Origin of the sequence: Anaeromyxobacter sp. SG64 (assembly GCF_022690745.1) — a bacterium.
In the GTDB taxonomy this organism is placed as follows: domain Bacteria; phylum Myxococcota; class Myxococcia; order Myxococcales; family Anaeromyxobacteraceae; genus Anaeromyxobacter; species Anaeromyxobacter soli.
Genome location: NZ_JALCZB010000006.1, coordinates 57,145 through 110,654, shown reverse-complemented (window position 1 = coordinate 110,654; position 53,510 = coordinate 57,145). Strand labels below are relative to the sequence as shown.

43 protein-coding genes (1 of these 43 running past the window's edge) are annotated in these 53,510 nt (G+C 74.4%); 21 read left to right on the top strand and 22 right to left on the bottom strand.

Going from position 1 to position 53,510, the window contains the following annotated elements; genetic code table 11:
- The coding region (locus MNZ29_RS03470; RefSeq protein WP_242352851.1) for a hypothetical protein at positions 1–201 on the top strand (201 nt) is incomplete at its 5' end.
- A 6-nt stretch (positions 202–207) separates the two neighbouring features.
- Here the strand turns inward: MNZ29_RS03470 and MNZ29_RS03465 are convergent.
- Genes MNZ29_RS03465 through MNZ29_RS03435 form a run of 7 tightly spaced genes read right to left on the bottom strand, consistent with a single transcriptional unit; the run spans position 208 to position 9,058 of the window.
- On the bottom strand, positions 208–1,149 hold the full coding sequence (locus MNZ29_RS03465) for a DUF6328 family protein (protein ID WP_242340674.1): 942 nt from the start codon (positions 1,147–1,149) through the stop codon (positions 208–210).
- A gap of 29 nt (positions 1,150–1,178) precedes the next feature.
- On the bottom strand, positions 1,179–2,594 hold the full coding sequence (locus MNZ29_RS03460) for a (Fe-S)-binding protein (RefSeq protein WP_242352849.1): 1,416 nt from the start codon (positions 2,592–2,594) through the stop codon (positions 1,179–1,181).
- Positions 2,594–3,808 (bottom strand): FAD-binding oxidoreductase, encoded by a 1,215-nt coding sequence (locus MNZ29_RS03455; protein ID WP_242352847.1) that lies wholly within the window; start codon positions 3,806–3,808, stop codon positions 2,594–2,596. Before MNZ29_RS03455 ends, MNZ29_RS03460 begins: the two co-directional genes overlap by 1 nt.
- Positions 3,805–5,301, bottom strand: a complete 1,497-nt coding sequence (locus tag MNZ29_RS03450; RefSeq protein WP_242352845.1) for an FAD-linked oxidase C-terminal domain-containing protein — start codon at positions 5,299–5,301, stop codon at positions 3,805–3,807. Before MNZ29_RS03450 ends, MNZ29_RS03455 begins: the two co-directional genes overlap by 4 nt.
- Positions 5,298–7,259 (bottom strand): TRAP transporter large permease subunit, encoded by a 1,962-nt coding sequence (locus MNZ29_RS03445; protein ID WP_242352843.1) that lies wholly within the window; start codon positions 7,257–7,259, stop codon positions 5,298–5,300. Before MNZ29_RS03445 ends, MNZ29_RS03450 begins: the two co-directional genes overlap by 4 nt.
- On the bottom strand, positions 7,256–7,888 hold the full coding sequence (locus tag MNZ29_RS03440) for a TRAP transporter small permease subunit (protein WP_242352840.1): 633 nt from the start codon (positions 7,886–7,888) through the stop codon (positions 7,256–7,258). The genes MNZ29_RS03445 and MNZ29_RS03440 overlap by 4 nt, the downstream gene beginning before the upstream one ends.
- 9 nt (positions 7,889–7,897) lie before the next feature.
- Complete coding sequence (locus tag MNZ29_RS03435; protein ID WP_242340668.1) at positions 7,898–9,058, bottom strand: TRAP transporter substrate-binding protein; 1,161 nt, start codon at positions 9,056–9,058, stop codon at positions 7,898–7,900.
- Positions 9,059–9,447: 389 nt separating this feature from the next.
- On the opposite strand from MNZ29_RS03435, the gene MNZ29_RS03430 reads away from it, so the two are divergent.
- Complete coding sequence (locus MNZ29_RS03430; RefSeq protein ID WP_242352838.1) at positions 9,448–15,945, top strand: hypothetical protein; 6,498 nt, start codon at positions 9,448–9,450, stop codon at positions 15,943–15,945.
- 174 nt (positions 15,946–16,119) lie between these two features.
- Here MNZ29_RS03430 and MNZ29_RS03425 read toward each other — a convergent pair whose 3' ends face one another.
- Positions 16,120–17,334, bottom strand: a complete 1,215-nt coding sequence (locus tag MNZ29_RS03425; protein WP_242352836.1) for an HNH endonuclease — start codon at positions 17,332–17,334, stop codon at positions 16,120–16,122.
- Between the two features lie 517 nt (positions 17,335–17,851).
- Here MNZ29_RS03425 and MNZ29_RS03420 point away from each other — a divergent pair.
- Entirely contained in the window at positions 17,852–18,535 is a 684-nt protein-coding gene (locus MNZ29_RS03420; RefSeq protein ID WP_242334799.1) for a PrsW family glutamic-type intramembrane protease, read from the top strand.
- Positions 18,536–18,556: 21 nt separating this feature from the next.
- Here the strand turns inward: MNZ29_RS03420 and MNZ29_RS03415 are convergent, their stop codons facing one another.
- Together MNZ29_RS03415 and MNZ29_RS03410 are read right to left on the bottom strand one after the other, a co-directional pair.
- Complete coding sequence (locus MNZ29_RS03415; RefSeq protein WP_242334802.1) at positions 18,557–19,681, bottom strand: triacylglycerol lipase; 1,125 nt, start codon at positions 19,679–19,681, stop codon at positions 18,557–18,559.
- Between the two features lie 240 nt (positions 19,682–19,921).
- Entirely contained in the window at positions 19,922–20,233 is a 312-nt protein-coding gene (locus MNZ29_RS03410; protein ID WP_242334805.1) for a GNAT family N-acetyltransferase, read from the bottom strand.
- Positions 20,234–20,554: 321 nt separating this feature from the next.
- On the opposite strand from MNZ29_RS03410, the gene MNZ29_RS03405 reads away from it, so the two are divergent.
- The 3 genes from MNZ29_RS03405 (at position 20,555) to tdh (ending at position 24,806) form a co-directional block, all read left to right on the top strand.
- On the top strand, positions 20,555–22,426 hold the full coding sequence (locus tag MNZ29_RS03405; protein WP_242334808.1) for an ATP-binding protein: 1,872 nt from the start codon (positions 20,555–20,557) through the stop codon (positions 22,424–22,426).
- Between the two features lie 132 nt (positions 22,427–22,558).
- The gene (locus MNZ29_RS03400; protein WP_242334811.1) at positions 22,559–23,755 is read left to right on the top strand and encodes a glycine C-acetyltransferase; all 1,197 of its coding nucleotides are present in this window, start codon (positions 22,559–22,561) and stop codon (positions 23,753–23,755) included.
- Between the two features lie 19 nt (positions 23,756–23,774).
- Positions 23,775–24,806, top strand: coding sequence for an L-threonine 3-dehydrogenase (gene tdh, locus MNZ29_RS03395; protein ID WP_242334814.1), 1,032 nt, complete (start codon positions 23,775–23,777; stop codon positions 24,804–24,806).
- 67 nt (positions 24,807–24,873) lie between these two features.
- Here the strand turns inward: tdh and MNZ29_RS03390 are convergent, their stop codons facing one another.
- On the bottom strand, positions 24,874–25,272 hold the full coding sequence (locus MNZ29_RS03390; protein WP_242334816.1) for a tautomerase family protein: 399 nt from the start codon (positions 25,270–25,272) through the stop codon (positions 24,874–24,876).
- Between the two features lie 98 nt (positions 25,273–25,370).
- A complete protein-coding gene (locus tag MNZ29_RS03385) occupies positions 25,371–26,561 on the bottom strand; it encodes an acyl-CoA dehydrogenase family protein (RefSeq protein ID WP_242334819.1) in 1,191 nt (396 codons plus the stop codon).
- Positions 26,562–26,671: 110 nt separating this feature from the next.
- Between MNZ29_RS03385 and MNZ29_RS03380 the strand changes: the two genes are divergently transcribed.
- The gene (locus MNZ29_RS03380; RefSeq protein ID WP_242334822.1) at positions 26,672–27,829 is read left to right on the top strand and encodes a sensor histidine kinase KdpD; all 1,158 of its coding nucleotides are present in this window, start codon (positions 26,672–26,674) and stop codon (positions 27,827–27,829) included.
- Between the two features lie 66 nt (positions 27,830–27,895).
- Here the strand turns inward: MNZ29_RS03380 and MNZ29_RS03375 are convergent, their stop codons facing one another.
- Complete coding sequence (locus MNZ29_RS03375; protein ID WP_242334825.1) at positions 27,896–28,438, bottom strand: hypothetical protein; 543 nt, start codon at positions 28,436–28,438, stop codon at positions 27,896–27,898.
- Positions 28,439–28,581: 143 nt separating this feature from the next.
- Between MNZ29_RS03375 and MNZ29_RS03370 the strand changes: the two genes are divergently transcribed.
- From MNZ29_RS03370 to MNZ29_RS03360, 3 genes are all read left to right on the top strand, one after another.
- Positions 28,582–29,187, top strand: coding sequence for a tetratricopeptide repeat protein (locus MNZ29_RS03370; protein WP_242334828.1), 606 nt, complete (start codon positions 28,582–28,584; stop codon positions 29,185–29,187).
- A 60-nt stretch (positions 29,188–29,247) separates the two neighbouring features.
- Positions 29,248–32,475 (top strand): C45 family autoproteolytic acyltransferase/hydolase, encoded by a 3,228-nt coding sequence (locus MNZ29_RS03365; protein ID WP_242334831.1) that lies wholly within the window; start codon positions 29,248–29,250, stop codon positions 32,473–32,475.
- A gap of 104 nt (positions 32,476–32,579) precedes the next feature.
- Complete coding sequence (locus MNZ29_RS03360) at positions 32,580–33,596, top strand: ChaN family lipoprotein (protein ID WP_242334833.1); 1,017 nt, start codon at positions 32,580–32,582, stop codon at positions 33,594–33,596.
- A gap of 326 nt (positions 33,597–33,922) precedes the next feature.
- Here MNZ29_RS03360 and MNZ29_RS03355 read toward each other — a convergent pair whose 3' ends face one another.
- Positions 33,923–34,129 carry a hypothetical protein gene (locus MNZ29_RS03355; protein WP_242334836.1) on the bottom strand — a complete coding sequence of 69 codons (207 nt, stop codon included), beginning with the start codon at positions 34,127–34,129 and terminating at the stop codon, positions 33,923–33,925.
- 263 nt (positions 34,130–34,392) lie between these two features.
- Between MNZ29_RS03355 and MNZ29_RS03350 the strand changes: the two genes are divergently transcribed.
- The gene (locus MNZ29_RS03350; RefSeq protein ID WP_242352833.1) at positions 34,393–35,964 is read left to right on the top strand and encodes a B12-binding domain-containing radical SAM protein; all 1,572 of its coding nucleotides are present in this window, start codon (positions 34,393–34,395) and stop codon (positions 35,962–35,964) included.
- Between the two features lie 44 nt (positions 35,965–36,008).
- On the opposite strand, the gene MNZ29_RS03345 is transcribed toward MNZ29_RS03350, so the two are convergent.
- Together MNZ29_RS03345 and MNZ29_RS03340 are read right to left on the bottom strand one after the other, a co-directional pair.
- Positions 36,009–36,470 (bottom strand): cache domain-containing protein, encoded by a 462-nt coding sequence (locus MNZ29_RS03345; protein ID WP_242334842.1) that lies wholly within the window; start codon positions 36,468–36,470, stop codon positions 36,009–36,011.
- Positions 36,471–36,522: 52 nt separating this feature from the next.
- Complete coding sequence (locus MNZ29_RS03340; protein ID WP_242334845.1) at positions 36,523–38,133, bottom strand: methyl-accepting chemotaxis protein; 1,611 nt, start codon at positions 38,131–38,133, stop codon at positions 36,523–36,525.
- A gap of 243 nt (positions 38,134–38,376) precedes the next feature.
- On the opposite strand from MNZ29_RS03340, the gene MNZ29_RS03335 reads away from it, so the two are divergent.
- A complete protein-coding gene (locus tag MNZ29_RS03335; RefSeq protein ID WP_242334847.1) occupies positions 38,377–39,870 on the top strand; it encodes a DUF2868 domain-containing protein in 1,494 nt (497 codons plus the stop codon).
- Positions 39,867–41,375: a DUF3482 domain-containing protein gene (locus MNZ29_RS03330; protein WP_242334850.1), complete on the top strand. Its 1,509-nt coding sequence runs from the start codon at positions 39,867–39,869 to the stop codon at positions 41,373–41,375. Before MNZ29_RS03335 ends, MNZ29_RS03330 begins: the two co-directional genes overlap by 4 nt.
- A gap of 89 nt (positions 41,376–41,464) precedes the next feature.
- Here the strand turns inward: MNZ29_RS03330 and MNZ29_RS03325 are convergent, their stop codons facing one another.
- Positions 41,465–41,827 carry a PilZ domain-containing protein gene (locus MNZ29_RS03325; RefSeq protein ID WP_242334853.1) on the bottom strand — a complete coding sequence of 121 codons (363 nt, stop codon included), beginning with the start codon at positions 41,825–41,827 and terminating at the stop codon, positions 41,465–41,467.
- Between the two features lie 60 nt (positions 41,828–41,887).
- The gene (locus MNZ29_RS03320; protein WP_242334856.1) at positions 41,888–42,181 is read right to left on the bottom strand and encodes a hypothetical protein; all 294 of its coding nucleotides are present in this window, start codon (positions 42,179–42,181) and stop codon (positions 41,888–41,890) included.
- Positions 42,182–42,379: 198 nt separating this feature from the next.
- Here MNZ29_RS03320 and MNZ29_RS03315 point away from each other — a divergent pair, with 198 nt between their 5' ends.
- A complete protein-coding gene (locus MNZ29_RS03315; RefSeq protein WP_242352831.1) occupies positions 42,380–42,976 on the top strand; it encodes a methyltransferase in 597 nt (198 codons plus the stop codon).
- A gap of 131 nt (positions 42,977–43,107) precedes the next feature.
- Positions 43,108–43,974, top strand: a complete 867-nt coding sequence (locus MNZ29_RS03310; RefSeq protein ID WP_242334861.1) for a PfkB family carbohydrate kinase — start codon at positions 43,108–43,110, stop codon at positions 43,972–43,974.
- Positions 43,975–43,989: 15 nt separating this feature from the next.
- Here MNZ29_RS03310 and MNZ29_RS03305 read toward each other — a convergent pair whose 3' ends face one another.
- Positions 43,990–44,721: an RNA methyltransferase gene (locus tag MNZ29_RS03305; protein ID WP_242334864.1), complete on the bottom strand. Its 732-nt coding sequence runs from the start codon at positions 44,719–44,721 to the stop codon at positions 43,990–43,992.
- 147 nt (positions 44,722–44,868) lie between these two features.
- Here MNZ29_RS03305 and MNZ29_RS03300 point away from each other — a divergent pair, with 147 nt between their 5' ends.
- The 3 genes from MNZ29_RS03300 to MNZ29_RS03290 all read left to right on the top strand — a co-directional run bounded on the left by MNZ29_RS03300 (position 44,869) and on the right by MNZ29_RS03290 (position 46,681).
- Positions 44,869–45,294 (top strand): CBS domain-containing protein, encoded by a 426-nt coding sequence (locus MNZ29_RS03300; RefSeq protein ID WP_242334867.1) that lies wholly within the window; start codon positions 44,869–44,871, stop codon positions 45,292–45,294.
- 39 nt (positions 45,295–45,333) lie between these two features.
- On the top strand, positions 45,334–45,975 hold the full coding sequence (locus MNZ29_RS03295; RefSeq protein ID WP_242334869.1) for a trimeric intracellular cation channel family protein: 642 nt from the start codon (positions 45,334–45,336) through the stop codon (positions 45,973–45,975).
- Between the two features lie 118 nt (positions 45,976–46,093).
- Positions 46,094–46,681, top strand: a complete 588-nt coding sequence (locus tag MNZ29_RS03290; protein WP_242334870.1) for a cytochrome c3 family protein — start codon at positions 46,094–46,096, stop codon at positions 46,679–46,681.
- An 81-nt stretch (positions 46,682–46,762) separates the two neighbouring features.
- Here MNZ29_RS03290 and MNZ29_RS03285 read toward each other — a convergent pair whose 3' ends face one another.
- The 3 genes from MNZ29_RS03285 to MNZ29_RS03275 form a co-directional block, all read right to left on the bottom strand.
- Positions 46,763–48,841, bottom strand: coding sequence for a GtrA family protein (locus MNZ29_RS03285; protein WP_242334871.1), 2,079 nt, complete (start codon positions 48,839–48,841; stop codon positions 46,763–46,765).
- Between the two features lie 152 nt (positions 48,842–48,993).
- Positions 48,994–49,344, bottom strand: coding sequence for a hypothetical protein (locus MNZ29_RS03280; protein WP_242334877.1), 351 nt, complete (start codon positions 49,342–49,344; stop codon positions 48,994–48,996).
- Between the two features lie 175 nt (positions 49,345–49,519).
- Positions 49,520–49,852 carry a hypothetical protein gene (locus MNZ29_RS03275; protein ID WP_242334893.1) on the bottom strand — a complete coding sequence of 111 codons (333 nt, stop codon included), beginning with the start codon at positions 49,850–49,852 and terminating at the stop codon, positions 49,520–49,522.
- 92 nt (positions 49,853–49,944) lie between these two features.
- On the opposite strand from MNZ29_RS03275, the gene MNZ29_RS03270 reads away from it, so the two are divergent.
- The 3 genes from MNZ29_RS03270 to MNZ29_RS03260 all read left to right on the top strand — a co-directional run.
- On the top strand, positions 49,945–50,676 hold the full coding sequence (locus MNZ29_RS03270; RefSeq protein ID WP_242334896.1) for a 16S rRNA (uracil(1498)-N(3))-methyltransferase: 732 nt from the start codon (positions 49,945–49,947) through the stop codon (positions 50,674–50,676).
- A 203-nt stretch (positions 50,677–50,879) separates the two neighbouring features.
- The gene (locus tag MNZ29_RS03265; protein WP_242334899.1) at positions 50,880–52,058 is read left to right on the top strand and encodes an alanine--glyoxylate aminotransferase family protein; all 1,179 of its coding nucleotides are present in this window, start codon (positions 50,880–50,882) and stop codon (positions 52,056–52,058) included.
- 466 nt (positions 52,059–52,524) lie between these two features.
- On the top strand, positions 52,525–53,510 hold the 5' portion of the coding sequence (locus MNZ29_RS03260; protein ID WP_242352829.1) for a hypothetical protein. Its footprint extends 475 nt past the window's final position; only the first 986 of its 1,461 coding nucleotides appear in the window; it begins with the start codon at positions 52,525–52,527; its stop codon lies beyond the right edge, outside the window.

Below are 53,510 nucleotides of genomic sequence, written 5' to 3'. Positions count from 1 at the left end.
CGGCGCCTCGCGGCGCGCGCCCTCGGCGACTCCGGCGCGCTCGCCGGGCTCGAGCCGCTGCGCGCGATCGCCGCCGCGGAGCCGGCCCTCCCCGAGCCCGACGGCGCGCTCGCGCGGGTCATGCGCGAGGTCGGCCCGCGCTGCGGCGCGGGAGACCTCGCGCGCCGCGCCATCCGGGAGCTCGAGGCGACGCGGCGCTGACTTCCTTCACCGGTCCGAGACCTGCGGGGCCGCACGCGGCCGGCCCCGGCGCAGCGCGCGCGCCGCGAGCGGCAGCGCGAACCAGGTCCCGGCGAGGAGCGCGAACGTCGCCCCGGCGACCGCGACGGGAAGGCCCTGCGAGCCGGGTACGAGCCGGACGGTCACGACGCCGAGGTCGACGGCGAGGGCGACCGCGAGCGGCAGGATCGCCGCGACGACGAAGCGCGTCGCCACGCGATGGAACGCCTCCGTCTCCTCCCCGCGCTCGACGATGCGATGCCAGGCGGCGGGCGCGACGAGCAGGACGATGGTGAGGACCCCGAACCCCACCGCGCCGACGTGCGCCCATTGCGCCTCGCGCGGCAGCTCCCGGAACGCCCGCGTCATCATCACCGCGAGCTGGAACCCGAGCAGCGCCTGCGCGCCGGGGAGCACCATGCGCGCCTCGGTGAGCACGTGCCGGATCTTCTTCTCGACGCTCGAGTCGCTCACCTCCGTGCCCTCCTCCCGTGGCGGGCGTCTCCTGCGCGCGACGCCCGTCGCGGCGTACCAGGTCCCCACGGCGACGAGCGCCACCGCGGCGCCCGCGAGCACCGCGCCGAGCGCGCCGGCGACCGGCTGGAGCCCGATCGCCACGTCCCCGGAGAGCCCCAGCGCGAACGGCAGGAGCGCGAGCGACACCGCCCGCATCGTCAGGCGGTGGATCCCCTCGGTGTCCTCGCCGGCCTCCACGAGGCGGTGCCACGGCGAGGGCAGCACCACGAGCGCGAGCGCGAGGAGCAGCGTGACGAGCGTCGCGAGCTTCGAGGCCCTCGCCCACCCGGGCAGCTCCTCGAAGCCCGGCTCGAAGAACGCCCGGAGGTCGAACCCGATGAGCACCTGGAGCCCGAGGACCAGGATCCGCGCCTCGTCGAGCGCGTTCTGGACCTTGCTCGAGAGCTCCGCCACCTCCGAACGCTGCGGCGCGCCGCCCGGCGCTACAAGGTGCGGGGAGGCGGCGAGGCGCCCGGCCGTCCGGCGTCGGCCTCCTCGGCGGCCCGGATGGCGCGGTCGAGGAGCTCGATGGGGTGGGCGGCTGGGAGCTCCGCGCCACGCTCCGCCAGCATGCGGCGGATGTGGAGCGAGCAGCCGGGGTTCGCGCTCGCGAGCAGCGTCGCGCGCGTGGAGAGCACCGCCTCCGCCTTGCGCCGGCCGATCTCGACGGCGGCCTCCGGCTCCACGAGGTTGTAGACGCCCGCGGAGCCGCAGCACTGCTCGCCGTCGGGGACCTCGACGAGCTCGAGCTCGGGGATGGTGCGGAGCAGCGCCCGGGGCGGCTCGTTCACGCGCTGCGCGTGCCCGAGGTGGCAGGGCGAGTGGTAGGCGACGCGCGCGCGGAGGGCGGCGCGGCGGGCCCGCGGCGGGAGCGCGGCGAGGAGCTCGGTCACGTCCTTCACGCGCGCCGCGAACGCGCGCGCCCGGGGCTCGAAGGGATCGCCCTCGAACAGCGCGCCCACGTCCTTGAGGTGCGAGCCGCAGCCGGCCGCGTTCACGACGACGACGTCGATCGCCTCGCGCTCGAACCGCTCGATGAGCCGGCGAGTGAGCCGCCGCGCCTCGGCCTCGCGCCCGACGTGCAGCGAGAGCGCGCCGCAGCAGCCCTGCCGGCGCGGCGCCACGACATCCACGCCCTCCGCGGCGAGCACGCGGACGGTGGCCGCGTTCACGCCCGGGAAGAAGACCCGCTGGACGCAGCCGGTGACGAGGCCGGCGCGCAGCCGCCGCGCGCCGCGGGCGGGCGTCCGCTCGGGCAGGCGGGCGAGGAGGTCGCGCAGCGGCACGACGGGCGCGAGGGCGTCGAGCGCGGCGAGCCGCCGCGAGAAGCGCAGGAGCCCGAGCCGGCGCGCGAGCCGCTGCAACCCGCTCGCGCGCCACGCCCACAGGAGGAGCGCCGCGCCGCGCAGCCGCCCGGGCCGCGGGAACAGCGCGAACACGCCGGCGCGGTGCAGGCGGTCCGCCGGCGCGCGCCTGAGCTCGCGCTCCACCCGGAAGCGCGCCGCCTCGATGACGTGGTCGTAGCGCACGCCCGAGGGGCACGCGGTCATGCAGGCCATGCAGCCCAGGCAGCGGTCGAAGTGCTCGGCGACGACGGGCGACATCGCGACGCGGCCATCCTCGAGCGCCTGGAAGAGGTCGATGCGCCCGCGCGGCGAGTCCATCTCCTCCTGCCAGCTCTGCCACGTGGGGCAGACCGGCAGGCAGAAGCCGCAGTGGACGCAGTCGTCCGCCGGGTTCCGCGCCCGCTCCGGCGCGCCGCCGCTGCGGCTCGTGCCGCGGTCCTCGGCGGGCACGCCGCGCGCGTCGCGGGCGGCCGTCCGCTGGGTGGCGATGCGGGCGTCGTCGGCCGTCGGCATCAGATCCCCCCCGCGAGCCGCCCGGGCGCGAGCCGCCCGTCCGGATCGAGCTCACGCTTCAGCCTGCGCATCACCTCGACGGCGGGCGGCGGATCGCCCCACGGGTCCGCGACGGCGCGCAGCGCGGCCGGCGCCGCGGCGAGCACGAGCGAGCCGTTCCCGGGCCGGAGCGCCACGCGGGCCGCGGCCACCGCGCTCCCGGTCGCCTCGGCGCGCGAGAGCGCTCCCGCGACGAACGCGATCCCGAGCGCGGGGTGGAGCACGAGGGCCCCCGCGGCGAGCGTCGCCGCGAGGGGCTCGAGCGCCCGCACCGCGCCCTCGAGCGACGCGGGCGGGAAGGCGGCCTTCGCCCGCACGTCCCCGGCGAGGCGGAGCGCGTCGTGCCGCGCCCAGAGCGCCGCCTCGTCGGCGCCCGCGAGCGCCTCGCACCGGGGGTCGAGCGCGAGGAGCCGCTCGGCCTGCTCGCGCACGCCCGGACCGAACCCCTCGAAGCGGATGGCGAGCCGGAACCGGTCGCCCTCCTGGAGCGCCGCCATCGCCACCGGATCGAGGCGCGCGTCGAGCGCGGCGCGCGCGAGGGCGCGGACCTCCGCGGGCGTGAGGCCCGGGACGGCCACCGTGGCCGACGCCTCGGGCAGCGGGTGGAGCCGGAAGACCACCTCCGCGACGAGGGCGAGCGAGCCGAGCGAGCCGCAGAGGAGCCGCGGGAGATCGAACCCCGCCACGTTCTTCACGACCTTGCCGCCGCCGCGCGCGACGACGCCGTCCGCCCGGACGAGGGTCACGCCGACCACGAGATCGCGCACCGTGCCGAAGCGCGTCCGGCGGGGGCCGAAGGCGTTCGCCGCGACGACGCCCCCCACTGTCGCACGCTCCGGGTGCGGGGGATCGAGCGCGAGGCGCTGCCCGTGCGGCGCGAGGTGGCGCTGGAGCGCGGCGATCGTCAGCCCCGCCTCGACGGCGACGATCTGGTCGGCGGGGGCGTGCTCCTTCACGCGGTCGAGCCGGCGCGTGTGGAGCACGGCGTCGAGCCGCGCGGGCGGCGCCCCGAGCTCGAGGTCCGTGCCGCCCCCGATGAACGTCACCGCGGCGCGGTCGCGGGCGAGCGCACGCATCGCGTCGGCCGCCTCGTCGAGGGAGCCGGGCTCGAGCGCCACCCGCGGGGTGAGGCCCAGGACGGCGTCTCCGTCCGCCGCCGCGCGCACCGCGCTCACCAGCGCTCCGCGAGCCCGGCCACCTCGGCGGGGTGGGGGCGGTAGGGGCCGGGCTTCTCGCCGCAGAGGCGCGGCGTCGGGAAGACCTTGCCCGGGTTCATGAGCGCGGCGCCGTCGAAGGCGCAGCGGACGCGCTGCATCGTGTCGAGATCGTCCGGCCCGAACTGCTCCGCCATGTACGCGGCCTTCTCCGCGCCGACGCCGTGCTCGCCGGTGATCGACCCGCCGTAGCGGATGCACAGGCGCAGGATCTCGCCGCCGAGCCGGGCCGCGCGCTCCTCCTCGCCCGGCACGCGCGCGTCGTAGAGCACGAGCGGGTGGAGGTTCCCGTCCCCGGCGTGGAAGACGTTTGCCACCCGCAGCCCCGCCTCGTCGGCGAGGCGCGCGATGTCGCGCAGCACCCGGGCGATCTCCGAGCGCGGGATGACTCCGTCCTCGACGAGGTAGCTCGGGCTGATCCGGCCCACGGCCGCGAACGCCGACTTGCGCCCCTTCCACATGAGCTGCCGCTCCGCCTCGTCGCGCGGCACGCGGATCTCGAGCGCGCCCGCCGCGCGCGCGATCTCGATGGCGCGTGCCGAGACGTGCTCGACCTCGGCGCGGGGGCCGTCCGCGTCCATGAGCAGCGCCGCGCCCACGTCCGGCCAGTCGAGGCCCGTCGCGGCCTTGGCCGCCACGATCGCGAGCCGGTCCATCATCTCGATCGCCGCGGGCAGGATGCCCGCCGCGATGATGCCGGAGACCGCGGCGCCCGCCTCGTCGGTGGAGGGGAAGGTCGCGAAGAAGGTCCGCGTGGTCTCGGGCTTGCGCAGGAGCCGGACGGTGACCTCCGTGACCACGCCGAGCATCCCCTCGCTCCCGACCAGCGCGGCGAGCAGGTCGTAGCCGGGCGCGTCGGGCGCCGGACCGCCCAGGTCGACGACGGCGCCGTCGGAGAGGACGACGCGGGCGGCGAGCACGTGGTTCGTCGTGAAGCCGTACTTGAGGCAGTGCGCGCCGCCGGAGTTCTCGGCGACGTTGCCGCCGATCGAGCAGACGCTCTGCGACGAGGGATCGGGCGCGTAGTAGAAGCCGGCGCCGGCCACCGCGCGCGTGACGTCGAGGTTGATGACGCCGGGCTCGACCCGCGCCCAGCCGTTCTCGAGGTCCAGCTCCAGGATCCGCCGCATGCGCGAGAGCGAGAGGACCGCGCAGCCCGGCACCGGGCGCGCGCCGCCGGAGAGGCCGGTCCCCGCGCCCCGCGGCACGAGCGGCACGCTCGCGTCGCGCGCCACGCGGACGACGGCTGCGACCTCCTCGGTCGAGCCGGGGAGGACGACGAGGTCCGGGCGGACGCGGCCGTGGGTCAGGCCGTCGCACTCGTAGACGAGCAGCTCCGCGGGATCGACGACCACGTTCCGGGGCCCGACGATCGCCGCGAGCTTCCGGGCGACGGCCCGCGCGCCGGCGCCTCCCCGCTGGGCCGCCTCCCCTGCTGCGCTCCGAGCGGTCACCGGTAGAGCACCTCCGGGAGCCAGAGGCCGATCGCGGGGAAGAGGTAGAGCAGCAGGACCGCGAGGACCTGGATCGCCATGAACGGCATCATGCCCGCGAAGATCTGGTTCAGGGTCACGTGCTTGGGCGCGACCCCCTTCAGGTAGAAGGCGGCCATCGCGACGGGCGGCGACAGGAACGCGGTCTGGAGGTTCAGCGCCACGAGCAGGCCGAAGAACAGCGGGTCGATCTCGAAGTGGCCGAGGAGCGGGATGAAGATCGGCATGAAGATGACGATGATCTCCGTCCATTCCAGGGGCCAACCCAGGAGGAAGATGATGACCTGGGCGAGCAGCATGAACTGCACGGGCGAGAGGTTCAGCCCGAGCACCCAGTGCTCGATGATCTGCTGCCCGCCGAGGAGCGCGAAGGCCGCCGAGAAGATCGACGAGCCGACGAACAGCCAGCAGACCATGGCGGTCGTCTTCGCGGTCAGGAACACCGACTCCTTGATCACGCTCCAGCGGAACTGGCGATAGGCGGCGGTGAGGAGCATGGCGCCGGCGGCGCCGAGGGCCGCCGCCTCGGTCGGCGTCGCCCACCCGAAGATGATCGACCCGAGCACGGCGAGGATGAGCGCCGTGAGCGGGAAGAACGAGGTGAGCAGCATCTTCAGGATCTCGAGCCGCTCGAACGTGAAGATGGCGTAGTGCAGCACGAGCACCACGAGGGCCGCCGCGAGCGCGATCCAGAACGCGAGGGGCACCGGCTTGCGCCCTGGGCCCTCCGCCACGCGGGCGCCCTCCGCGCGCTCCGCGGCCGCCTCGAGCGCCGACCCCGGCGCCTCCGCGCCCGGAGGCTCGGCGAGCGTCCCGGGGACGGGTTCCGCCAGCGGCGGCTCCACCACGCCCGGCGCCGCGGCCGCCTCGGCCTCGCCCGGCGGCTCCGCCACGCCCTCGTACACGAACGCGTCGGCGCCGCCGCCGGTCTCGGCGATCTCGCGCAGCCCGCCGGTGTCGATGACGATCTCCCGCGTCACGGCCTGGTGGACGACGAGGAACCCGAGCGCGGCGAGCAGCGCGGGCAGCGCGGAGACGGCGAGCTGGCCGGCGACCCAGCGCCGCCTCGGGCCGCCGGGCGCGGGGCGCAGGAGCGCGGCGACGAGGCCGGGCAGCGCGCGCCGGTGCTCGCCCCCCGCGATCGCGCGCGCGCTCGCCGTGAGCGGCACGCTCCGCTCGGACTCGGGCGGCATGGGCGCGAGGGAAGGCTTGAGCTTCGCCATCACGACGACGTACGCGATGTAGAGCCCGGCGAGCATGAGGCCGGGGAAGAACGCGCCGGCGTAGAGCTGCACCACCGACACCCCCGCCGTGGCTCCATAGAGGATGAGCATCACCGACGGCGGGATGAGGATGCCGAGGCAGCCGCCGGCCGTGATCGCCCCCGCGGAGAGCTTGATGTCGTAGCCGGAGCGGAGCATCGCGGGGAACGCGAGCAGGCCCATGAGCGTGACCACCGCGCCGACGATCCCGGTGGCGGTGGCGAAGAGCGCGCAGGTGGCGAGCGTCGCGACGGCGAGCGAGCCGGGGATGAACGACATCGCGAGGTGCAGGCTCTTGAAGAGCTTCTCGATGAGGTTCGCCCGCTCGACCATGTAGCCCATGAAGACGAAGAGCGGCACCGCGATGAGGACGTCGTTCGTCATCGTCGCGTAGGTGCGCTGGACCATGAGGTCGAGCGTCTGCTGGACCGCGAGGTCGGGGTTCGTCCAGCGGTAGGCGAGCCACGCGAAGAGGACGCCCATCCCCATGAGCGTGAAGGCGGTGGGGAAGCCCAGCATGATGGCGACCACCACGAGCGAGAGCATGAGCAGCCCGAGGTGGCCCTGCGTCCACTGCGACGGCGGCGGCATCACCACGACCGTCGCGAGGACGAGGAGCCCCATGAGCGTGAGGCCGAAGACGAGCTCCTTCCTCACGGGCGCACCTCCTCGTGCTCCTTGCGGGCCACCACCTCGTCGAGCGCGGCGAGGTCCTCGTCCTTCACGTGGACCATCTCCTTCAGCTTCTCGACGTCCACCTCCTCGACGTCCTCCTGGCGCTGCGGCCACGCCCCGTGCCGGAGCGCGACGACGCAGCGGGCGATCTCGACGAGGCCCTGGAGCAGGAGCAGCGCCCCCGCGACCGGGATGAAGGCCTTGAAGGGATAGAGGGGCGGGCCGTCGACCGTGATGGTCGAGTGCTCGCGGATGAGCCAGGACTCCCGCGCGTAGTCCCAGCCCGCCCACACCATCGCGACCGCGCCCGGCAGGAAGAACGCGAGGTAGAGGACGAGGTCGATGGTCGCCTGCAGGCGCACGGGGAAGAAGCCGTAGAGCACGTCGCCCCGCACGTGGCCCCGCTTCGCCAGGGTGTACGCGCCCGCCATCATGAAGAGGACGCCGTACCCCATGATCTGCGCGTCGAACGCCCAGGCGTGCGGAGCGTCGAGGAGCTTCCGCGAGAGCACCTCCCAGGTGATGAGCCCCGTGAGCGCGACGATGAGCCAGGCGAAGAGCTGGCCGACCCGGGTGGAGAGCTTGTCGACGGTGAGGAGGAGCCGCTGCATGAGGGCGCCCTAGCCCTTCTTCGCGGCCTGCTTGCCGAAGAAGTGGTTGTAGGCCATGCGGAAGTCGACGTTGGTGTCGGCCTGCCAGCGGGCGGCGCGCTGCGCGAACTTGCGCTGCGACTCGAGCACCTTCTTGAACATCGGGTTCTCGGCGGCGCGCTTGTCCATCACCTCGTTCCAGATCTCGAGCTGCCGCTTCAGGACCGCGTCGGGCGTCTTGTAGAACTTCACGGCCTGCTTCTGCTGCATCTCCAGGTAGTCCGCGGAGTAGCGGTCGATCGCCTTCCACGACATGTCCGCCGAGGCGGCCTGGACGGCGTAGGAGACGATGTTGCGGAGGTCCTGCGGGAGCGCCTTGTACTTGGCGCCGTTGAACAGGACCTCGAACTGCTCCGAGCACTGATGGAAGCTCTGGAGCATGCAGATCTTGGAGACGTCGGGGAACCCGAGCGCCCGGTCCGACGAGGCGTTGTTGAACTCGGCCGCGTCGAGCAGGCCACGGTCCATCGCGGGCACGATCTCGGCGCCGGGCAGCGCGTTCACCGCCGCGCCCAGCCCGGTGAAGATGTCGATGGAGAGGCCGACCGTCCGGAACTTCAGCCCCTTCATGTCGTCGACCTTGGCGACCGGCTTCTTGAACCAGCCGAGCGGCTGCGTGGGCATCGGCCCGTACAGCATGGAGACGACGTCGAGGTTCAGGGACTTGTAGACCTCCTCCATGAGGTCCTTGCCGCCGCCGTAGTAGTGCCAGGCGAGCAGCATGTTCGGATCCATCCCGAACGCCGGGCCCGAGCCCCACAGCGCGAGGGCGGTGTTCTTCCCGTACCAGTAGGCGACGACGCCGTGGCCGCCGTCGAGCGTGCCCTTCCCGACGGCGTCGAGCAGGTCGAACGCCTTCACCACGGCGCCCGCGGGCAGCACCTCGATCTTGAGGCGGCCTCCCGACATCTCGTTCACCTTCTTCGCGAAGTCGAGGGCGTACTCGTGGAAGATGTCCTTCGTCGGCCACGTGCTCTGGAACCGCAGCGTGGTCGGAGCCTGCGCGACGTGGATGGTCGGGCCGGCCGCGACCGCCGCTCCGGCCGCGCCGAGCGCCGCCCTCCGGAGGAAGTCACGCCGCGTACGCTGCACCTTCGCCTCGGGCGCCGAGCCCTTCGCGTTCTTCTTCATGCCTGCGCTCCTTCTGCCGTGAGCCGGGGTAGGTGGGCTGCTGCAGAGGACTTCGTTGGAAGCGCGTCGAGCGGGCGGCAAGGCATCGGCGGGGCGTGCTGAACGGATTCCGTGCCGCGGCGCGGCCGGCTCCGGATGTGACGGCGAGCGCACATCCACGGCTTGCCGACGACACGGTGCGTCAGGTCATCGACACCACCGGGCGCCCCGACCTAGGCCCGAGCGGAAGAACCTCGGCGCGTCCATCGTTGAGCGGGAGTGCGGGCGTTCGCGGGTTCCGGAGGCCCTCAGCCGGAGCGCGCGGCGCGCGGCGTTTTGCCGCGCAAACGGTGGGGCCGACGCCCTGGCGTCCGCCCCCGCGAAGGAGTGGCGTGATAGCTTCCGGCCGCATGCTCCGCACCCGCTTCCACGCCCGGGCGATCGCAGCCGCGCTGCTCTTCTCGGCGGCGTGCGGCACCACCGAGGTCGCCTCACCTCCCTCCCCCACCACGCCCGGAACGCCGACGAGCGAGGGCACCGGCGGCTCGGTGGGCACGGTCGGGGGCAGCGTGACCGCGCGGGGCGGCGGCCTCGTCGTGGCGGTCCCGGCGGGCGCGATCGGGTCCCCGCTCGACATCACCATCACCGAGATCACGAACCACGCGCCGCACGGCACGGGGACGGCCTACCGGCTCGGCCCCGAGGGCACGAAGTTCTCCGCCCCCGTGGCGCTCATCTTCAAGGTCGATCCCGACGTCTCGGTGTTCGACCTCGGCATCGCGACGCAGGACGCGTCGGGCTACTGGGTCAAGGTCCCCGGCGTCCGCCGCGACCCGGTCGCGCACACCCTCGTCGCCACCACCACGCACTTCAGCGACTGGGCGGTCGTCCCCGCCCCCTCGACGCGCGATCTCTCCGGCGTCTACAACATCACGTCCACCCGCGACGGCGTCACCGCCCACGGCATCTCGCAGCTCCACTTCGAGGACGGCAGCGCGAGCGCGAGCTACTACCTGCAGACCGGCCGGATCACCGCCGACTCGCCCATCACCATCCCGGGCGCCACCTGCAGCCCGACGACCGCGACGCAGGACGTCGGGCCGAACATCACGGAGATCCTCTCGAGCCCCGCGAGCTTCCGCTGGGGCGCGAGCGCCGTCTGGGACACCGCGTGCACGACGGGCACCGGCAGCCAGGTGCCGGGCTTCTCGTACGTCGTCTTCGACAGCTTCGGGATCAACTATCTCCAGTGCGGGCGGTCGTACCTCGAGACGCCCCTCATCCAGACCGACGAGGTGCGCGGGCGGTACCGCATCGACTGCGGCAGCCAGGGCACCATCGACGCCGACTGGCACTTCCAGCGCTGCTACGCCGGGGAGACCTGCCAGACCGCGAACCCCTGCAAGACCGCCGCGATCAGCTGCGACGCGGGCCTCCCCCAGTGCATCGAGAACGGCAACGTCACGAACGGCACGGTCTGCGACGTCAATCCGACCGCGCCTTACGAGGTCTGCGGCGACGGCGTCTGCAACGTCTGCCGGCTCGACTCGGCCTGCACGCCGACCAACCCGTGCCACGTGGGCCGGATCACCTGTGACACGGGTTTCGAGGTCTGCACGGACACCCTGGCGCTCGTCGCGAACGGCACGACGTGCGACGTGAATCCGTCCGCCCCGGAGGTCTGCTACCAGGGCTCCTGCGTCGCCTGCACCGCGGGCGTGGTCTGCGCGACGAACCCGAACAAGTGCGTCGCCGGCACGACCTCCTGCGCCACCGGCCAGGAGGTCTGCGTCGACACGACGACCGCGATCGCCAACGGGACGACCTGCGGGACGAACCAGGTCTGCTTCAACTCCACGTGCGTGGCCTGCACGGCCGGCACGGCCTGCGCGACGAACCCCAACAAGTGCGTCGCCGGCACGACCTCCTGCGCCACCGGCCAGGAGGTCTGCGTCGACACGGCGACCGCGATCGCCAACGGGACGACCTGCGGGACGAACCAGGTCTGCTACAACTCCGCGTGCGTCGCCTGCACGGCCGGCACGGCCTGCGCGACGAACCCCAACAAGTGCGTCGCCGGCACGACCTCCTGCGCCACGGGCCAGGAGGTCTGCGTCGACACCACCACGACCATCGCGAACGGCACGACCTGCGGCACGGATCAGGTCTGCTTCAGCGGCACGTGCACCGCCTGCGCGGCGGGCGGCGCCTGCACGACGAACCCGAACCCCTGCGTCACCGGCGCGTTCTCCTGCGCCACCGGGCAGCAGACCTGCGAGAACACGGCGACGAGCATCGCCGCGGGCACGACCTGCGGCACGAACCAGGTGTGCAACGGCAGCGGCACCTGCATCGCCTGCACGGCGAGCCTGGCCTGCTCGACCAACGCGAACCCCTGCGTCGCTGGCACGACCTCGTGCTCGACGGGCGCGCAGACCTGCGAGAACACCGCCACGAACCTGGCGAACGGCACCGCCTGCGGCACGAACCAGGTCTGTAACGGGGGGACGTGCACCGCCTGCACCGCGGGCACCGCCTGCTCGGATAACCCGAACAAGTGCGTCGCGGGCGTGACCGACTGCTCGACCGGAACCCGCGCCTGCATCGACACGACGACGATCATCGCGAACGGCACGACCTGCGACGTGAACCCGAGCGTCCCGGAGGTCTGCTTCAACGGGACGTGCAGCGCCTGCACCGCGGGCCTCGCCTGCACGGCGAACCCGGGCGCGGCGTGCCTCACGGGCGTGACGTCCTGCTCGACCGGCACCGAAACCTGCGTCGACTCGACGCCCAAGACGAACGGGACGATCTGCGGCACGGATCTCGTCTGCAACGGGGGCACCTGCGTCGCCTGCGCCGCCGGCGGCGCGTGCTCGACGAACCCGGACGTGGCCTGCCACGACGGCGTCTTCTCGTGCAGCACGGGCACGCAGGCCTGCGTCGACGGCGCGGCCAAGGCGAACGGCACGACCTGCGGCACGAACCTGGTCTGCAACGGCGGGGCGTGCTCCGCCTGCACCGCCGGCACCGCCTGCGTCGGGAACCCGGATCCCGCCTGCCACGACGGCGTCACCTCCTGCGCCACCGGCGCCTCGGCGTGCGTCGACGGAGCGGCGAAGGCGAACGGCACCTCCTGCGGCACGAACCTCGTGTGCAGCGCCGGCGTGTGCTCGGCCTGCACGGCAAGCCTCGCCTGCACCACCAACCCGGACCCGGCCTGCCACGACGGCGTCACCTCGTGCGCCACCGGCACCCAGACCTGCATCGACGGCGCCGCGAAGACGAACGGCACCACGTGCGGCTCGAACCTGGTCTGCAACGGCGGGGCGTGCAGCGCCTGCACGGCCAACGCCGCCTGCAACTACAACCCGAGCTCCGCGTGCCTCACGGGCATCACCTCCTGCTCGACGGGGAGCGAGACCTGCCTCGACTCGACGGCCAAGCCCAACGGGACGAGCTGCGGCACGAACCAGGTGTGCAACGGCGGCGTGTGCGCCTCCTGCACGGCGGGCCTCTCCTGCAGCACGAACCCGACGCCGTGCATCCTCGGCGTGACCTCCTGCGCGACGGGCGTGCAGACGTGCGACGACACCGCTCCGGCCCAGCCCGCCCCGAACGGCACCACCTGCGACGTGAACACGAGCGTGCCCGAGGTCTGCCTGAACGGAACGTGCAACGCCTGCACGGCCGGCAGCGCCTGCTCGACGAACTCGAACCCCTGCGTCACCGGCGTCACCTCGTGTGCGACGGGCCAGCAGACCTGTGAGAACACCACCACGCCGATCGCGAACGGCACGACCTGCGGGACGAACCAGGTCTGCAACGCCGGCGCCTGCACCGCCTGCACCGCCGGCACCGCCTGCACCTCGAACCCCGGCGCCGCGTGCCTCACGGGCGTCACCTCCTGCTCGACGGGGACCTCGACCTGCGTCGACTCGACGCCGAAGACGGACGGCACGAGCTGCGGGACGAACATGGTCTGCTCGGGCGGCGTGTGCGGCACCTGCACCGCGGGCCTCGACTGCACGACGAACCCGAGCCCGTGCCTCGGTGGGACGACCTCCTGCTCGACCGGCACGCAGGCCTGCCTGGACGATCCGACGAAGCCGAAGGCGAACGGCCTCGTCTGCGGCGCGAACCAGGTCTGCAGCGGCGGCGTGTGCTCCGCGTGCACCGCGGGGCTCTCCTGCTCCGGGAACCCGAACGCCTGCCTCGCCGGCACGACCTCCTGCTCCACCGGGACGTCCACCTGCGTGGACTCGACGACGGTCCTCGCGAACGGGACGAGCTGCGGCACGAACCTCTTCTGCAGCGCGGGCGTCTGCTCGCCCTGCACCGCGGGCGTCGCCTGCACGACGAACCCGGACCCGTGCCTCACCGGCACGACCTCGTGCTCCACGGGGACGTCCACCTGCGTGAACACGGCCACCGCCGAGCCGAACGGCACGCTCTGCGGCACGAACCTCGTCTGCAACGGCGGCGCCTGCACCGCGTGCACGGCGAACCAAACCTGCGCGACGAACCCCAACAGGTGCCGGGCCGGCACGACCTCCTGCACCACCGGCACCGAGGCCTGCGTCGACAGCGCGACCGTCCTCGCGAACGGGACGACCTGCGGCGTGAACGAGGTGTGCAACGGCGGCGTCTGCTCGACCTGCACGGCGAACCTGCCCTGCGGCACGAACCCGAACCCGTGCGTCGACGGCACGACCTCCTGCTCGACCGGCACCCAGAGCTGCGTGGACACCGCGACGCCGAAGTCGAACGGGACGACCTGCGGCACGAACCTCGTCTGCAACGGCGGCGTGTGCAGCTCGTGCGTCGCCGGCACCGACTGCACGCCCGCGGGCGCCTGCGTCGTGTCGCAGACCTCCTGCTCGACCGGCACCCAGACCTGCGTCGCGACCCCCACGCAGCTCGCGAACGGCACGACCTGCGGCACGAACCAGGTCTGCAGCGGCGGCACCTGCACCGCGTGCACCGCCGGGGCGGCCTGCTCGACCAACACGAACTCGTGCGTCGCGGGCACGACGTCGTGCTCGACCGGCAGCCAGACCTGCGAGAACAGCACGACGAACCTCGCGAACGGCACGAGCTGCGGCACGAACCAGGTCTGCAACGCGGGCGCCTGCGTGGCCTGCGCCGCTGGCGGCGCGTGCTCCACGAACCCGAACCCCTGCGTCGACGGCACCGAGTCCTGCGCGACGGGGGCCCTGACCTGCGCCGACACGAGCACCGTGAAGGCGAACGGCACCTCCTGCGGCACCGACAAGGTGTGCAGCGCAGGGAGCTGCGTGGCGTGCGTCGCGGGCGCCGCGTGCACCACCAACTCGAACGTCTGCGTCGCCGGCGTCACCTCGTGCGCGACGGGCAGCCAGACCTGCGAGAACGGCACGGTCGCGACGAACGAGGGCGCCGCCTGCGGGACGGATCTCGTCTGCAAGGCGGGAGCGTGCCTCCGCGTCGTCACCGGCACGCGGCTCGTGACGCGCTGGACCACCGGCGCCGGCTGCTCGGTCGCCTCCCCGTGCCAGACCACGACGGTCGCGCCCGACGTGGTCTCGCTCACCGCGCAGGTCGAGGCCATCGGGCCGGACGGCACCCGCTACCCCGGCTCGTTCTCGCCGTCGGGCTCGTTCTCCATCTCGGGCGTGCCCCCCGGCGCCTACACCCTCGCGTTCACGGACGGCGCCGGCGTCACGCACTTCTACGAGACGTCGGCCACCTCCTTCGACCTCGGCTACGACGTGCTCGGCCGCGAGGCCACCGCCGCGAGCGCCCCGACCCCCGTGACCCTCACCGTGTCCGGTCTCTCCGGCTGGATCGACAGCGACGAGGTGCAGCTCGCCGCGCCCGACGTCGACGTCTGGGACGCGCCGATCTCCGGCACGGAGCTCGTCGCCGGCGAGGTCGGCGGGAGCGTCGTGGAGGACTGGTCTTCGAGCTCGATCGGGCGAGCCCTGAACCTCGTCGGCGCGACGGACGCCGTGTGGGTGCACCAGCTCGCGACGTCCACGGTGACGAGCGGGATCCGCGCGTTCGCCTACCAGGCCATGACCCGCTACGGCGCGACGACCTTCGGCGCCGACCTGACGAACGGCGTCGCCGCGAGCCTCACCGCGCCGCTCGGCACGACCACGCAGACGGGGACGCTCACGATCGACTGGCGCACGAGCCAGTTCGAGGCGCTGCTCGCGTCCATGGGCCCGGGCGCCCAGCCTGCCGCGAACCCGCACGCGCTCCTGGTCCGCACGCACCCCTACGCCCTCGCGAGCCCCGCCCCGGTCGCCGCCGGCGGCGTGCTCGAGCTGTTCCGCCTCGTCCAGCCCGCCGCCACCGCCGACGTGGATCTCACGGCGCTCACGCCGCCCATCGTCTACGGCCGGTACCTGGACCCGGCGCTCTGGTCGGAGTCGCGGGTGGCCTCGTTCACGGCGCGCGTGAGCTACACCGCCCCCGGCGCGGCCACCTCGCTCGACGCGCTCGCGACGGTGTCCCGGCGCGAGCCCATGCTGCCCGCGCCTCCCTCGCCCATCGTCCCCGCGGTCGGCCCCGTCCAGGCGCCGCTCGTGAACGGGCTCGACGCGCTCGGCACCCTCGGCGCCGTCGGCGCGACGCCGACGATCGGGTGGTCCGCCCCGCTGGTGGGCACGCCCTCGAGCTACGGCGTCACGCTCCGTGAGCTCTACGCGAGCGGTACTGCGAGCGCCACGCGCGTCGTCGCGACGTGGGCCGTCGCCGGTCGCTCGATCACGCTCCCGGCCGGCCTCCTCGTCGCGAACCGGACGTACTACGTCGAGATCACCGCCTTCGCGCGCACCGCCGAGCAGTTCGACACCGCGCCCAACCGCTCCTCCAACGTGGGGAGCGACGCGACGACGCTGACCTCGACGTTCTCGCCGTAAACGGCCGATCAAGCTTCGCGAACAGGCGAGCGAACGGGTGAGCATCACCGGCGGAAGTGGGGCGTAGGGGTTCGGAGGCCGGGAGCACGCGAGCGGCGAGCGTCGCTCTCGCCGCGCGGGCATGCGAACCGGACCTCCGGTTTGATGTTCGGCTAACTCCGGGCCGCCGTAGCGTCACGACGCCCACATCCCCAGCTGCATGACGGGACGCAGAGGCGCCACGTCGGTGCGCGAGAGCGATGTCGGCCCGTCGCCCGCATCGCGGCGAAAGCGGTCCATGTGTTCGCGCCCAAAGGTTTTCTCAGCGTGAAGCAGGTTGTGAGCTCGGCAGGCGAGCCGGAGGTTGTCGATCGTCGACAGTCCCCCGAGGGCGGCGGGTTGGATGTGGTCGAGCTCGAGCCTCCAGCGGCTGTTGCAGCGACAGCCGTCCGGGCCGACCCACGCGCAGCGCCCGCCATCGCGCGTCCACACCGCGCGGCGCACTATCGCCGGGATCGTGGTCCTCGCAGCCGGCGGCTTCGCCGCGGTCTTCTTCGTCGCGGCGGCATTCGTCGTCCCGGCCTGCTTCGCTTCCTTCGTCTTCCGCTCCGGCGCGACAGCGCCTTTGCGCTTGCCGTGCTTTTCGATCGCGCAGCGGATCGCCTCGTGGAGCACCGCCGCGAGGTCGCCGTCCGGGACCTTGTGCGACAGAAGCGACCGGAGCGTCTCGAGGTCCTCCTTGCAGGCGCGGTCGAGGGTGACCCGGAGCGACCAGTGGCTCTCCGAGACGGCGAGCGTCTCGGCCTTGCGCTTCGGCTGTGCGACGGGGGGCGGTGGCGCCGGCAGCGCGCCGGCCGCGGGTCCCGGTTCGAGGGTCGGCTTCGCGGTGCCGGGCTCGGTCGCCGTCTCGGCCTGCCCTGCATCGGAAGCCGGGAGCTGCAGCGCTGCGCTTCCCGCGGCGGGCGCGCGCTCGGCCAGCTTGCGGAGGCCAGCGCGCGGAGCGGTTCGCGCCTGGATGGAGACGACGAGCTGCTCGACCTCGGCGCGCGTCCGGAAGGCGGCGCGAGCGAGGAGGTCGTCCACGTTCTCCTCGGTGAGCACCTGGCCGAGAAGCGCCACCGTGGATAGGCACAAGCGCCCATCGCGCAGCGGAGCCTCGAGGCTCGGGAAGCGGCGCAAGACCCGCATGGCCTGGATGCGCCGGCCGGCGGCGCCTTCCCGCAGGTGGAGCGCCTCCAGGCAATAGGCCCAGAGGGACGCATGGCCGACCTCGACGAAGGCGCGGCGCCGATCAAACTCGTCGAGGTGCAGGAGAAAGTCGACCTGGACGTTCCGTTCCTCTCCGGCGAGCTCGCGCAGGCGCAGGGCGAGGACGTTCGATTCGAGAGCAGCGGGGGCGAGCGCGGACATGGGGTGACCTCCAGTACACCCTTCGTAACACGCGATTTCCGGAGCTCCCGAGACGCTCCAGGCTCGCGCCTGCGCGGCGTTCTCCGCTGCACCCTCGTCGGAGCCTCAAACCGATCGGCGCGCGCTTCCCGCGCGAGGTACGTGCGCGAGAGCGACCCTCCCGCGCCTACTCATATGCCGAGCGCGATCGAGGCGAGAAGGCGTCAATGGGAATGTTTCACCCACCGCAACTGGGACGCCGCCCTGAGCGCGAGCGACGCTGCGAAGTTCCGGTGGACTATCGCTGGCGATAGTTGTGACTCTACGTGAACTGCGCGGCGACTCACGCGACGCCCCGGTCCGTGCGCCGGCGCGATCTCCGGAACATGGCCGAAACGCGTGAGTCGCGGCACCGAAGGGGGATCGCGAATCACGGACTGTCGTTTACGCGCGATGCGACCGCCGGCCGCGTGCCCCTCCGGGCCGGCGTCCGCACGGGGGCTCGCACGGACGTCCGCCCCGCTCCCACCTTGGCTCCATGCCGTGGGAGCTCCTCCTCGCCGTCGCGTGCCTCTCGTCGGGACTCGCCTGGGCCTCGCTGGCGGCGCGCCGGGCGGGGGAGATCCGGGGTCTGGCCCTTCACTCCCTGTTCGGGGGCGCCGCGGCGTTCGGCTTCGCCGTGATCGCCTACGACCTCCTGGACGGGGCGGGCGTGCGGCTCGAGTGGGAGCGGCTCTCCCACGCCGGGCTCGCCTCCGCCGCGCCCCTCGCGGGGGTCATCGGCCTCGTGGAGGAGGGCGCGAAGCTCGCGGGGCTGCTCCTCGTCGTGGAGCGCGGCTGGCGAACGCGGAGCGTGATGGGCGCCGCGGTCGGCGTCTCGGCCGGGTTCGCGGCGCTCGAGGCGCTCACCACGCTCCAGGGCTGGGACTCGCCGGTCGCGCTCGCGCGGGTGGCGCTCGGCCCGGCCGCGCACGCGCTGCTCGCGCTCCCCCTCGCCCTCGGCGTCGCTGCGTTCGCGCGCGACGCGCGCCGCGCCTGGGGCTCCCTCGCGGGCGGGCTCGCCCTGTCCGCGGCGCTGCACGCGGCGGGAGACCTCAGCCTCGCGTCCGACGCGGGGAAGCTCGGCTACGGCGCGGCGCTCCTCGCGGCGCCGCTGTGGCTCTACCTCCGCGCGCGCCTCCCTCCGCGCGCCGCCCAGGCGCCGGTGCCGGTCGCGCGCTGAACGACGAAGCGGGGGCTGCGCTCACTGCCCGGCGGCCACGTAGGCCGCGACCTCTCGCCAGACGTGCTCGAACTGCGGCCGGTCGAAGCCGCTGCCGCTCGTGAGCCAGTCGAAGTGCGGCGGCACGCGCGTCGGGTGGTGGAAGTGGCCGATGACGTCGAGGTGATCGGCCCAGGCCGCGTGGATGACGTCGCCCCGGACCTGGCTCAGGGTCGGGACCATCCCGTCGTTCGCGCGCGCGTCGGTGCGCCACCCGTACGCGCGGCGCAGGACGGCGGCCTGGGCGCGGGTGAGCCGCGGCTGGTGGGCGGCGGGCGTGCGGGAGGCGACGCGGTAGAGCGCCACGTACACCGCGTGCGTCGTCTGCGCGTAGGGGTCGAGGCCCGCGCCGAGGGCGGAGCGGATCCCCGGCGGCCGCGCCCGCGTCACCACGCAGCCGTAGCGCACCCCCGGGCGGTCGTGCGTCGCCGCGTTGAACACGTCCATCGCGCCTGGGGTGATCTGGCCCACCAGGTCCTGGTCCTTGCCGAGGCTCGCGAAGAACGACTCGATCTCCTCGCGGCGATCGCGCGAGAAGTCCGCGAGGAGATCCTTCAGGAGCTGGTCGACGAGGCTGCCCGGCGCCGCGTCGCGACGCCGGAGGATCCGGGCGACGCGCAGCCCGAGGCCGATGGGGAGCCGGCCCGCCCGGATCACGTAGATGGTCAGGACGGAGAGGAGCCGCAGCAGCTGCTGGCCGAGGAGGCTGTTGAAGAGGTGCGCGACGGGCGTGCCGTGGTGCGGGGCCGAGACGGTCACGACGGTGCGGATCGCGCGCGCGCAGCGCTCGACGTCGACGGGCGACGGGAGCGACACGTCGGGCGTGACGACGAGGCGCGCGTCGAGGCCGCCGCTCGAGTGGCCGATCACGCTGACGCTGCCGCCCTTCTCGTCGAGGAGCTCGTCGATGGACTCGACGAGCCGGGCCGCCCGGACCCGCAGGGAGGCGGTGGGGATCGTCCTCACCACCCGGACCTCGCCGCGGACCCCGAGGGCGGGCCCGATCTCGGACAGGTACTCGCGGACGTGGCCGAAGTAGGCGAAGTCGCCGAGGCTCGCGAACCCGAAGAAGCCCGGGACCAGCATGAGGTGATGCGGCCCGTTCACCGGGGAAATCTAGCCCCCGCGCGGCCGCCTCCGGACTCCCAGGCGTGGTGCGGCGCGAGCGCACGGGACGAAGCCCCGATCGAGCCGGGCCCGTCACGCACAGACACAGCGGGCCCACGCGAGCGGCTCCAGCTGCACGCGATCCGCACCAGGAGGCCTCGAGCTCGTCTCGCGCGACCGACTTCACGTCGCGCGGCCCGCTGCTCGACGAGCCTCTCGCGGGCGGAGGTCCGCGAGGACTCAGACGAGCACGTCGCGCAGCGAGGCGTCACGATCGAAGACGGCGCGCGCGTACGGGCAGATCGGCACGAAGCGCGTCCCGCTCGCGCGCGCCCAGCTCACGGCCGCGTCCACGAGCTTCCGGGCCACCCCCTGCCCCCGCAGCGCGTCGTTCACCTCGGTGTGCTCGATCACGGCGCGATCTCCGCCCTCGCGCGCGTACGAGAGCTCCGCCATGCGCCGCCCGCCCTGCTCGACGTAGAACGCGCCGCGGCCGCCCTGCTCCTCGTGCCGCACGTCGAGCCCGCCCGCCTCGAGGTTCTCCTCGCTCATGCAGGTGGAGCGTAAGGAGCGATCCGGACGGATGCACGCCGGGAAACGGGGACACGGGCGAGCGGCCCGCGGGCACGAGCTCCCCCGCCCACGAGGCCCCGCGGCGCGCCGCTCTCCGTGGCGGGATCTCACGCCGCCGACGTGACCAATCACCGCGGCAGGACCGCCTCGACCCGCGAGCCGCATTGCCACGCGCGATGCCCGGAGCCGCCACGTCTCATGATCAGCGCACGCCCCAGATTCGCGGGACGGCACGGAATGTGACGGCGACCCACCCCCCGGGTATCATCCGCCCTACACCTGGAGCGGAGGTGTTCCGACGTGCGCAGCGATGGGGGCACCGCAGCGGACGGACTCGTGGACGCGCTCTTCGAGCAGGCCGGGGTCGGCCTGTGCCTCGTGAGCGCCGCGGGCAAGGTGGTCCGCACCAACCCGGAGTGGCTCCGCGTCACCGGCCACCTCGCCGACGAGGCGATCGGGCGCGAGGTGGCGGAGCTCCTCCCCTGGGACCGCGCGCTCACGCGGGCGCTGTGCGAGCCGCTCGCCGCGGGCGAGCGGCGGGAGCTGCCGCGCCGCCCGCGCATCGTGAACGGCCGCGAGGCGTGGTGGGAGGGGCGCGTCACCGCGGTCCCGCTCGAGGGCGGTACCGGCCGGCTCCTCGCGCTGCGCGACGTCACCGCCGAGGCGGCGCCGGGACCCGGCCGCGACGGCGCCCGCTACCGTCGCCTCTTCGACGAGCTGCGCGAGCACGTCCTCATCTACACGGTGGTGCGGGACGGGGCGGGCCGCGTCCTCGACTGGGTGCTCTCGGACGCGAACCGCGAGGCGCTCCGGCTCCTCGGCGCGCCGCTCCAGGAGGTCACCGGCCGGCGCGCGAGCGAGCTCTTCGGCGCGGACGTGATCGCGGACGTCCTCGAGGCCTCGCGGGAGGTCATGACGAGCGGCCGCGGCAGCTCGTTCGAGCGCCGCTTCGCGTGGGACGGGCGCCACTACCTCACCTCGCTCTTCCCGCTCGACCACTGGCACCTCGTCCAGGCCGGCGTCGACACCACGGAGCGCGTCGCCGCCGAGGAGGCGCTCCGCGCGGAGGACCGGCGCAAGAGCGAGTTCATCGCGATGCTCTCCCACGAGCTGCGCAACCCGCTCGCGCCGGTGCGCACCGCGCTCGCCGTCCTCGATCGCGCCGTGCCGGGAGGCCCGGAGGCCACCCGCGCGCGCGAGGTCATCCGCCGGCAGAGCGATCACCTCTCGAGGCTCGTGGACGATCTCCTCGACGTGACGCGCGTCGCGCACGGGAAGATCCAGCTCCGGCGCGAGCGCGTCGACCTCGCGGCGCTCGCGCGCCAGACCGCGGCCGATCACGCGGACCTGCTCGCCGCGCACGGCGTCGCGCTCCGGATCGACGGCGGCCACGCGCCGCTCCACGTGGACGGCGATCCGACCCGCCTCGCCCAGGCGATCGGGAACCTGCTCGCGAACGCGGAGAAGTTCACTCACGGCGGCGGCAGCGTGACGGTGGCGCTGCGGCGCGAGGCCGACCGGGCGCTCCTCTCGATCTCCGACGACGGCGAGGGCATCGACCCGGCGCTCCTGCCGCGCCTGTTCGTCCCGTTCGTGCAGGCGGACGGCGGGCTCGACCGCGCGCGCGGCGGGCTCGGGCTCGGGCTCTACCTCGTGCGATCACTCGTCGAGCTGCACGGCGGATCGGTCGAGGTCACGAGCGCCGGCGCGGGGCGCGGGGCGCAGTTCACCCTGGCGCTGCCGCTCGCGGCCGAGGACGCCCCCAGGGCGGAGCCTCGGCGCGACCCGCTCGCGCTCGGCCGGCCACGGCGCGTGCTCGTCATCGAGGACAACGCCGACGCGGCCGAGATGCTGCGCGACCTGCTCTCGGGCGCGGCCCACGAGGTCGCGGTCGCGCCGGATGGGCGGGCCGGCATCGCGCTGGCTCGCGCGACCCGGCCGGATCTCGTCCTGTGCGACATCGGCCTGCCGCTCGTGGACGGCTACGAGGTGGCCCGCGCGCTGCGCGGCGATCCGGAGCTCGCCACCACGCTCCTCGTCGCCCTCTCCGGCTACGCGCTGCCGGACGACGTCGAGAAGGCGGCGCGGGCCGGGTTCGACCGCCACCTCGCGAAGCCCGTCTCGCTCGAGGATCTCGGCGCGGTCCTCGCCGCCTCCGCGCGCGGCGCCTGAGGAGCCCCGCGCGACGGCGCGGCGGGCTCCTCCCGCCCGGCCGCCCGGCCGCTCCAGGCGGGTCGCGCGCGAGGAGAGGCGTCCCACCCGGAAATCGGTTAAACCGGGGGCCCGAACCGTTCGAGGGTCCCCATGAACGTCGCCTTCACCGAGCACCTCCGCGCCCAGCTCCGCCAGCTCGAGGCCGACGGCCTCCTCAAGCGCGAGCGGGTCATCACCACGCCGCAGGGCGCCTGGGTCGAGGCGGACGGCCGGCGCGTCGTGAACCTCTGCGCCAACAACTACCTCGGCCTCGCCGGCCGGCCCGAGCTCGTGAAGGCCGCCCAGGAGGCGCTGCCGCGCCACGGCTTCGGCCTCTCCTCGGTCCGCTTCATCTGCGGCACGCAGGACGTGCACAAGGAGCTCGAGGGGCGCATCGCCCGGTTCCTCGGCTTCGAGGACGCGATCCTGTTCTCGTCGTGCTTCGACGCGAACGGCGGCGTGTTCGAGGCGCTGCTCGGCGAGGAGGACGCGGTCGTCTCCGACGCGCTCAACCACGCCTCCATCATCGACGGCATCCGCCTGTGCAAGGCCCGCCGCTACCGCTACGCGAACGGCGACATGGCGGATCTCGAGGCGAAGCTCGCCGAGGCCGAGGCCGGGGGCGCGCGCTTCAAGCTCGTCGTGACCGACGGCGTGTTCTCGATGGATGGGTACCTCGCCAAGCTGCCGGCGATCTGCGAGGCCGCCGAGCGGCACGGCGCGCTCGTCATGGTCGACGACAGCCACGCGGTGGGGTTCATCGGCGAGAAGGGGCGCGGCACGCCCGAGCACTTCGGCGTGATGGGCCGGGTGGACCTCGTCACCGGCACGCTCGGCAAGGCGCTCGGCGGCGCGTCGGGCGGGTACGTGGCCGGCACGCGCGAGGTGGTGGAGTGGCTCCGCCAGAAGGCGCGGCCGTACCTCTTCTCGAACACGCTCGCGCCGGTGATCGCGGCGGTGAGCCTCGAGGTGCTCGACCTCGTGGAGCGGAGCGACGACCTCCGCCGCCGGCTCCGCGAGAACGCCGCGTACTTCCGCGCCGAGCTGACGAGGCTCGGCTTCGAGCTCCTCCCGGGCGAGCACCCGATCATCCCGGTGATGCTGCACGAGGCGCCGCTGGCGCAGGAGTTCGCGCGCCGCCTGCTCGACGAGGGGGTCTACGCGATCGGCTTCTTCTTCCCGGTCGTCCCGAAGGGCCAGGCGCGCATCCGCACGCAGATGAGCGCCGCGCACTCGCGGGACGACCTCGACTTCGCCGTCCGCGCGTTCGCGAAGGTCGGTCGCGCGCTCGGCGTCATCCGCGGCTGAGGGCAAGGGGTAGACATCGATGAAGGCGCTGGTGAAGTCGAAGCGGGCCGAGGGCATCTGGATGGTGCAGGACGCGCCCGTGCCGGAGGTGGGCGTCCACGACGTGCGCATCCGCGTCCGCAAGAGCGCGATCTGCGGGACCGACGTCCACATCTACAACTGGGACGAGTGGAGCCAGCGCACGGTCCCGGTGCCGATGATCGTCGGACACGAGTACGTGGGCGTGGTGGACGCGGTGGGCGCCGAGATCGAGGCGTTCAAGCCGGGCGACCGCGTCTCCGGCGAGGGGCACGTCACCTGCGGGTTCTGCCGGAACTGCCGCGCCGGCCGGCGCCACCTCTGCCGGCACACCGTCGGCGTCGGCGTGAACCGGCCCGGCTCGTTCGCCGAGTACGTGGTGATCCCGGCGAGCAACGTCTACCGGATCCCGGACGACATCCCGGACGAGGTGGCCGCGATCTTCGATCCCTACGGCAACGCCACCCACACCGCGCTCTCGTTCGACCTCGTGGGCGAGGACGTGCTCGTCACGGGCGCCGGCCCCATCGGCGTGATGGCGGTCGCGATCGCGCGCCACGTCGGCGCCCGCCACGTCGTCGTCACCGACGTGAACGACTACCGGCTCGAGCTCGCGCGGAAGATGGGCGCGACGCGGGCGGTGAACGTCGCGCGCGAGGACCTGCGCGGCGTGATGAAGGACCTCGGGATGAAGGAGGGGTTCGACGTCGGGCTCGAGATGAGCGGCAACGGGCGCGCGTTCCGGCAGATGCTCGAGGTGATGAACCACGGCGCCCGGCTCGCGCTCCTCGGGATCATGCCCGGGGAGGAGGCCATCGACTGGAGCCAGGTCGTCTTCAAGGGGCTCGTGCTGAAGGGCATCTACGGCCGGGAGATGTTCGAGACCTGGTACAAGATGGTCGCGATGCTGCAGAGCGGGCTCGACATCTCGCCCGTCGTCACGCACCGCTTCCCCATCGACGAGTTCCAGCGCGGCTTCGACGTGATGCGGAGCGGGCAGTCCGGCAAGGTCGTGCTCGACTGGGCCGGGTGAGGGCGCGACCGGCTCCGGGGCTTCACTCGTCGGAGCCGGCGACCACCGCCTCGAGCGGCAGCGGGCGCTAGCCCGCCAGGGGATCCTCGCCCTCCGTCCACGACGGCAGCACGCGGTCCTCGAGCTGGAAGTTCTCGCCGTCGTGCTCGGTGTACACGACGTAGACGCTGCGCTTCGGCACGCGCCAGATCCGCTCGAGCTCGTCCATGATCGCGAGGGCGAGCCGCCGCTTCTGGTCGGCGGTCCGCCCGCGCCGGATGTCCGCGTCCAGGAAGGCGATGCCCCTCTCCGGCTGCTCCGCGCGCCCGAACACGAGGTCGTCCCGGCCGTAGGCGCGGAGGGTGAGGCCGATGTGATCGGTGCCGGTGTCCATGATCCTCGCGAAGTGGCCGACGACGGCCTCCGCGAAGCGCCGCTTCTCCTCGGCGGTGGGGGCGAAGTTCAGGTCGAAGGAGAGGTGGGGCATCGGCGCGCTCCGGGTCGAGGGGGACCGCGACCGTTGGGTAACGGGCAGCGGGCGCGGGGCGACGGCCCAGGTGGGAGCGGGGGGTCCCGGTATGCGAGCTAGGTGAACGCGTCGATCCCCGTGGCCGCCCTCCCCAGCGCCAGCGTGTGAACGTCGTGGGTCCCCTCGTACGTGTAGACCGACTCCAGGTTGGCCATGTGCCGCATGGGCGGGTGGTCGTCGACGATGCCGGCGGCGCCCAGGATCTCCCGGCAGGTCCGCGCCGCGTCGCGCGCCATCCGCACGTTCGCGCGCTTCGCCATCGAGATCTGCGCCGCGGTCGCGCCGCCCTGATCCTCGAGCTCGCCGAGCCGGAGCGCGAGGAGCTGGCCCTTCACGATCCCCTCCCACACGTCCACGAGCTTCTCCTGCACGAGCTGGAACGACGCGATCGGCCGCCCGAACTGGATCCGCTCGCGCGCATAGGCGCGCGCCGACTCGAAGCAGGCGATCGCCGCGCCCACCGCGCCCCAGGCGATCCCGTAGCGCGCCTTCGACAGGCACGAGAGCGGGGCCCGGAGCCCGAGCCCCTCGGTCCCCGGGAGCACGTTCTCGGCGGGGACGCGCACGCCGTCGAGGTGCAGCTCCGAGGTGATCGACGCGCGGAGCGAGAGCTTGCCTTCGACGTTTCGAGCGGTGAACCCGGGCGTGCCCGTCTCCACGAGGAAGCCGCGGATGGCGCGGGCGTCGTCGCCGTCCACCTTGGCCCAGACGAGCGCGACGTCGGCGAGGCTCCCGTTCGTGATCCAGGCCTTCGCGCCGTCGAGGACGTAGGCGTCGCCGTCGCGCACGGCGCGCGTCCGGAGCCCGCCCGGATCGGAGCCGAAGTCCGGCTCGGTCAGCCCGAAGCAGCCGACGATCTCGCCCCGTGCCATGGCCGGGAGGAACCGGGCGCGCTGCGCCTCGGAGCCGTACGCGTGGATGGGGTACATGCAGAGCGCCCCCTGCACCGAGGCGAAGCTGCGGAGCGCCGAGTCACCGCGCTCGAGCTCCTGCATCGCCGCGCCGTAGGCGATCGCCGAGGCGCCCGCGCAGCCGTAGCCCTGGAGCGTCATCCCGAAGATCCCGAGCGCGCCCATCTCGGGGACGAGCTCGAGGGGGAAGGTCCCGGCGCGGAAGTGGCGCTGCACGACCGGCAGGAACCGCTCGTCCACGAACCGGCTCACCGCGCGGCGAACGAGCCGCTCCTCGTCCGACAGCCGGTCCTCTACCTGGAACAGATCGGCGGGGGCTGGTGTTTGGATCTTCATCCCGGCAGCTTGTCGGGGCGCCGCCGCGCCGGTCAAGCGCGGTGTCCCGAACCTCGGGGACCTCCGGAGGCAGACGGCCGGGGCCGGGCCCGGATATCCTGTTCGTTCCCATGTGCGGACCCGACGCCGCCGCGCCCCCGCCGGGCGCCGTGCCCACCCCCCTCCCCGACGCGCGCCGCGCGGCGCCGGAGCAGGTCCGGCGCGAGATCGAGGCCGCGCGCCGGAGCCCCGTGGTGACGGCCGTGCTCGAGGCCGCCGATGGGGCGATCGTGGTGCTCAACGCCCAGCGCCAGATCGTCGCGGCGAACACGCGCGCGCACCTCGCGGGCGGGACCGGAGAGATCTCGGGCCTGCGGATGGGCGAGGCGCTCGGCTGCGTGAACGTGCGCGCCTCCGGGGACTGCGGCGCGTCGCCCGCGTGCCGGCAGTGCGGGGCGCTCGCCGCCATCCTGTGCTCCCAGCGCGAGGCGCGCTCGCTCGAGGCGGAGTGCCTGCTGCGCAGCGAGCTCCCCGGCCGCGCCGCCCTCGAGTTCAACGTCCGCGCGACGCCGCTCCCGGTGGACGGCCACGCCTTCACGGCGGTGTCCCTGCGCGACGTCTCCGCGGAGAAGCGGCGCGACGCCCTCGAGCAGCTCTTCCTGCACGACGTCCTCAACACCGTCGCCGGGCTCCGCGGCTGGGCCGCGCGGCTGCGGCGCGGCACCGTCCAGCCGGCGGCCGCCTTCGAGCGGATGGACCAGCTCACCGCCCAGCTCGAGCGCGAGATCCGCGACCACCGCGCCCTCCTGCTCGCCGAGCGCGGCCTGCTCACCCTCGAGCCCAGGCCGGTGCGCGTCGCGGACCTCCTCGCCGAGCTCGACGCGGTGTTCTCGTTCCACGCCGCGGCGCGCGAGCGGCGGCTCGCGATCGGGGCCCCGCCCGGCGACCTCGTCGTGGAGACCGACGCCGCGCTCCTCCTCCGCGTGCTCGTGAACATGGTCGTGAACGGGCTCGAGGCGAGCCCGCCCGGCGGCGAGGTCGGGGTCTCGTGCAGCGCCGCGGGCGGCGAGGCGACGCTGGAGGTCCACAACGCGGGCGTCATCCCGCCCGAGGTGCGGGCGCGGATCTTCCAGCGCTCGTTCAGCACCAAGGCCGCGCGCGGCCGCGGCCTCGGGACCTACGGCATGAAGCTCCTCGGCGAGCAGGTCCTCGGCGGCGCGGTGTCGTTCCGCTCCGACCCGGAGCGCGGGACGGTGTTCGAGATCCGGCTGCCGCTCCGGCGGCGGTGAGCGAGCGACCACCGCTGGCGATGGCTGCCACCCTGGGTGAACGCGGTGGGCCTCCCGGAAGACGCGCTACCTCGCCCCCGAGCGCCTCCCCTCCCCGCGCGCGTCGGCCGTGCCGCGCAGCGGAACCTCCGGCGCCCACGCGTCCGGCACGGCGATCTCGCTGCCCATCACCTCCATCCGCTGCCCGCCCACGCGCAGGCTCACCGCGCCGGCGAGGTTCCAGGCGAGCGCGAGCGTGAGCGCGTCTCCCTGCGCCCGCCCGGTGCCCGAGCCGAGCGTCGCGTCCACGCGCCCGCGCACGTCCTCCTCGTCGAGGTCGAGCGCGCAGCGCTGGCCCGGGGTGAAGGTGAGCTCGCCCTGCGCGCCCGCGCGGGCGGAGAGCTCGCAGGTCTTCCCGCGCGCGGAGAGCCGCACCCGGACCCGCCCCGCCGAGGCCGGGGCGACGACCGCCCGCGCGTCCTCGCGCACCTCGCGATCCAGCACGCCGCCGGCGTGCACGCGCACCGTGGCCGCGACGCGGTAGTCGCCCGCGGGCGGCGCGGCCGCCGCGACGGCGGGGAGGACCGCGCAGAGGGCGGCGACGAAGATCTCGAGGGACGTGCTCCGCATGTTCACCTCACCGTGTACCCTGGCCTCGCCCGCCGCCTCGCCTTCCCGCCGGGCGGGAGCGAACGACGTGAGTACCTGCCGGGTCGCTCCTGTGCGAGAATCGCACGTCCGGACCCGCCGGTCCGCAAAGAGGAGGAAGTCCGTTGAACAAGAACACCGTCATCGCGCTGCTCGTCGGCGTGCTCGCCGGCCTCATCATCGGCTACTCGGTCGGCTCGAGCATGGGGGGCGGCACCCCGCACGCACCGGTCGTCGCCGCGCCCGCCGGCGCGCCCGCGGGCGGGATGCCCGGCGCAATGGGAGGCGTGCCTGGCGCCCCGGGAGGCGTGAACGTCCAGCAGCGGATCGCCATGCTCCAGCAGGCCGTCGCGCAGGATCCCAGGAACGTCCAGGCCTGGACCCAGCTCGGGAACGACTACTTCGACACGAACCAGCCGCAGAAGGCGGTCGAGGCCTACGGCCACGCGCTCGAGGTCCAGCCGGGGAACGCGGACATCCTGACGGACCAGGGCGTCATGTACCGGGCCCTCGGCCAGTTCGACAAGGCGGTCGAGAACTTCAAGAAGGCGAACGAGGCGAACCCGCGCCACCTGCAGAGCCTCTTCAACCTGGGCATCGTCTACGCGTACGACCTCAAGCAGCCGAAGAAGGCGGTGGAGGCGTGGGAGAAGGTCGTCGCCACCGACCCGAGCAGCGGCCAGGCGATCCAGGCCCGCACCCAGCTCGAGCAGCTGAAGAACGCGAAGTAGCGTCCCGCGCGGGCGCGCCGCGCGCTGGCGAGCCGGGCGGGCATCCGCGAGAATCGCGGCATGCCCGTCACTGCCCTGCTCGCCTCGGCCCTGGCCGCGGCGCCCGCGCTCCTCTCCCTCCAGGACCCCGGCTTCGAGGCGGGCGCGCCCGGCGCGCCGCCCCCGGCCTGGACCGTCCGCGCGACCGAGGGGGCGCGGGTGGCGGTCACCGACGCGGCGCGCGCCACGGGCGCCCGCGCGCTCGCGATCACCGCGCCGGCGTCGGGCGCGGAGGTCACGGTCGCCTCCGCGCCCGTGCGGCTCGAGGTCGGCAAGCTCTACCGCCTGTCGGCGTGGGTGCGGACGCGCGGCGTCCGCGCCGATCCCCTCGCCCGCTACCCCACCGCGCTCGGCGCGTGCGTGGCGATGGCGAGCACCCCGTTCACGAACTGCTCGCCGCAGGCGCCCTCGAGCGGCGAGGGGCGGCTCTCGCTCCTGTTCTTCGCGCTGGCGCCCGAGGATCGCGTCGCGCTGCACCTCGGCCGCAACGGGCGCGCCACCGGCGAGGCGGTGTTCGACGACGTGCGGCTCGAGCCGGTGGACGACGTCACCGAGTACGTCCCGCTCGAGACCGTGCGCTGGGAGGGCGAGGGGTTCCGCTACGACGACGGCGGCTGGATCTTCGTGCACGTCGAGGGCGAGCCGTACGCCCGCGGCGCGCAGTACGGAGCGCTCGTCGCGGACGAGCTCGCGCGCTTCCTCGCGAAGGTCGCCGTCCAGCACGACAAGGCCGACCCGGAGCGCGGCTGGAACGACCTGCGCCGGCTCACCGACGCGCTCATGCTCCGCAAGTTCGACGCGGAGTACCTCGAGGAGATGAAGGGCATCGCCGACGGCGCGGCGAAGGCGGGGGCGCGCTGGAAGGGCCGCCCGCTCGACCTCCTCGACGTGGCCGCGCTCAACTCGGCGGTGGACCTCGGGCAGCTCGACGACGCGCTCCAGGTCTCGCGCACGCCGCTCAGCGGCCGGAGCTTCGTCAAGGCGGAGGACGAGACCGCCCAGGCGGAGGGAGACCGCTGCTCGTCGTTCGTCGCCACCCGGTCGGCCACGCGCAGCGGCCGCTTCGTCATGGGGCAGCTGTTCATGTGGAACGGCTACACCGGCGTGCACTGGGACGTGGTGCTCGACGTCGTGCCGGCGAAGGGCCACCGGCTCGTCATGCAGACCTTCCCGGGCGGCATCCACTCCGGGTCCGACTGGTACCTGAACGGCGCGGGGATGGTGATCGGCGAGACGACCGTGGGGCAGACGCCCTTCGAGCCGGCCGGGACCCCGCAGTCGAACCGGATCCGCAAGGCGGCGCAGTACGGCTCCTCGATCGACGAGGTCGCGGCGCTGCTGCGCGCCGGGAACAACGGGCTCTACTCGAACGACTGGACGATCGCCGACGCCAAGACGGACGAGGGCGCGTGCCTGCTCCTCGGCACGAAGGCGAGCCGCCTGTGGCGCACCGGCGCGCGCGGCCGCCGCGGCGACACGCCGGGCGGGCTCCGCGACTTCGTGTGGGCGAACAACAACGCGCGGGATCCCGCCGTGCGGCGGGAGCTCACCCTCGGTCCGGGCGACGCGCCGGTGGACGTGAACTTCCCCGCCTGGAACCGCGACATCGCCTTCCAGCAGTTCTACCGGGAGCACGGCCGGGGCGGGATCGACCTCGAGGCGGGCGTGAGGCTCTGGGCGTCCTCGCCGCTCAACCGCCCCCACGCCTGCGACGGCAAGCTCACCACCGCGGAGATGGCGGAGAAGCTCGTGTTCCTGGCCCATTACGGGAAGACGACCCTGCGCGAGAAGTGGGTGGGCGGGAGGTGGATCCCGGCCGACCTCCCCGACGCCATCCCGCACCTCACGCTCGGCTACACGACCTTCAGCCCCATCGTCGTGGCGGACGGCCTCGCCCGCGCCCGCGCGGCGCGGGAGGCCCGCCCGGCGTCCGGCGCGGCGGCCGCGCCCGGCGCGAAGCCGAAGCCGGACCTCGCCGGGATCGCCCCGGCGCTCGCCTACGATCCGAAGCTCCTCTGGAAGGACACGGTGTTCCCCGCGACGGACGCGGACGCCTGGTTCACGAGCGGCTCGGCCGCGTACCACGCGCTCCTGGCGAAGCTCCCCGAGGAGCCCGCCAAGGCGCTCGAGGCCCTCCGCGCCGGCCTCGATGACCTGTCCGCGCGCCTCGCCTGGCTCACGCTGCGCGAGGGCGCCGCCGCGCCGGCGCGGCTGTCGCCCGCCTACGATCGCTACGGCCCGTACCAGATCCCCCGCATCCGCGGGACCTTCGCGCTGCACCAGCTTCGGCTGCGCCTCGGGAACGCGGCGTTCGCGAAGGGCATGCGCGCGGTGCACGAGCGGTACGCGGGGAAGCCGATGCGCACCGAGGACTTCCTGCGGACGTTCTCCGCGGCGGCGGGCCAGGACGTCGCGCCGTTCGTGAGGCCGTGGCTCGAGCGCGCCGATCTCCCGGACCCCGTGCTCTCCGCGGTCGCCACGCGCGCGGGCGACCGCTTCCGGCTCGCCGTGGAGATCGCGCAGAAGACGAACCCCTGGCCGTTCGTCTCCACGCTCGCGATCCGGGGCGAGAAGACGATCCGCTACGAGCGGATCGAGGTCCCCGCCGCCGCGACGCGGACGTTCACGTTCGAGCTCTCGGAGCGCCCGCAGCGAGTGGCGCTCGGCGGCGACGCCGCCGTAGGGCGCGACGACGCGTTCGTGCTGCCGAACCTCCTCGACGACTTCCCGGGCGCGCTGTTCGTGTGGGGCTCCTCCCGCCAGGTCGAGGCCGGCCACTCGCTCGCGCTCGTCTGGCGCGACACCGTGGCGGACGCGTTCACCGAGGTCCTCCCCCCGCTGGCGGCGGACGCGGAGGTGTCCGACGCCGACCTCGCCGAGCACGACCTCGTGGTCCTCGGCGGCGCGGCCGACAACGCGCTCGTCGCGCGGCTCGCGCGCGAGGGCAAGCTGCCGTTCGAGGCCGGGCGCGGCTTCTTCCGGTGGGACGGGACGCTGCACGGGCGCGCCGACGAGGGGCTCGCGATCGCCCTGCGGAACCCGTGGAACCCGAGCCGCGGGCTCTACCTGTACCTCGCGAACTCGCGCCTCCAGCTCTGGCAGATGACCCACGCGTGGCAGCGCGGGCTGCCCGGCTGGACGTCGTGGCGCGGCCCCGAGGTGGTCGAGCGCGGTCACCTCGGCACCGAGCGGCTCGAGGTCGCCGTGAAGCTTCAGGACCCGGCCGCAGCGTCGGCCGCGGCGCGCTGACGCGCGCGCCACCCGGGGCGGGGGGAGCGCGCCCGCATCACGCGAGGTGCGGCGTCCCCACCGGACGCGAGCGTCCCTCGCCGGGACGCGCTATCTCTGTGCGGGTGAGCCCGAACCGACTCGTCGCCGCGTCCGCCCTCGCAATCCTCTCCGCGGCCTGCGCCGCGAACCAGAAGCTCTTGCAGGAGCCGATCTCGAAGGAGCGCGCGTGGATGTCCGAGCGCCACCGCGAGCACCCGCTCGTGGGGAAGATCTGGGACGCGCGGGCGGGGCGGCTCGTCGACGAGGCCACGCTCACGAGCGCGGTCGACGGCGCCGAGGTCGTCATGCTCGGCGAGATGCACGACAACCCCGACCACCACGTGCTGCAGGCGCGGCTGGTGCGCGCGATAGGCGCCGCCGGGAAGCGGCCGGCTCTCGCCTTCGAGATGATGGAGGAGGACGACCAGCCTGCCATCGACGCCGCGATCGCCCGCGCCCCGCGCGATCCCGACGCGATCGCCCGGGCCGTCGACTGGAAGCACAGCGGCTGGTACGACTTCGCGATCTACCGGCCCATCTTCGCCGCCGGGCTCGAGGCGGGCATGCCGATCGTCGGCGCGAACCTGCCCGTCCCCCTCGCGAAGGCGATCGCGATGAAGGGCCAGGAGGCGCTCACCCCGGAGCTCCGCGCCGCGCTCCAGAAGGCGGAGCCGCTCCCCCCCGAGGTCGTCGCCTCGCTGCGCGCCGAGATGAAGGCCGCGCACTGCGACGCGCCGATGCCGGACGCGATCCTCGACCGGCTCGCGCTCGCGCAGCGCGCCCGCGACGCGGAGATGGCGCATCGCCTCGCCGCGGTGAGCCAGGCGGCCGGCGGCGCGATCCTCGTGACCGGAAACGGCCACGCCCGCACCGACCGCGGCGTCCCGGCCTCGCTCGAGCGCGAGCTCCCCGGCCGGCGCGTCGTCTCGGTGGGACTGTTCGAGGTCTCGCAGGGAAAGCTCGACCCGGCGCTCTACGCCTCGGAGTTCGGGGTGGGGACGCTCCCGTTCGACTTCGTCGTGTTCACGCCGGCCGCCGAGCGCGAGGACCCGTGTCTCGCGCTGCGCGGGCACGACTTCACGAAGCACAAAGCGCCCTGAACGACAGTTTCGTGATTCGCCGATCACCTTCGGTGATGCGAATCACGCTGTCGTTCAGGCATTTTCGAACGGGGGCTGCGCCGGCTTCGCCCCCGCCCCGCCGACGGCTGGCCGCCGTCGTCGGGGACCCCACCCCTGCTCGCCGGGTCCCGTGCGCCGCCGCGAGCGGCTTCGCCGCTTCCGCGGCGTCGCCCCGGCGGGCTCGCTTTGCTCGCCTGATCGCTAATCACGCTCGGCCGTTCAGGGCAAAGAAGGGCGCCGCCGGCCCGGAGCCCGGCGACGCCCCACCCCCCGTGGCGATGCGGGGGGCGCTGCCAGCTTCGAGGCTAGTTCGTGGCCGTGGCCTTCTGCGGGGCCGCCTTGGCGGTCTTCGCCGCCGCCTTCTTGTCGGCCTTCGCGACCGCCGCCTTGCTCTTCGTCGAGGCCGTCGTCGAGGACGACGCCGTCGTCATCTGCTTGTCGCCGCAGGGGAAGGCGGGCGTCGCGAGGCCCAGGATCGCGAGCGCGGCGGCGGCGCGGAGAACGAGCTTCATGGATCTCTCCTTCGTTCGGGCTCCCGGAGCGGAGCCGCGACGACTCATGGCGAGCGCGGCGTCTCGCCGCAACCCCTCACGGCCGGAGCGGACGTTTGCACCCCGAGCGCGCCGGTGGGGTGCCCCGAGCTGGGTAGACGAGCCCTTGGCGGGGGCCTCTCGGCCGGCGCCCCTCCGAGCTCGCGACCCGCCTCGGCCTGGTCACCCCACCGATGGCGCGCGACCGTGACGGGCGGATGACGGACGAGGCGTACACCGCGTGAATGCGTGCGCTCCTCGTGCAGGGTTCCACGCCGCCCACGTACTGGGGCTACGGGCACAGCCTCCCGTTCATCCGCAAGGACGCGGCGCTTCCTCCGCTCGGCCTCGCGACGCTCGCGGCGCACCTGCCCGCGAGCTGGGAGCTCCGGCTCCACGACGAGCACCTCGAGGCGCTGCCGGACGAGCTCCTCCGCTGGGCGGACGCCGTGCTGGTCTCGGGCATGCTCGTGCAGGCGCCGTCGATGCGCGCCGTCCTCGCGCGGGCGCGCGCGCTCGGGAAGGTCACGGTCGCGGGCGGGCCGGCCCCCACCATCGCGCCGGAGCGGTTCCCGGAGGCGGCCCACGTGTTCCAGGGCGAGGCCGAGGGCCGGCTCGAGCGGCTCGTCGCGGCGGTCGAGCGCCCCGGCGCGCACGACCGCGTCCTCTCGCCGTCCGGCGAGGGCCGGCCCGACCTCGCCCTCGCGCGCGTCCCCCGCTTCGACCTCCTCGCCCTGGACCGCTACGCGAGCCACGCGATCCAGGTGTCGCGCGGCTGCCCGTTCAGCTGCGAGTTCTGCGACATCATCGAGGTCTTCGGGCGCGTGCCGCGGGTGAAGTCGGCCGCGCAGGTGCTCGCCGAGCTGGAGGCGCTCCACCGGCTCGGCGCGCGCGGGCCGCTGTTCCTCGTGGACGACAACTTCATCGGCAACCGCCGCGCCGCGGCGCGACTCCTCCCCGAGCTCGCGCGCTGGCAGGCGGAGCACGGCCGGCCGTTCGACCTCTACACCGAGGCGAGCCTCGACCTCGCGACGCTGCCGGAGCTGCTCGCCGCGATGGTCGACGCCGGGTTCTCGGCGGTCTTCGTGGGGATCGAGACGCCCGATCGCGCCGCCCTGCAGGAGGCCGGCAAGCGCCAGAACCTGCGCGTGGATCCGGCGGAGGCGGTGCGGCGCCTCACGGCCGCGGGGCTCGAGGTCTTCGCCGGGTTCATCGTCGGCTTCGACGCCGACGACGCGGGCACGTTCGCGCGCCAGCGCGCGTTCATCCAGGCGCTCCCGATCCCGCGCGCGATGGTAGGGACGCTCACCGCGCTGCCCGGCACGGCCCTCTGGAGGCGGCTCGCGCGCGAGGGCCGGCTTCGCGCCGAGTCCACCGGGGACCAGTTCGGCGAGACCAACTTCGAGCCCGCCATGGGCGATCTGGAGCTCCTCGAGGGCTACCGCCGGCTGCTCGCGGAGCTCTACGACGAGGACGCCTACTTCCGTCGCTGCGCGCTGCACCTCGCGCTCGCGCCGATGCGCCCGAGCCCGCTCAGGCCGGGGTCCCTCGCCACGCTCGCGCGGACCCTGTGGCGCCTCGGCCTGCGCGGCTCGCGCCGCCGCCACTTCTGGCGCCTCGTCGGCCAGGCCCTGCGGCTCGGACCCGCAGCGCTCCCGCGCGCGGTGACGCTCGCCGTGCTCGGCGAGCACCTCGTCCGCTACACGCACGAGGAGGTCCTGCCGCGCCGCGCGCGGCAGCCGGCGCCGCTCCGCCCCGCCGGAAAGGTCCCCGGCGCCGGGGCGGCGCGCGCGGCGGCGGCGCCGACCGCCTCCTGACGGCGGCCGGGCGCGCCGCGCGCGCGCAGGAGGGTGCCCGGCGACTACTTCTTGTACGCCCCCGCGACGAGCACCACCCCGTCCACGAGCTCGAAGTACGCCACCTTCTGCTCGACCTTGTTCGTGACGGGGTTGTTGAACTTGTACTGCTGCCAGCCTTTGCCGTGCTTTCGGGCGAGGAGGATCCGCTCCCGGACGAACAACCTCCCGTCGGGATCCTTGTCGCCCATGTTGTTCTTGCCGACACGCTCGGGCTTCGTCGGGTGCGCGAGGCAGTTGCCGGCGAGGTCGTACGCGAAGACGTACAGGTCCCGGTAGATGAACGGACCGTGCGCGTCGTTGAACGTCGCGATCGCCTTCTCCTTGCCCTCCTTCTTCATGAACAGCGCCGCCCGGTGCACGAGCAGCTCGGCGTCCTTGGTGGTGGCGTACGGCTCGGCGGCGGCGGCCTGCCCGAGCGCGCCCAGGACGGCGGCGGCGAGGGCTGCGGCGAGGAGCTTCTTCATGGGTGTTCCTCCGGTGGGGCAGTGCGCGGGTCGGGGGGAAGGCCGGCGCCGGTCAGCGGGCGCCGGCGGCGTGCAGGCGAGGGAGGTCTTCGCGGGGGAGCGCGGGCGGGTGCTCCAGCGCGTCCGCGACGCCACCCTCCCCGCCGACCGTGAAGAAGGCGGCGCGCTCCCGGAGCGCGTCGGCGTGGGTGGAGAGCTCCTCGGCGGTCGCGGACAGCTCCTCCGCGGCGGAGGCGTTCCGCTGCGTGACCTGATCGACGACGGTCATCGCCCTCGAGAGCTGCCCGACCCCGGCCGACTGCTCCTGCGAGGCCGCCGAGACCTCGCGCACCCGCTCGGCGGTGGTCGCGATGGTCGTCACGAGCTCCGCGAGGAGCCCGCCGCTGCGCTCGGCCACGCCGACGGAGCGGGCGGCGAGCTCGCCGATCTCCTTGGCGGCCGCCTGGCTGCGCTCGGCCAGCTTGCGGACCTCGGTCGCCACGACCCCGAAGCCCCGCCCCTGCTCGCCCGCCCGCGCCGCCTCGATGGCGGCGTTCAGGGCGAGGAGGTTCGTCTGGTAGGCGATCTCCTCGACGATCGAGACCCGCTCGGCGATGGCGCGCATCGCGCCCACCGTCTCGGTGACCGCCGCGCCGCTGCGCTCGGCGTTCCTCGCGCCCTCGCTCGCCATCCGCTCCACGTCCCGGCTGCTCGCCGCGTTGGAGCCGATGGACGCGTTCATCTCCTCGAGCAGCGCCGAGGTCTCCTCCACGCTGGAGGCCTGCTCGCCGGTGCCCTGCGAGAGCTGCTGCGAGGTGGCGGAGACCTGGCCCGCGACCGCCGCGAGCGCGGCGGCGCCGGAGCGCACGTCGCCGATGACCTGCGAGAGCTGCCCGCCCATGCGGCGCATCGCGGCCTGCAGGTCGCCGAGCTCGTCCTGGCTCGTCACCTCCACCGCGTCGCGCAGGTCGCCGGCCGCGATCCGCTCCGCGGCCTCCACGACCGAGCGGAGGCCGCGCCGGATGGCGCGGACGAGGAAGGCCCCGGCGGAGGCGAGCGCCGCCGTCGCGAGGAGGAACACGACGGCGATGTCGCGCCGGGCGCCGGCCTCGGCGTCGCGGGCGCGCGCCGCGCTCGCGTCGGCGGCGGTGCGGGTCGCCACGGCGCTCGCGTCCACCACCTCGAGGAGCCGCTGCGCGTCCACGCGGAGGCGCTCGAACGCGTCCGTCACGTCGTGCTGGGCCCCCGCCTCCTCCGCGAACTGGCCCGCCGCGCCTGCGTCCCGCCTCGCCCGCGCGGCGGAGTCGAGCTGCGCGAGGTCCTGCTTCCACCGATCGAGCGCGGGCGCGATCTGGCTCGCCCCCGCGTCCCGTCCCCCGCGCTCGAAGGCGCGCTCGGCGTCCACCGCCTCGCGAAGCTGGCCGGCGATGAGCGCGAGCGCCGCCTCGTGCACCTCCGGCTCGAGGGTGCCGTTCTCCACCGCCGACGCCGCGCCGGTGGCGCGCCCCACCGCCGTGGCGAGTCGCGACACCGCGACGAGCTGGGGCACCTTCGCGCCTGCGTAGTCGCCGACCACGCCGGCCATCGAGGCCGTCGCGACGAGACCGGCGCCGCCGACCAGCGCGACGAAGATCACCGCCACGACGAGGAGTCCCAGCACCTTCCCGCTGAGCCGCAGCTTCATCACGTTCACCTACCCTTGCAGGACGTACCCTCAGTCACCGGGATGCAGGACGGGGGCCGCCTGCGGCGCAGGCGCGCACTTCGGAGGCGCGGGGCCCAACCTGCCGCTTTTCCTGGCGCCCTGCCCGGCTCGAGCGGCGCGGGCGAGGTCGGGGCTCGGTGCGGGCAGCGCGACCCGGGTCGAGCGCACCCGCGAGGCGCGACCCGGGCGCGCCGATCCCTTATGTTCCCTCGGCGACCTGCCGTGACGCTCGCCGACCTCATCGACCTCGAGGCCCAGCTCGCCCGCGATCGGGACGCGCCCGCGGGCGCGCTCGAGCGGCGCGACCGCGAGGCGATGCGTGGAGCGTCCCTCGCCGGTGACCGGGGGGACGTGCTCGCCCGCTGGCTCGCCCAGCTCCGCGAGCGCGAGCCGAGCCTCCTCTTCCCCGGCCGCACGGTGTCCCGCGCCCTGGCCGGCGTCCGGCTGGCGCTCGCGGCGATCGGGCTCGCGCTCGGCTGGGGCGCCGCGACGGCGCTCCTCGGCTACACCGGCGAGCACCCGGTGAACGTCTGGGACGTGCTGCTCGTCCTCGTCGGCGCGCAGGTGCTCCTGCTCCTGTTCCTCCTCGCCGCGTTCCTCTTCCCGCTCGCGACGCTGGGCGCGCCGCTCGTGGGCGTCTTCCGCGAGGCGATCGGCGCCCTCTACCCGCGCCTCGCCGGACGCGCGGCGGGGCAGGCGCGCGCGGAGGAGTGGCGCGCGCTCTGGCACCGGCTGCGCAGCCGGCGCTCGCTGTACCACTCCGTGGAGCCGTGGCTCCTGCTCGGCGCGACGCAGACCTTCGGCGTCGCCTTCAACGTCGGGGCGCTCCTCGGGTGCCTGCGCCTCGTGGTGTTCTCCGACATCGCCTTCGCGTGGAGCACGACGCTCGTGGACCTCGACGCGCCGCGCTTCCACGCCCTCGTCTCGGCGCTGGCGCGGCCCTGGGCGTCGCTCTGGCCGGACGCCGCGCCGTCGCTCGCGCTGGTGGAGGCGACGCGCTACTCGCGGCTCGAGGGCGCCTACCTCCACGCCGGGGCAGGCCGTGCCGCGGACCCGGCGCTCGTCGGGGAGTGGTGGCGCTTCCTCCTCGCGGCCGTCGCGACCTACGGCCTCCTCCCGCGCGCCGTCGCGCTCGCGGTCGCGCGCCTGCGCGCCGCGAGGCTGCTCGCCCGCCTTCCGCTCGACGACGCGGAGATCGCGCGCGTCCTCGCCCGGCTCGCCGAGCCGCACGTCGAGACCGGGGCCGTCCTCCCCGAGGCCGCGCCGCCTGCGGTGATCCCGGCGACGGTCCCGGGCGTCGCGCCGCCCGCGGGCACGCGCTGCGCGGTGGTGCTCTGGCGCGACGTCCCGGCGCACCCCGCCCTCGAGGCGGCCATCGCCCGCCAGGTCCGGCGCGAGATCGCGAGCGTCCACGCCGCCGGCGGGCGCGACGGGCGCGACGAGCTCGGCGCGAGGTGGCTCGCCGCGGTGGACGGGGCGGAGCCGGTGGTGGTGGTCGCCGAGGGATTCGAGGCGCCGGATCGGGCGGCCTTGAGGCTCGTGCGCGAGCTGCGCGGCGCCCTGGGCCCGCGGCGGCACCTGCTCGTGCTCGTGGCGGAGGTGAGGGAGGACCGCGTCGGTCCGGCCACGGAGGCGAGCGTGCGCACCTGGCGAGACGGGCTCGCCCGGCTCGAGGACCCGTACCTCGCGGTCGAGCCTCTCCAGGGGGCGCCGTGACCCCGGAGGTCCCGCGCTTCGCGGTCGTCGGCCGCGTGAACAAGGGCAAGTCGAGCATCGTCGCGACGCTCGCCGAGGACGACTCGGTGCGCATCGACCCGCGCCCGGGGACCACCACCGAGGTGCGCGAGTTCCCCGTCCGCGTGGACGGGCGGACCCTGTTCGTGCTCGTCGACACGCCCGGGTTCGAGGACGCTCCGCGCGCCCTCGCCTGGCTGCGCGCTCGCGAGGTGAGCGCGGCGGAGCGGCCCGCGCGCGTCGCCGAGCTCGTGCGTGCCTTCGAGGGCACCTCCGAGCTCGTCGAGGAGTGCCGCCTGCTCGCGCCGATCCTGGCGGGCGCGAGCGTGCTCTACGTCGTCGACGGCACGCACCCGTATCGGCCGAACTACGACGCCGAGATGGAGATCCTCCGCTGGACGGGCCGGCCCGGGATGGCGCTCGTCAACCGCATCGGCGCAGAGGACCACGCGGCCGAGTGGCACCGCGCGCTCGACCAGCACTTCAAGATCGTGCGCGACTTCGACGCGTTCTCGGTCTCGTTCGAGGAGCGGGTGAACCTCCTGCAGGTCTTCCGGGAGCTGCGGCCCGACTGGCGCGCGGCGGTGGACGAGGCGGTCGCCGCGCTCGTCGCCCAGCGTGGCCGGCGCCGGGCGGAGGCGGCCGCCCTCGTCTCCGGCCTCCTCGTGGACGCGCTCACGCACACCGAGGAGCTCGCGGTCGAGGACGAGGCCGCGATCGAGGAGCAGCGCGACCGCCTCGAGCGGAGCTTCCACGACGCGCTCCGCGCCCGCGAGGAGGAGGCGCGCCGCCGCGTCGAGGCGCTGTACGGCCACCGCGAGGCGCGGTTCGAGGAGGGCCCCGGCCTCGAGCGGCCCGTGTACCGCCAGGATCTCTTCGCCGAGGAGGCCTGGAAGCTGCTCGGGCTCTCTCCCGCGCAGCTCGTCGCCGCCGGCGCGCTGGCCGGCGCGGCCATCGGCGGCGCGGTGGACGCGGCGGTCGGGGGCGCGAGCATCTTCGCGGGCACCGTCCTCGGCGGCGCGCTCGGCGGCGGCGGCGCGCTGTACGGCGTGGGGAGGCGCTACGCGCGCGTCCGCTCGATCGGCGCGCCCGGCATCCCCGGCCTCCTCCTCGACGTCCAGCGCTACTGGTCCGGCGCGCGCCGCTTCCGCATCGGTCCGCACGCGCAGCCGAACTTCCCGTGGGTCCTCCTCGATCGCGCGCTCCTCCACTACGACAGCGTGGTCCGCCGCACGCACGCGCGGCGCGGGCCCATCGCGGTCGAGACGGCCGGCGCGGGGGGTGGCCGAGCCGGCCTCGTCGCGGAGTTCGCGCGCGGCGAGCGGCGCGGCCTCGAGTCGCTCTTCCGCCGGCTCCGGCGCGACCCCTACGACCCGCCGCGCTGGGTGCGGGACGAGCTCGAGCGCGCGATCGGCCGGATCCTCCGCCGGGTCGATCCCATCCCGGGCGAGGAGCCCTCAGCGGAAGCTCTCCCTCACGGTCCGTGAGCGGCCGAGGTCCGCCCGCGCGTCGACGCGCCGGCGGCCATGCGGGGCAGTGAGGGTCTCAGGGTCGGGTCCTGCTCGAGGCGCCTCGCCTACGCGCTCCCCACCAGCGCCGCGAGCTCGCCCTGCACGTCGCTGCCGACGTTCAGCTCCACGAGGCGGCGGAGGTGGGCGATGCTCTCGAGGTCGATCGCGTACCAGCGCACGCCGACGCGCCTCCCCTCGCGATGCGCGATGGCACCGTCCATCCGGATCACCACCTCACCGCCTTCCAGCCGGAGCGCCAGCGCGCACGGGTCGCCGCGCTCGACGTCGAGCCCCTCGCCCACCTCGACGAGCGCGCCTTTGAGGCCGATGTCGAGGAGTCGCGCGGGCGCGGTGCCGCGCTCCACGTGCAGCTCCACGCCCGCGTGGAAGGGGATGCGCGAGAACCGCCGCCGGTCGGGTGCGTCCATCAGGCCCTCCACGGCCGCCGGAGCGGCCCGCCACTCGATCGACGAACGTCGCCCGATGGATCAGCGAGGCGCAACGGGCGGCTCGGGGCGTGCGCGAGCGCGCACCTCCACGTGCGCGCCCGCCACCATCACCGGCCGCAGCCGCGCGCCCGCGAGCGCCTCGAAGATCGCCCGCGAGACGACGCCGGGATCCTGCAGCAGATCGGCGACCACGGAGGCGGGGAAGACCTCGCACGTCCCGGCGTCCTCGGGGCGGCGATGGGGCTGGAAGCCGGAGCGCCGGAGCAGGTCGAAGGCCGCGCGGTACGGCGCAGGATCCGCTCCCGAGAGCGCGAAACGAATGACGGTCCACATGACCCTTGCGGCCAACCTCCGTCACGGCAGACGAGCCACCAAGTGCCCCAAGGGGAGCCGCCTCCGGGTGCGGCGAGGTGGGCGCACCCTGCCCGCCTGGGTTGCAGGCGCCGGCGGTGGCGTGGTCTGTTCCGTGCTCGTTTGCGAACGCTCGAAGAGCTCGTCGAATTCGTCCGGGAGCGCACTGCGCCCGCGCCCGTGCCCCTCGCCCCCGAGATCATGATTCACCAGGCGAGCGAGCTGACGCCGCTGTGGCATGCGACGGCGGCCGAGCTGGCGGGCTGGGACGACTCGCCGTTCTGGGCGTTCCCGTGGGCGGGGGGCCAGGCGCTCGCGCGCCACGTGCTCGACCACCCCGACCTCGTTCGCGGACGCTCGGTGGCGGACTTCGCGACGGGCAGCGGTCTCGTCGCCATCGCGGCCCTGCGCGCCGGCGCGGCGCGGGTCCTCGCGCTCGACCTCGACCCGTTCTGCGAGGCGGCCGTGCGGGTGAACGCTGCGCTGAACGGGGTCGCGCCGGAGTTCCGCGCGGGCGATGCGATCGAGGCGCCGCTCCCCGGCGTCGAGGTGGTGCTCGCGGGCGACGTCTTCTACGAGCGGTCGCTCGCCGCCAGGAGCCTCGCGTGGTTCCGCCGGCTCGCCGCGCGCGGCGTGAGCGTCCTCGCCGGCGACGCGGGCCGCACCTACGCTCCGCGCGAGGGCTTCGCCGTCCGGGCGTCCTACGACGTCCCGACGACGGTGGAGATCGAGGACGGCCCGCTCCGGCACGCGCGCGTGCTCGAGATCCTGCCCTGACCCGCGTCCGCTCGCCGGTACGGCGGCCCGGGCCGACGATCGACGGCGCGTGACCTGGCACGCGGCGGACGGGTCGCGCGGCTCCGCTCGCGTGGCCGCGACCGCCGGGACGGGTGGTACGCTCCGTCGCGATGCTCGACCTGCCCACCTCCGCGGCGCGGCCGGCCGCCGTCGTCTGCGGCCACGTGACGCTCGACCGTGTCGCCGGGCGGCTCGTCCCGGGGGGATCGGCGTGGTACGCGGCGCACACGTTCCGCGCGCTCGGCGCCCGGGCGCGCGTGCTCACGGCCGCCGGCGCCGACTATCCGGAGCGCGCGCTCGCCGGGGTGGAGTCCATCATCGCGCCCGCGGCGCGCACGACCCTCTTCGTCAACATGCACGCGCCGGGCGGCGCCCGCCGGCAGCGGGTCGAGGCCTCCGCCCCGCCGCTCGATCCGGCCACCCTCCCCGTGGCCTGGCGCGGCGCGGACGTGCTCCACCTCGCGCCCGTCCTCGGCGAGGTGGCGCCGCGTGCGTTCGCCGACGTCGCCGGCGCACGGGTGGTGGGGCTGGGCGTCCAGGGGCTCGTGCGCGCCGTGGCGGCGGACGGCACCGTCGTGCAGCCGCGCTGGTCCTTCGCGCCCGCCGAGCTCGCCGGCGTGACCGCCGCGTTCGTCGGAGAGGACGACCTCGCCGGCCAGGACGACCTCCTCGCGCGCCTCGCCGCGGCGGTGCCGATCGTCGTCTTCACGCGGGGCGCCGCCGGCTGCACGGTGACGACGCGCGACCGCACGTTCGTCGTGGGGGTGTTCCCCACGCGAGAGGTCGATCCGACCGGGGCCGGCGACGTGTTCGCGGCCGCCTTCCTGCTCGCGCTCGCCCGCGGTGACGACCCGGTCGAGGCCGCGCGCCTCGGCGCGGCCGCGGCGTCGATCGTGGTCGAGGGAGTGGGAGGGGAAACGCTGCCGCGGATCGGCGAGGCGGCGGAGCGCGCGAGGAGGGTGCCGGTGGGGACGTGAGACCGAGACCCCGACCTACCCCTCTCCCCTCCCCAGCGTCCGCAGCGCCGCCGACCAAAGCCTCGCCTCCCGCTGCGTGAGCCGCGCGCGCCGCAGGGGAGCGACGAGGTCGCGCACCGCGTGCCGCTCCGGTCCCGCGAGGAATCCGCCCGCCCGCAGCGCCGCGCGCAGCGCCGCCTCGAGGCTCCCGAGCTCCGCGTCCGTCGCGCCCGCGGGCGGGGACGTGGGAGCCCGCGCGTGCGCCTCGAGCGCCGCCCGCCTGAGCTCGTAGGCATAGAGGAGCACCGCCTGGGCGAGGTTCACCGAGGGTTGCGCCTCGTCCGTCGGGATGGAGGACAGGTCGTGGCAACGGAGGACCTCGTCGTTCGTGAGACCGCTGCGCTCGTCGCCGAAGACGATCGCCGTCCGCCCCGCCGGGGCGCGCTCGAGCGCCTCGCGCGCGACCGCCGCGGGGGCGAGGCGCCGCTTGCCGCGCACCCTCCGGGAGCTGGTGCCGACGACCCACGCGCAGTCGGCGACCGCCTCGTCGAGCGTCCGGACGAGCCGAGGCCTGTCGAGGAGGTCCTCCGCGTGCACCGCCACCCTGCGGGCCGTCGCGAAGTCGTGCGTCCCGAGCTCCGCGATGGCCCAGTCGGCGAGCCCGAAGTTCTTCATCGCGCGCGCGACGGCGCCGAGGTTCTCGGGGTTCCGCGGCCGGAGCAGGACGATCCGCACCGGCGCGGGGACGACGGGCATCGCTTCGGGCATGGGGCATCGTACGACGGCTCCTCGCCCGCTCGCTCGCCCGGCGGAGCCGGCGGGTCCGCGGCGGGTTGCCCGCCTCGACCGGAGCGCCCCGACGGTCCCCCTCGCGCCGCGCGACCGCGTGAGGTTCGATGCACGAGGAGGTAGACGATGCGCGTGCGCGAGGTGATGACCCGGAACGCCGCGACCATCGGCGTGGACGAGACGCTGGTCGCGGCCGCCCGGAAGATGAAGGAGCTCGGCGTCGGCGCCCTCCCCGTGCTCGAGGACGGCACGCTCTCGGGGATCGTGACCGATCGGGACATCGCCGTGCGGGCGACCGCGGCGGGCGCAGACCCGAGACGCACCCGCGTCCGGGAGGCCATGACGCCCCAGGTCGTCGCCTGCACCGAGGAGGACGAGCTCGCCGAGGCGGCGCACGCGATGGAGGCGTGCGCGGTGCGGCGGCTCATCGTGCTCGACGGCGCCGGGCACCTCTCCGGCATGCTCTCCGTCGAGGACATCGCGAACGCGAGCACCGCGCTCGCCGCGGAGGTGCTCCGCCACGCGCGCGACCCGATGCTCGGCGCCCTCTGACCGCGCGCTCCACCTCCGCCGACGTGCTAAGTAGCTCGCGTGCTGCGCGGCGGCTTCCATCTCCCCATCGCCTTCGACGTCGCCGCCTCGTTCCTGTTCGCGGTGACGGGGGCGATCTCCGCGGTCCGCAAGCGCTACGATCTCGTCGGCATCCTCGTGCTCTCGATCGCGACGGGGCTCGGCGGAGCGCTCCTCCGCGACGGGCTGTTCCTCCAGCAGGGGCCACCCGCCGTGCTCACCGACGGGCGCTACCTGCTCGGCGTGCTCGGCGGCGGCCTCGCCGGCGCGTTCTTCGGGCGGCACTTCCAGCGCGCCCGGCTCGCGATCGTGGTCATCGACGCGCTCGGGCTCGGCGTGTACGGGGTGGTGGGCGCGCAGAAATCGCTCGCCGCGGGCCTCCCGCTCGTCTCCGTGGCGCTCGTCGGCTGCGTGAACGCGGTGGGCGGCGGGATGCTGCGCGACGTCCTCGTCCGCGAGGAGCCGCTCATCTTCAAGCCCGGCGAGGCCTACGCCCTCGCCGCCCTCACCGGCGTGCTGTGCTTCATCGCCCTCGCGGCCGGCCTCCGCCTGCCGGAGGAGACGGCGGCGTTCGCGGGGATAAGTCTCGCGTTCATGGTACGTCTGCTCTCCATCCGGCTCGGCTGGCGCACCGGTGCGTTCGAGCCCGACCACGGCCCCTGATCCGAGCGCTCGCCCGGTTGCTCTCCATCAAGGCAGCCAGGCGACCCGTTTGCGTACAGTCCGCGCGCTTTCGCACCCATCGAGGGTGTCAACCCGCGGTACGCATCAGGAGCTTCACATGAACGGCGTTCGAATCCTCGTCCTCTCCCTCGCGGCCGCGCTGCCCATCTCCGCGTTCGCCTTCGGCGGGCACGACGGCGTCGGCTGCAACGGCTGCCACGGCATCCACACGGCGAAGGGCGATGTCATCTTCGCCGTGGCGCCGAACAAGGTGGCGCAGAACCCCCGCACGAAGGCTGCATACACCGGATCGACGGCGCTCTGCCTCGGCTGCCACGAGGAGACCTCGAAGGGCGGCCAGGGTTACGCCCCGGTGTCCGGCCACATGAGCCACCCCTACGGCCTCACCTCGGTGAACCCGAAGGTCGCGAACGTCCCCGGCGACCTCCTCCGCGACGGCCGGTTCGAGTGCGTCGGCTGCCACGACCCGCACCCGTCGAACGCCAACTACAAGTACCTCCGCGTCGACACGGCGAAGGGCCAGAGCATGGACGCGTTCTGCGCCGTCTGCCACTCGGCCAAGGCCGACGGGAAGGTCGTGGCGAAGAAGGCGGTCGTCTTCACCTCGATGGATCAGCGCGCCGGCGGCGCTGCGCCCGCGGCGGCCGCGCCCGCGAAGCCCGCGGCCGCGCCCGCGAAGAAGTAGCATCCGCTCTTTCGTGAGCCGTTCGAGGCCCTCCGGCGCGACGCGCCGGGGGGCCTCGTCGTCTGCGGGGGGCGGTCGCCGTCAGGGGTACTGCGCGTGCTGCGCGCCCTCGGGCCTGGGCCGCCAGATCTCGAGCATGCCGCTCGCCGAGTGGGCGATGGGCTCGTAGCGCGACCGCAGGTCGAGCGCCATCCGCGCGCCGCACGGGCTCGCGAGCGCGTCGGGGGTGACGCCGTACACGAGGACGTAGTCCACCTGCGCCGCCACGGCCGCGCGCAGGTCGATGCACGGGGGCGTCCCTTCCATCTTCGCGAGCGAGCCGGCGAGCATGAGGAACGGGTTGTGATCGTCGGGGAACCGCAGCGGACAGTGATCGGTGAACGCCTGGCTGTTCTTGAGGTCCACCCCGCCGTTGCGCGCCACCACCCAGCCGGTCGCGTGCAGGAGCGGCTTCACGCGGTAGCCGAGGTTGCGGCCGTTCTCGTCGACGGGGCCGTAGGGCGAGATGGCGACCGGCAGGAGCACGCGGTCCGGGCCGAGGCCGGCCGCCGCCGCGACGTACTCCTCGACGTAGGCGGAGATCTGGCGCTGCTTCTCGTAGCGGAGGCCCGTCGCCACTACCGCGATCCCCGCGAGCGCCAGGGCGAGGCGCCGCACGGCGATGGCGGGCGCCGCGCCGGTGGCGATCCAGGCGGCCACGCAGAGGAAGGTGAACAGCGCGAACCGGTCGGACACGTGCGCGCCCGCCGCCACGACCTCCGGGACCGCGAAGTACGCGATCGCGAACGCCACCGCGGCGAGGAGCCAGCCGTCGTGCGGCCGGAACGCGCGCGTCGAGGTGGCGCGCACGAGGGCGAGGTGCACCACGCCGATGAACAGGACGAGCGACACCAGGCACGCGAGGAGGATCTCGCGCCGGTCGATCGAGACGAGCGCGTACGCGGTCGCGAGCTTGGCCGCGAGCTCGTAGATCGGGAGGCGCGAGGACGCGCGATCCGAGTGCGCGACGAGCCAGGCGCCGAGGAGGGCCGCCCCGGGCAGCGCCGCGAGCGCGACGGCGCCGGCGCGCACCGCGTAGCCGCGCACGACGAGCCGGCGGCGCGCCGCGTGCCCGCGGGAGCGGCGGACCGCGAGGGCGAGGCGCCAGGCCAGGAGGACCCCGATGGCGAGGCCCGCGCCCGCGAACGCGACCGAGTGGGCGAGGAAGAGCAGCACCGAGAGGAGCGCGAGCACGAGCCAGCGCGAGGGCCCGAGCCGGCCCCGGCTACGCAGCCAGAAGCCCACCGTGAGGAGCGCCAGCGCGAGCCCGTAGCAGAAGTTCCAGAAGCCCATCTGGAAGGGGAACGCGTGCACGAACGGGAACGCGGCGAGCGCGGCCCACCACCCGTCGCGACCCGGCGGGAGCAGGGCCCGGAAGCCCAGCGGGAAGAGCACCGTGTAGCCGGTCAGCACGAGCTTCTCGCCCGTGAGCGGGCCGACGACCTGCAGGAGCCCGGCGAGGAGCGCCTGCGTGAGCCAGTTCGGCTGCGCGCCCCAGTTCGCGAGGTACCAGTGCTGCAGGAGCGGCGAGTGACGGTAGCGCATGAGCGAGAGGACGTTCTCGACGTGCAGCGGTCCGTCCTGGGTCGGGAAGTAGTGAACGAGCCAGATCGGCAGGATGTGCAGGACGAGGATCCCGGCGAAGATCGTGGGGGCGATCCAGGCCCCCGGTCGCCGCAGCGACAGCGCCGGACGCGGCGCGCCCGCCCCGGGCGGCCCCCACGCGAAGCGGAGGCTCCCGAGGTAGTTCGCCGCGAAGGCGAGGGCGATGCCCGCGCTCTGGGCGAGGTACCGCAGGCCCCCGAGCTCCGCCCGGCCGAGGGTCCGCATGAGCGCCAGCGCGGCGAGCCCGAAGACCACGAGCTGCACCACGCCGCCCGCCAGGCTCACCGCGTGGTAGCGCACGAGGCGGCTCACCACCCCCGCGCCGAGCTCGCGGCGATCGCGGAACGTGAACGCGTCGTTCAGCAGGAAGTTCGTGACGATGCTCGTCTCGATGGCGAGGGCGGAGGCGACGACCTCCTGGATCCCGAGCACGCCGGCGAAGAGGTGCAGCGCGGCGAGGTTCACCCCGACCCCGGACAGCCCCACCAGGGCGAACCGCGCGAGACGACCCTTCATCGGGGATTCCCCTCCCGGTGCTCACGCTGGGAGCGACGCTCCCGAAGGGCATGCCCGTAACGGGGCGTCAAGCCCAATGAGGGTTTCTCGGCAGCAGCGCGAGCGTTCGCGCGGCGCGCACGCGCCAACGTCGGCGACCGCCGTGCGCTCGCTCAGGCGCGATCGGGATCGCAGAGCGACAGCACGAGCGCGAGCACGTCGTCGACGTCGAAGGGCGTGGGCCCCCTACGGTGGGGCCCGTCGCCGGCCATCGTGATGACCGGGACGTCGGCGTAGCGCGGATCGGCGCGGATCGCCCGCATGAACGCGTCGTCCCCGCGGCGTGGCGGGTGAAGACCGAGGAGCACCACCGCCGGCGCTTCGCCGCAGGCGAGCCTGGCGAGCCCGTCCTCGCCGTCGCTCGCGACGACGACCTCCGCCCCGCGCCCGGTGAGCGCCGTGGAGAGCGACGCGCGCACCGCCGCGTCTTGCTCGATGAGGAGGACTCGCCTGCTCGAGGGCATCGACTCGCGAGCCTACCCCGCGCGCGCGCGCGGGCCGGTCGCGCGACCGAGGTACGGCGCAGGCGTGCCGGTGAGGCGATGTCGGGCGACACGCCACCGCGCGCGGAGTGCGCCGGCCCGGGCGGGTCCCGCGCCGAACCGGCGGGGCCGGAGCGCGGGCCCCGTTGAAGCTGACTCAGTTCAGATAGCCGCCGCGCGGCCGCTCGCCGGAGAGGCCGAGCAGCTCGAGGCCCTGGCGCGTGAGCAGGTACCGGACCGTCCCGGCGCCGCGCTCGGTGTCGAGCTTCGCCTCGAACGCGGGGCCCGTGATCGCGCCGAGCTGCATCGTCCGCTTCAGGTTGACGACCCGGCCGTTCGCGAGATCGCCCGCGACCTGCCCCACGGAGTCGTCGCGCCGGTACAGCTCCACCGCCGCGTCGTGCAGCGCCGCGGCGAGCGAATCGGAGAGCGGGATGGACGAGAAGAGGACGGAGATGAGGGTCCAGGACGCGGCGGCATCAGCGGGCATCGAGAGGATTGTACCCGGTCGTCCGGCCCGGCGCCCGGCCGGGGCTCCGCGCGCGGTGCGCCGGAGCCGGCGCGGTGTAGTCTGGCGCTCCCGTGAACCTCCTCCTCCTCGAGCCCTCCGAGCTTGCGGCGGACGGCGTCGCCCGCCTGTCCGGCCGCCGCGCGCTGCACGTCCGCGAGGTCCTGCGCGCCGTCGCGGGCGATCGGATCCAGGCGGGCGTCGTCGGCGGTCGCATGGGAGAGGCGGAGGTGCTCCACGCCTCCGGCACCGAGGTGGTGATCGCGCCGCGCCTCGACCGCGCCCCGCCGCCGCCCGCGAAGGTGACGCTCCTCGCGGCGGTGCCGCGCCCGAAGATCCTCCGCCGCGTCCTGCAGGCGGTCGCCTCCATGGGCGTGAAGCGGCTCGTGCTCCTCGGCAGCTACCGCGTCGAGAAGAGCTACTTCGGCTCGCCGGTCCTCGCGCCCGAGGCGATCCGCGCGGAGCTCGTCCTCGGCCTCGAGCAGGGGAAGGACACGATCCTCCCCGAGGTGTCGCTCCGGCGCTTCTTCAAGCCGTTCGTGGAGGACGAGCTCGACGCGACGTTCCCCGAGCGGTCGCGGCTCCTCGCGCATCCGGCCGGGAGCGCGCCGCTCGAGACGCTCACGCCGCTCTCCGAGCGGGCCTGCGTCGCCATCGGTCCGGAGGGCGGCTGGACGCCCTACGAGGCCGAGGCGCTCCGCGCGCGCGGCTTCGAGCCGTTCTCGCTCGGGCCTCGCGTGCTGCGCGTCGACGCGGCGGTGCCCTACGCGGTGGGACAGGTGGAGCTCTGGCTGCGGGGCGGATGATCCACCCCGCGGTCGGACCCGAGCGCGAGAGCCCGCTCCACCGTCCGCGCGCGTGCGCCCCTCCCCCGGCCGGACGATCGGGCCCGCAGAGCCCCCATGACCCCTGGGCCGCGAATCTCCCGCTGGTGTATCTGTATCCGATTCGCGCTCTCGAAGAGGCGCGCCGCTCGCCGCCGCGCGCCCGCAACCACGAGGTCCCCGACATGAACGTCCCCGAGCTGTCGCCGCCCGCCCGCCTCCTCCTCGGCCCCGGGCCGAGCCCCGTCCACCCGCGCGTGCTGCGCGCCATGTCGACGCCGCTGCTCGGTCACCTCGACCCGAAGTTCCTGGAGATCATGAACGAGGTCCAGGGCCAGCTCCGCGCCGCGTTCCGGACCCAGAACCCGTTCACGATCGCCCTGTCGGGCACCGGGTCGGCCGGCATGGAGGCTGCGCTCGTGAACGTCGTCGAGCCCGGCGACACGGTCGTCGTCGTCGCGGCTGGCGTCTTCGGCAACCGCATGGCCGACATCGTCGGCCGCTGCGGCGCGAAGCTCGTGAAGATCGAGATCCCGTGGGGCCAGACCTGCGACCTCGGACGGGTCGAGGAGGCGCTGAAGAAGGAGCAGGTGAAGGCCGTCGGCATCGTCCACGCCGAGACCTCGACCGGCGCGCACCAGCCGCTCGAGGGGCTCGGCAAGCTCTGCCACGCCCACGGCGCGCTCCTCGTCGCGGACACCGTCACCTCGCTGGGCGGCGTGCCGGTGGAGGTGGACGCGTGGGAGATCGACGCGTGCTACTCCGGCACCCAGAAGTGCCTCTCCTGCCCGCCCGGGCTCGCGCCGCTCACCCTCTCGCCGCGCGCGCTCGACGCGCTCCGCGCGCGCAAGACCAAGGTGCAGAGCTGGTACCTCGACGCGTCGATGATCGCGGACTACTGGGCGGAGGGGAAGCGCGCCTACCACCACACCGCGCCCATCAGCATGGTCTACGCGCTCCGCGAGGCGCTCCGGATCGTCCACGAGGAGGGGCTCGAGGCGCGCTTCGCGCGCCACCGCCGCCACTCGGCCGCGCTGATGGCGGGCCTCGCCGCGCTGGGGTGCTCGCCGCAGGCGCAGGAGGGGCGCCGGCTCCCGACGCTGAACTGCGTGCAGGTCCCGGCCGGGATCGAGGAGGCAGCGGTCCGCAAGTCCCTCCTCGCCGACCACGGCATCGAGATCGGCGGCGGCCTCGGTCCGCTCGCGGGCAAGGTGTGGCGCATCGGCCTCATGGGCGAGGGCTCGCGGCAGGAGAGCGTCCTCGTGGTCCTCGCCGCGATCGAGCAGGCCCTCGCGAAGCAGGGCAAGGGGCCGAAGCCGGGCACCGCGACGTCCGCCGCGCTCGAGGTCTACGCGCGCGGGTAGCTCGGCCCATTCGCGACGAACGATCGCCCCCGCCCGGCTGGCTCGGGTCGGGGGCGTACGCTTCCGGGCGTCGGGTCGCCATCGAACGCCGGCGCCCCCCGCTCCCCCGCCCGTCGTCCCCCTTCCCGCCGACCCTGGAGCGACCGCCCGCCCGTTCCCCTAATTCCCACGGCACCGGGCGGGCGCTCGCAGTGAACCTGGCAGAGCGAGGATGCCGGCAAGCCCCCGTCACAGGCCCGAGCGATCGGCCGCGCGCGCACGCGAGGGGTGATCCCCTCCGATTCTCCTTGCGCCGCTGCGATCATTTCGTATTCGCGCGTCGCGATCCGAAGCGCTCGCGCGGGCGAGGGCACGCTCGGTTTTTGCCCTCCTGCGCCGCCCGTACGTCTCTCCACCGAGCCCCTCCAGGCTCGCCCCGCCGGGTTGGCTTCCAGGGCTCGCTTGCCCTCCATAGGTTCGGCGACGGGTGGGGAACGGAGGCATCGAGTCCATGCACGTCGGTGACGACAACGTCGGCCTCGTGGCGGAGTTCAAGCGGCGGAAGGGTCCGGCCTGGCGCCGAGCGCTCGACCTCGCCCTCGAGGCGTCGCGGCGGCGCGCCGCAGCCCGCGCCGCGGCGAAGATGCCGAAGCCGCTGCCCGACGTGAAGGTCTCGCGGTCGCGGCTCGACGTCGCGGTCGAGGCGCGCCTCGCGGTCCGCTCGGGTGTCCGGCTCGAGGACTTCCTCCGCAACCGCCTCGCGAAGTACGCCTCGCGGCTCCCCGTCACGCTCGAGGACCTGCCGGTCGTCGTCGACGTGGAGGGCGGCGAGCCGGTGGTGCGCGCCCGCGTCCACGCGGCACCCGCCATCCCGGCCACCTACGGCGCGTCGTACGCCGCGTCGTACGCCGCGCAGCCCCGCACGGACGACCAGACCCGCTGGATGAAGGCCCTCGTCGAGCGCGAGGGCCCGTTCGCGGCGCAGGAGATCCGCGAGGCGCTGGCCGCGCTCGCCGCGCTCGACGCGCGCGCCGAGGCCGCGCGCTCCCGCGCCGACACGCTCGCGCGCGCCCTCGCCGACGATCTCGCCGCGGGCAAGGTGCCCGCCCCCGCCACCGTGGACGCGACCCCCGAGCAGCTCGGACGGCCGCCCGTCCCGTCTCCAGCGCCCGCCGCGATCCTGCGGGGCTTCGTGCTGGCGCTGGTGGTCGCCGAGGCCTTCTTCTTCTCCGGCCCGATCCTGTCCGCGCAAGGCGTCGACCCGGCGAGCATCGTCGAGGCGTTGAACGCGTCGCCCGTCCCGGTGGGCATGGCGCTCGTCTTCGCGCTCGGCGCCGCCGCCGCCGTGTTCGCGTTCGCGGCCGTCTCGCTCGACCGCGCCGCCCAGCTCGATCGCCCGGACGGCGCGAGCCGGCGGGGCCTCGGCGGCACCGCGGCGCTCCTCGCGGCGCTCCTCGCCGGAGGCGTCGCCGC

Coding starts and splice junctions, on each gene's coding strand:
- MNZ29_RS03460 (WP_242352849.1), bottom strand. CDS start 2,594: ATGCCGACGGCCGACGACGCCCGCATCGCCACCCAGCGGACGGCCGCC.
- MNZ29_RS03440 (WP_242352840.1), bottom strand. CDS start 7,888: ATGCAGCGGCTCCTCCTCACCGTCGACAAGCTCTCCACCCGGGTCGGC.
- MNZ29_RS03435 (WP_242340668.1), bottom strand. CDS start 9,058: ATGAAGAAGAACGCGAAGGGCTCGGCGCCCGAGGCGAAGGTGCAGCGT.
- MNZ29_RS03430 (WP_242352838.1), top strand. CDS start 9,448: ATGCTCCGCACCCGCTTCCACGCCCGGGCGATCGCAGCCGCGCTGCTC.
- MNZ29_RS03425 (WP_242352836.1), bottom strand. CDS start 17,334: ATGTCCGCGCTCGCCCCCGCTGCTCTCGAATCGAACGTCCTCGCCCTG.
- MNZ29_RS03420 (WP_242334799.1), top strand. CDS start 17,852: ATGCCGTGGGAGCTCCTCCTCGCCGTCGCGTGCCTCTCGTCGGGACTC.
- MNZ29_RS03410 (WP_242334805.1), bottom strand. CDS start 20,233: ATGAGCGAGGAGAACCTCGAGGCGGGCGGGCTCGACGTGCGGCACGAG.
- MNZ29_RS03400 (WP_242334811.1), top strand. CDS start 22,559: ATGAACGTCGCCTTCACCGAGCACCTCCGCGCCCAGCTCCGCCAGCTC.
- tdh (WP_242334814.1), top strand. CDS start 23,775: ATGAAGGCGCTGGTGAAGTCGAAGCGGGCCGAGGGCATCTGGATGGTG.
- MNZ29_RS03390 (WP_242334816.1), bottom strand. CDS start 25,272: ATGCCCCACCTCTCCTTCGACCTGAACTTCGCCCCCACCGCCGAGGAG.
- MNZ29_RS03385 (WP_242334819.1), bottom strand. CDS start 26,561: ATGAAGATCCAAACACCAGCCCCCGCCGATCTGTTCCAGGTAGAGGAC.
- MNZ29_RS03380 (WP_242334822.1), top strand. CDS start 26,672: ATGTGCGGACCCGACGCCGCCGCGCCCCCGCCGGGCGCCGTGCCCACC.
- MNZ29_RS03375 (WP_242334825.1), bottom strand. CDS start 28,438: ATGCGGAGCACGTCCCTCGAGATCTTCGTCGCCGCCCTCTGCGCGGTC.
- MNZ29_RS03365 (WP_242334831.1), top strand. CDS start 29,248: ATGCCCGTCACTGCCCTGCTCGCCTCGGCCCTGGCCGCGGCGCCCGCG.
- MNZ29_RS03355 (WP_242334836.1), bottom strand. CDS start 34,129: ATGAAGCTCGTTCTCCGCGCCGCCGCCGCGCTCGCGATCCTGGGCCTC.
- MNZ29_RS03350 (WP_242352833.1), top strand. CDS start 34,393: ATGCGTGCGCTCCTCGTGCAGGGTTCCACGCCGCCCACGTACTGGGGC.
- MNZ29_RS03345 (WP_242334842.1), bottom strand. CDS start 36,470: ATGAAGAAGCTCCTCGCCGCAGCCCTCGCCGCCGCCGTCCTGGGCGCG.
- MNZ29_RS03340 (WP_242334845.1), bottom strand. CDS start 38,133: ATGAAGCTGCGGCTCAGCGGGAAGGTGCTGGGACTCCTCGTCGTGGCG.
- MNZ29_RS03325 (WP_242334853.1), bottom strand. CDS start 41,827: ATGGACGCACCCGACCGGCGGCGGTTCTCGCGCATCCCCTTCCACGCG.
- MNZ29_RS03320 (WP_242334856.1), bottom strand. CDS start 42,181: ATGTGGACCGTCATTCGTTTCGCGCTCTCGGGAGCGGATCCTGCGCCG.
- MNZ29_RS03310 (WP_242334861.1), top strand. CDS start 43,108: ATGCTCGACCTGCCCACCTCCGCGGCGCGGCCGGCCGCCGTCGTCTGC.
- MNZ29_RS03305 (WP_242334864.1), bottom strand. CDS start 44,721: ATGCCCGAAGCGATGCCCGTCGTCCCCGCGCCGGTGCGGATCGTCCTG.
- MNZ29_RS03300 (WP_242334867.1), top strand. CDS start 44,869: ATGCGCGTGCGCGAGGTGATGACCCGGAACGCCGCGACCATCGGCGTG.
- MNZ29_RS03290 (WP_242334870.1), top strand. CDS start 46,094: ATGAACGGCGTTCGAATCCTCGTCCTCTCCCTCGCGGCCGCGCTGCCC.
- MNZ29_RS03285 (WP_242334871.1), bottom strand. CDS start 48,841: ATGAAGGGTCGTCTCGCGCGGTTCGCCCTGGTGGGGCTGTCCGGGGTC.
- MNZ29_RS03280 (WP_242334877.1), bottom strand. CDS start 49,344: ATGCCCTCGAGCAGGCGAGTCCTCCTCATCGAGCAAGACGCGGCGGTG.
- MNZ29_RS03275 (WP_242334893.1), bottom strand. CDS start 49,852: ATGCCCGCTGATGCCGCCGCGTCCTGGACCCTCATCTCCGTCCTCTTC.
- MNZ29_RS03265 (WP_242334899.1), top strand. CDS start 50,880: ATGAACGTCCCCGAGCTGTCGCCGCCCGCCCGCCTCCTCCTCGGCCCC.